Annotated in this window: 46 protein-coding genes (1 of these 46 running past the window's edge); 24 read left to right on the forward strand and 22 right to left on the reverse strand. The window is 42.9% G+C overall.

What is annotated here, in order from left to right; all coding sequences use genetic code 11:
- Positions 1–71 precede the first annotated feature (71 nt).
- The 5 genes from CXF62_RS04165 to CXF62_RS04185 all read right to left on the reverse strand — a co-directional run bounded on the left by CXF62_RS04165 (position 72) and on the right by CXF62_RS04185 (position 4578).
- On the reverse strand, positions 72–1025 hold the full coding sequence (locus CXF62_RS04165) for a DMT family transporter (protein WP_102093036.1): 954 nt from the start codon (positions 1023–1025) through the stop codon (positions 72–74).
- 298 nt (positions 1026–1323) lie between these two features.
- Positions 1324–2058, reverse strand: coding sequence for a lysozyme inhibitor LprI family protein (locus tag CXF62_RS04170; RefSeq protein ID WP_185156593.1), 735 nt, complete (start codon positions 2056–2058; stop codon positions 1324–1326).
- A gap of 18 nt (positions 2059–2076) precedes the next feature.
- Positions 2077–2724 carry an anthranilate synthase component II gene (locus CXF62_RS04175; RefSeq protein ID WP_102093038.1) on the reverse strand — a complete coding sequence of 216 codons (648 nt, stop codon included), beginning with the start codon at positions 2722–2724 and terminating at the stop codon, positions 2077–2079.
- 72 nt (positions 2725–2796) lie between these two features.
- Entirely contained in the window at positions 2797–4215 is a 1419-nt protein-coding gene (locus tag CXF62_RS04180; protein WP_102093039.1) for an anthranilate synthase component I family protein, read from the reverse strand.
- 87 nt (positions 4216–4302) lie between these two features.
- Positions 4303–4578, reverse strand: coding sequence for a Trp family transcriptional regulator (locus tag CXF62_RS04185; protein WP_102093040.1), 276 nt, complete (start codon positions 4576–4578; stop codon positions 4303–4305).
- A gap of 501 nt (positions 4579–5079) precedes the next feature.
- On the opposite strand from CXF62_RS04185, the gene CXF62_RS04190 reads away from it, so the two are divergent.
- From CXF62_RS04190 to CXF62_RS04200, 3 genes are all read left to right on the forward strand, one after another.
- Entirely contained in the window at positions 5080–7167 is a 2088-nt protein-coding gene (locus CXF62_RS04190) for a TonB-dependent receptor domain-containing protein (RefSeq protein WP_102093041.1), read from the forward strand.
- A gap of 892 nt (positions 7168–8059) precedes the next feature.
- On the forward strand, positions 8060–10381 hold the full coding sequence (locus CXF62_RS04195; protein WP_102093042.1) for a FepA family TonB-dependent siderophore receptor: 2322 nt from the start codon (positions 8060–8062) through the stop codon (positions 10379–10381).
- Between the two features lie 220 nt (positions 10382–10601).
- Complete coding sequence (locus CXF62_RS04200; RefSeq protein ID WP_416220484.1) at positions 10602–11876, forward strand: PepSY-associated TM helix domain-containing protein; 1275 nt, start codon at positions 10602–10604, stop codon at positions 11874–11876.
- Positions 11877–12306: 430 nt separating this feature from the next.
- Here the strand turns inward: CXF62_RS04200 and CXF62_RS04210 are convergent, their stop codons facing one another.
- The 4 genes from CXF62_RS04210 to CXF62_RS04225 all read right to left on the reverse strand — a co-directional run bounded on the left by CXF62_RS04210 (position 12307) and on the right by CXF62_RS04225 (position 16556).
- Positions 12307–13077 (reverse strand): iron ABC transporter ATP-binding protein, encoded by a 771-nt coding sequence (locus CXF62_RS04210; RefSeq protein ID WP_102093045.1) that lies wholly within the window; start codon positions 13075–13077, stop codon positions 12307–12309.
- A gap of 77 nt (positions 13078–13154) precedes the next feature.
- Positions 13155–14240 carry an iron chelate uptake ABC transporter family permease subunit gene (locus CXF62_RS04215; protein WP_102093046.1) on the reverse strand — a complete coding sequence of 362 codons (1086 nt, stop codon included), beginning with the start codon at positions 14238–14240 and terminating at the stop codon, positions 13155–13157.
- A gap of 96 nt (positions 14241–14336) precedes the next feature.
- Entirely contained in the window at positions 14337–15422 is a 1086-nt protein-coding gene (locus tag CXF62_RS04220) for an ABC transporter permease (protein ID WP_102093047.1), read from the reverse strand.
- Positions 15423–15503: 81 nt separating this feature from the next.
- A complete protein-coding gene (locus CXF62_RS04225; RefSeq protein ID WP_102093048.1) occupies positions 15504–16556 on the reverse strand; it encodes a siderophore ABC transporter substrate-binding protein in 1053 nt (350 codons plus the stop codon).
- A gap of 658 nt (positions 16557–17214) precedes the next feature.
- Here CXF62_RS04225 and CXF62_RS04235 point away from each other — a divergent pair.
- From CXF62_RS04235 to CXF62_RS04245, 3 genes are all read left to right on the forward strand, one after another.
- Positions 17215–18174 carry an energy transducer TonB gene (locus CXF62_RS04235; RefSeq protein ID WP_102093050.1) on the forward strand — a complete coding sequence of 320 codons (960 nt, stop codon included), beginning with the start codon at positions 17215–17217 and terminating at the stop codon, positions 18172–18174.
- Positions 18175–18282: 108 nt separating this feature from the next.
- On the forward strand, positions 18283–18972 hold the full coding sequence (locus CXF62_RS04240; RefSeq protein ID WP_101205179.1) for a MotA/TolQ/ExbB proton channel family protein: 690 nt from the start codon (positions 18283–18285) through the stop codon (positions 18970–18972).
- A 115-nt stretch (positions 18973–19087) separates the two neighbouring features.
- Positions 19088–19489, forward strand: a complete 402-nt coding sequence (locus CXF62_RS04245) for an ExbD/TolR family protein (protein ID WP_025651314.1) — start codon at positions 19088–19090, stop codon at positions 19487–19489.
- Between the two features lie 209 nt (positions 19490–19698).
- Here the strand turns inward: CXF62_RS04245 and CXF62_RS04250 are convergent, their stop codons facing one another.
- Positions 19699–20238, reverse strand: coding sequence for a DUF2799 domain-containing protein (locus tag CXF62_RS04250; RefSeq protein WP_228153162.1), 540 nt, complete (start codon positions 20236–20238; stop codon positions 19699–19701).
- Positions 20239–20595: 357 nt separating this feature from the next.
- Here CXF62_RS04250 and CXF62_RS04255 point away from each other — a divergent pair, with 357 nt between their 5' ends.
- Both CXF62_RS04255 and topA read left to right on the forward strand, forming a co-directional pair.
- On the forward strand, positions 20596–21192 hold the full coding sequence (locus CXF62_RS04255; RefSeq protein ID WP_101205178.1) for a hypothetical protein: 597 nt from the start codon (positions 20596–20598) through the stop codon (positions 21190–21192).
- A gap of 283 nt (positions 21193–21475) precedes the next feature.
- Positions 21476–24142, forward strand: coding sequence for a type I DNA topoisomerase (gene topA, locus CXF62_RS04260; protein WP_102093051.1), 2667 nt, complete (start codon positions 21476–21478; stop codon positions 24140–24142).
- A gap of 224 nt (positions 24143–24366) precedes the next feature.
- Here topA and CXF62_RS04265 read toward each other — a convergent pair whose 3' ends face one another.
- Both CXF62_RS04265 and lon read right to left on the reverse strand, forming a co-directional pair.
- Entirely contained in the window at positions 24367–24924 is a 558-nt protein-coding gene (locus CXF62_RS04265; RefSeq protein ID WP_102093052.1) for a superoxide dismutase family protein, read from the reverse strand.
- Between the two features lie 360 nt (positions 24925–25284).
- The gene (gene lon / locus CXF62_RS04270) at positions 25285–27888 is read right to left on the reverse strand and encodes an endopeptidase La (RefSeq protein ID WP_227526701.1); all 2604 of its coding nucleotides are present in this window, start codon (positions 27886–27888) and stop codon (positions 25285–25287) included.
- Between the two features lie 448 nt (positions 27889–28336).
- Here lon and CXF62_RS04275 point away from each other — a divergent pair, with 448 nt between their 5' ends.
- Complete coding sequence (locus CXF62_RS04275) at positions 28337–29698, forward strand: Na+/H+ antiporter family protein (RefSeq protein ID WP_102093053.1); 1362 nt, start codon at positions 28337–28339, stop codon at positions 29696–29698.
- Between the two features lie 119 nt (positions 29699–29817).
- Here the strand turns inward: CXF62_RS04275 and CXF62_RS04280 are convergent, their stop codons facing one another.
- From CXF62_RS04280 to CXF62_RS04290, 3 genes are all read right to left on the reverse strand, one after another.
- Positions 29818–30234: a hypothetical protein gene (locus CXF62_RS04280; RefSeq protein WP_102093054.1), complete on the reverse strand. Its 417-nt coding sequence runs from the start codon at positions 30232–30234 to the stop codon at positions 29818–29820.
- A 157-nt stretch (positions 30235–30391) separates the two neighbouring features.
- Positions 30392–30643 carry a hypothetical protein gene (locus tag CXF62_RS04285; protein WP_102093055.1) on the reverse strand — a complete coding sequence of 84 codons (252 nt, stop codon included), beginning with the start codon at positions 30641–30643 and terminating at the stop codon, positions 30392–30394.
- Complete coding sequence (locus CXF62_RS04290; protein WP_227679308.1) at positions 30643–31383, reverse strand: 5-formyltetrahydrofolate cyclo-ligase; 741 nt, start codon at positions 31381–31383, stop codon at positions 30643–30645. Before CXF62_RS04290 ends, CXF62_RS04285 begins: the two co-directional genes overlap by 1 nt.
- 212 nt (positions 31384–31595) lie before the next feature.
- On the opposite strand from CXF62_RS04290, the gene fumC reads away from it, so the two are divergent.
- Positions 31596–32999, forward strand: coding sequence for a class II fumarate hydratase (gene fumC / locus CXF62_RS04295; RefSeq protein WP_102092240.1), 1404 nt, complete (start codon positions 31596–31598; stop codon positions 32997–32999).
- Between the two features lie 110 nt (positions 33000–33109).
- Here fumC and CXF62_RS04300 read toward each other — a convergent pair whose 3' ends face one another.
- From CXF62_RS04300 to CXF62_RS04325, 6 genes are all read right to left on the reverse strand, one after another.
- Complete coding sequence (locus CXF62_RS04300) at positions 33110–33655, reverse strand: hypothetical protein (RefSeq protein ID WP_102093056.1); 546 nt, start codon at positions 33653–33655, stop codon at positions 33110–33112.
- A 203-nt stretch (positions 33656–33858) separates the two neighbouring features.
- Entirely contained in the window at positions 33859–34671 is an 813-nt protein-coding gene (locus CXF62_RS04305) for a MipA/OmpV family protein (RefSeq protein ID WP_102093057.1), read from the reverse strand.
- 147 nt (positions 34672–34818) lie between these two features.
- The gene (locus CXF62_RS04310) at positions 34819–35892 is read right to left on the reverse strand and encodes a rhomboid family intramembrane serine protease (RefSeq protein WP_102093058.1); all 1074 of its coding nucleotides are present in this window, start codon (positions 35890–35892) and stop codon (positions 34819–34821) included.
- 106 nt (positions 35893–35998) lie between these two features.
- Positions 35999–37186: an alpha-hydroxy acid oxidase gene (locus CXF62_RS04315; RefSeq protein ID WP_102093059.1), complete on the reverse strand. Its 1188-nt coding sequence runs from the start codon at positions 37184–37186 to the stop codon at positions 35999–36001.
- A gap of 91 nt (positions 37187–37277) precedes the next feature.
- On the reverse strand, positions 37278–39050 hold the full coding sequence (locus tag CXF62_RS04320; RefSeq protein WP_101205167.1) for an L-lactate permease: 1773 nt from the start codon (positions 39048–39050) through the stop codon (positions 37278–37280).
- Positions 39051–39538: 488 nt separating this feature from the next.
- Positions 39539–39853: a glutaredoxin family protein gene (locus tag CXF62_RS04325; RefSeq protein ID WP_102093060.1), complete on the reverse strand. Its 315-nt coding sequence runs from the start codon at positions 39851–39853 to the stop codon at positions 39539–39541.
- 298 nt (positions 39854–40151) lie between these two features.
- Between CXF62_RS04325 and mtgA the strand changes: the two genes are divergently transcribed.
- From mtgA to CXF62_RS04350, 6 genes are all read left to right on the forward strand, one after another.
- Positions 40152–40841, forward strand: coding sequence for a monofunctional biosynthetic peptidoglycan transglycosylase (gene mtgA / locus CXF62_RS04330; RefSeq protein WP_102093061.1), 690 nt, complete (start codon positions 40152–40154; stop codon positions 40839–40841).
- Between the two features lie 185 nt (positions 40842–41026).
- Positions 41027–43225: a polyphosphate kinase 1 gene (gene ppk1, locus CXF62_RS04335; protein ID WP_102093079.1), complete on the forward strand. Its 2199-nt coding sequence runs from the start codon at positions 41027–41029 to the stop codon at positions 43223–43225.
- Between the two features lie 315 nt (positions 43226–43540).
- Positions 43541–43711 (forward strand): hypothetical protein, encoded by a 171-nt coding sequence (locus tag CXF62_RS14680; protein WP_185156594.1) that lies wholly within the window; start codon positions 43541–43543, stop codon positions 43709–43711.
- A gap of 53 nt (positions 43712–43764) precedes the next feature.
- On the forward strand, positions 43765–44031 hold the full coding sequence (locus CXF62_RS04340) for a hypothetical protein (RefSeq protein WP_102093062.1): 267 nt from the start codon (positions 43765–43767) through the stop codon (positions 44029–44031).
- A 66-nt stretch (positions 44032–44097) separates the two neighbouring features.
- Entirely contained in the window at positions 44098–44424 is a 327-nt protein-coding gene (locus CXF62_RS04345) for a hypothetical protein (RefSeq protein ID WP_102092250.1), read from the forward strand.
- 72 nt (positions 44425–44496) lie between these two features.
- The gene (locus tag CXF62_RS04350; RefSeq protein WP_102093063.1) at positions 44497–44697 is read left to right on the forward strand and encodes a hypothetical protein; all 201 of its coding nucleotides are present in this window, start codon (positions 44497–44499) and stop codon (positions 44695–44697) included.
- 198 nt (positions 44698–44895) lie between these two features.
- On the opposite strand, the gene CXF62_RS04355 is transcribed toward CXF62_RS04350, so the two are convergent.
- The gene (locus tag CXF62_RS04355; RefSeq protein ID WP_185156595.1) at positions 44896–45693 is read right to left on the reverse strand and encodes a MiaE family protein; all 798 of its coding nucleotides are present in this window, start codon (positions 45691–45693) and stop codon (positions 44896–44898) included.
- Between the two features lie 550 nt (positions 45694–46243).
- Here CXF62_RS04355 and CXF62_RS04360 point away from each other — a divergent pair.
- The 8 genes from CXF62_RS04360 to CXF62_RS04395 form a co-directional block, all read left to right on the forward strand.
- Positions 46244–48442 carry a malate synthase G gene (locus tag CXF62_RS04360; RefSeq protein WP_102093064.1) on the forward strand — a complete coding sequence of 733 codons (2199 nt, stop codon included), beginning with the start codon at positions 46244–46246 and terminating at the stop codon, positions 48440–48442.
- 609 nt (positions 48443–49051) lie between these two features.
- Positions 49052–50161: a porin gene (locus CXF62_RS04365; protein ID WP_102093065.1), complete on the forward strand. Its 1110-nt coding sequence runs from the start codon at positions 49052–49054 to the stop codon at positions 50159–50161.
- 299 nt (positions 50162–50460) lie between these two features.
- Positions 50461–51546 carry a porin gene (locus CXF62_RS04370; RefSeq protein ID WP_025651346.1) on the forward strand — a complete coding sequence of 362 codons (1086 nt, stop codon included), beginning with the start codon at positions 50461–50463 and terminating at the stop codon, positions 51544–51546.
- A 230-nt stretch (positions 51547–51776) separates the two neighbouring features.
- A complete protein-coding gene (locus tag CXF62_RS04375; protein WP_102093066.1) occupies positions 51777–53411 on the forward strand; it encodes a CTP synthase in 1635 nt (544 codons plus the stop codon).
- 441 nt (positions 53412–53852) lie between these two features.
- Entirely contained in the window at positions 53853–54728 is an 876-nt protein-coding gene (gene kdsA / locus CXF62_RS04380) for a 3-deoxy-8-phosphooctulonate synthase (RefSeq protein ID WP_102093067.1), read from the forward strand.
- Between the two features lie 27 nt (positions 54729–54755).
- Complete coding sequence (locus CXF62_RS04385; protein ID WP_102093068.1) at positions 54756–55013, forward strand: heavy-metal-associated domain-containing protein; 258 nt, start codon at positions 54756–54758, stop codon at positions 55011–55013.
- Positions 55014–55267: 254 nt separating this feature from the next.
- The gene (locus CXF62_RS04390) at positions 55268–55492 is read left to right on the forward strand and encodes a heavy-metal-associated domain-containing protein (protein ID WP_057761178.1); all 225 of its coding nucleotides are present in this window, start codon (positions 55268–55270) and stop codon (positions 55490–55492) included.
- Positions 55493–55752: 260 nt separating this feature from the next.
- Positions 55753–57671, forward strand: partial view of a heavy metal translocating P-type ATPase gene (locus CXF62_RS04395; RefSeq protein ID WP_102093069.1) — the 5' portion only. It continues 442 nt past the right edge of the window; the window shows 1919 of its 2361 coding nt (coding positions 1–1919); its start codon is at positions 55753–55755; its stop codon lies beyond the right edge, outside the window.

The raw sequence follows: 57671 nt of genomic DNA on the forward strand, positions 1-57671 counted from the left end.
ATCATGATGCCATGGTTGGGGCTTTTTTATTGAAATAAATTGGACATATCTCAAATGAGTAGATAGTAACACTATGCCCTCTGTCGTTGTTTTAACCAACGAGGTACGCGAGTGGCGGTACCGTTTAATACAGCATTTAATAAAGCCGCCAGCAAGATAAGCGCCACACCCAAATACTGAATCCAAGACAAAGATTGATGCAGTAATAGCACTGCAAGTGCAATTGCAGTCAATGGCTCAAAAATCGTAAATACCGATGCACGAGTGGCGGGCAGTTTTTCCAATGCCTTCATATATAGCCCAAATGGCACGACGGTTCCCAGCAGTGATAATCCTAAAACGTAGCCCCAAGTCATCAAGGGCAGACTCAATAGCTGCTCATAAGTGTTATAGGTCTCAGGTAAGAGCAGTAGTACGCCAGCACTAATGATAATGGAAGTGAAAAATACCAAAGGGGCAGGGTGAGCGTAATGCATCGCACGCTTACCCAATACGCCATATAACGAATAACACATCCCTGCTGATAGACCGAGTAAAATCCCCCAGTTAACTTTCGCTTGCTCACCTAACATCGTCAATCCAACACCAAACACCGCCATTAGTGCTAGCAAAACTGATTTGCGAGTAATGGACTCACTCAGTAAGAATTTTGAGAACAATAAGCTAAATACGGGTGCGGTATAGAGTAAGGCAACGGCAGGGCCGGCACCGACATAACTGACCGCAAAAAAATAGCAGACCGACATGCCAAGGACACCTATCAACGACTGCATCGCCAAACCAAGCCACTGTTTTGGCTGTAATTTGATAAGGTGTGGCCATAGTTTTGGTAGCATGGCTAAAATGATAAAGGCCGCCGTGACGATACGTAATATCGTTACCTGCCAGCCACTAAATCCAATTTGGTTTAGGTAAGTCGAGAATATACCCAACGTACCCCAGCAGATAGCAGCCGTGATGATTTGAATGGTGCCTAGCCATGATTGGTGCGAATGGTTCGTCATTCCGTTGTCGATGTTTGCCATACTGTTTTCTTCTTACGATCTAAGTGACACAAGATGTTGTAAGATTGCTATTGATACAATCTCTCCAAGCAATACTAAAATAAGAAAAGACAACCTTATTAAAGGCTGTCTTTTGTTTGTTCTTTTGAGTCTATCACTAAAAGATAATAAGTGGCTACTAGGTCGTGTGCTAAATTCAATTAATAGTTATTCCAATGGCTCAAAAATGGCTAGCGTTTGCTAAATAACCTAAGTAATATCGAATTATTAACTCATATCATATTCGTGTTCGCGTCATTTTTTCTTTCTACAGTCTCTGTTAATCAATCCATAAAAAGAATGTTTGCTCTCGGAGAGCATTTCGCTGAATAAAGCACACTTTTTCCAATTGGGTTCTTGGTAAATGATCCGTATCAGCCCCGCAGTTTTTTGAGCGCTGTTTTATCCACTGAGTCTGCTCTTTTTTAAGATTAGCCGCCATATCCTCACCGTACAGGCGTCTGACTTCATTTCGCGTTACTCTGTAGCTTTCATTCAATGCTTTATCAGACGTGTTATATATCTGATCAACCAAATCAGCTTGTGAGGCTAATGGCAGATAAGTCTCGTTTTCTTTGTAGGTGGCACTATAGGTATCGACTGTCCATTTACTTCTTATAGATATCTCATGGTTCGAGGTATCTATAAACCCATCAAAATCTTCGCCCTCAAAGGTATAACCCTGAAATCGACACGGGGTCACGCCATCTTTACATAAGCTATGCTTGGTTTCCGCAGAGTAGTATTTGACAGCGTAGGGCGACTTACTAGATTCTGGTGTTGTCTGCAATAGTCGTCCTAAATCGGGAGCGACCAGTAGCATATTGTTGCAAGTAACGCTTCCTTCTGCACATCTCTCATAAAGGTTAAGACGTTGACCTTGGATGTCCATGCCCATGGTAAAGTTTGCCTGTACAGGTGCTACAGCCGAACTGACAGAGGTCATTAGCATTAAGCTTGAGAGCAATGTAGTACGTCTGAGTAAGCTGGATGTATTTAGGCTTGAGCTAGACATGGAGACGGCCATATAGGTTTATACCTGTAGCAAAAAGTTACCCAGCAATCGCTTAGCGCCTTCAGTAGCAAACGATTCTGGGTGAAATTGTACGCCTTGTATCGGGTATTCTTTGTGCGCCAGTCCCATAATCTCATCCCCTGTCAGTGCTGACTCAGCAAAGCTCAATTCAGCACAGCTATCATTGGCGACTACTGAGGTAATCGTTAGGCAGTTTGGGATGGTGTCGGCTTTTACCACCAGTGAATGATAGCGCATGATTTCAAGCTCTTGTGGTAAGCCTTGATAAATACCTGAGTTATCATGGCGAATTGATGAGACTTTGCCATGCATCGGTACACTGGCGCGTACCACGTCACCGCCAAACACATGAGCAATGCCTTGCATACCCAAGCAGACACCTAATAGCGGTACAGTTTTGCCTAGTTTCTCGATGACCTCGCTACAGATACCAAAGTACGCGGGATCGTCAGGGGAGCCAGGGCCAGGTGAAATGATAATTCTATCAAGATTCATTGCTTGCACGTCTGCTAAAGTGATTTCGTTATTGCGTTTAACGATGACGCTGGCTTCTTCATCACTGTCTAAGGTTTGCAAAATCTCACCCACGTATTGGTAGAGATTGAAGGTAAACGAGTCGTAGTTATCGATAATTAAAACATTCATGGGTCATAAACTCTTTTGTAAAAATAGTGCTAGGTAAAATATGGTCAATGTACGCAGTACTTCTAGTAGCAATTATGATTGCATAAAGCTGTCTAACACGACTTTCATCGCTGACAGTTTACGCTGAATTTCTAAGTACTCATCAGCTGGGTTGGAGTCGTAAACGTTACCGCCGCAAGTTTGAGCGTAGGCAGACTCGCCATTGATAAACAGACTGCGAATAGGAATGGCAAAGATACAATCACCATTGAAATTGAACGAGCCTAATGCACCGCCGTAAGCCCCGCGACCATCCGGCTCTAGCTCATTGATCACCTTGATGGCTTCTACTTTGGGCGCACCAGACAATGTGCCAGCGGGGAAATTGCTGGCAAGGGCACTAAACATGTCTTCGTTAGGATGCAAGATACCAACGATTTCAGAAGAAATGTGCTGTACGTGAGAGAAGCGCTTGATATCCATCAAACTACGTACTTTTACCGTACCAAATCGTGCCACACGGCCAATATCATTGCGATGCAAATCGACCAGCATATTGTGCTCGGCGATTTCTTTATCATCATTGAGCAAGGCGCGGGCAAGCTTACGATCCTCGATTACATCTGCACCGCGCTTGGCAGTCCCTGCGAGTGGATAGGTTTCCATTTCACCTTGGCGCAAACGGAATAGCAGCTCAGGGGAGGCACCAATGATGCACTGCTGCGCAAATTTCATAAAGTACATGTGCGGTGATGGATTGACAGCGCGCAGTTTTTCATAAATCGGCATCTTGTCACCGGCAATACGATATTTAGATTTAAAGCCTACCTCGCACTGAAAAATACGCCCAGCGATGATGTCTTCTTTAACTTGCATGACGACATTGGCATGCTCTTCTTGGCTCATGCCATCGCCTAAAAATTCAACCGTCGGCGGCTCATAACTTGGCACTGACTCATCAAGTAACGCTTTTATTTGCTCGATGCGGTTTTCTTGCTGAGCGGTTGGGTAATAAAAGTAAAAGATTTCCCCGGTCATCTTATCCAGCGTCAATCCATCTAGATACACGCCAAACTTAAATGGCTCAAAGTCTTCGCTGGCTTTTGCATTGAGACTAGGTTCAAAGAAATTCACGCAGTCATAACCCAAATACCCGACCAGACCACCGCTTTGATCACGGGCAATAACATGCTGCGGAGTTATGTCACGCAGCAGTTGATAAGGGTTATCGGTTTGATAATGGCTTGTCTCAGCGGTTTTATTATCCGTGATAGCGAGCGTATTACGGTCAATAGCGGTGATCGTCGTCACAGGGTCAAAACCGATGGCGTGATGACGTGAAATATGACTGTCTTCACCCAATGACTCGAGCAAATAACAGGTGTCGAAAGCGCTTTCGATGCGTTTGAATAGCGCAAAAAAATCGATATCTTGCGTGAGCTTGATACGTTGTGGTTTGCTTGGGATATCGATAGGTGCAGGTTGGGTATGTATGGGCGTACTAGCAGTCATAATAAAGTCCAAAATGGTTCAAATATGTGTCAATCAACAATTAATAAAGTAATGAGTAAAAGGGTAGACGGTATTGGGATCGGTGTTCTAAGCGCGTTCTCTATGGGTCGCAAGCAATGCACTCACATCGTGGCTGTGCATGGCTCTAGCACCGCGAGAGACAGTCGCGATACCAACGCCTAGTTGCTCAGAGATGTCACGTTGGGTGATACCGCGATCTAGCAAGTCAAAGATACGAATACGGTTAGCAATGTCGTGCTGCTCTTTATCCGTCAGCAGGGCACTGAGTAGCTTTTCAATCTCTTTGCTATCAGTACAGTTTGCCAGATGACTCAGTAAGCTGTGATAAGGGTCAGTACTCATAATTTATCGTCTTATAATCAGTCGTCTTAATCAAAAATAGCCAGGGTAGCCATGAAGCTCTCGGCTTGTATCAGCATTCTAGTACAGTAGTACAAGAAATACAAGTGATGAGCTAAGTTAATAGCAGGCTGCTATAGACGTGATGATTTTTAAGCTTTGTTTATATAGATTCAACTCGTGGCCAGCGTCATATTCGATAGCATATTTATAGTTAGTACCAAGCGTTGCTGCGTTGTATTGCTACGTCCACTTGGCGTACTAAGTACTAGAATTGAGAATGTATGATATTAATTATTGCCAAATTGTTAATACTTAGTTATTATGCCTCTCTTTATTTAAACGCTAATCATTATTATTAGCATTAATCATGTTATTTGCACGGTATGATTGAGTGTTTTTAAGGTGCCTATCTTCTGATAGGCGCTATTTTCAGGACTATTCGATGACAGGTTTTACAAATAATTCTAATTTTTGACAGTAAAAAAAGTGAGTAAATGTGTTATGCGCGAAGTAAAGTTATCTAGTCAATTGACAGTATTGTCTATCGGTGTCGCAGCTGTATTGTGGACACAAGCTGCTAGTGCCGCAACGGCAGCAGATATGCCAAACACAACATTGCAGACGATCACTGTAACAGCGAATAGCTCAGTACGTGACGCTGTACAAGAAGACTCTGTCTATATAGATGACTATACGCCAGCAGCTCAAGCAAGCCATCTGAGCGATTTTCTGGACGTTGTACCAGGGGTAAGCGTGGGCGGTACCTCATCGGTCAACCAACGTATTCGTGTACGTGGTCTTGATGATACCAACCTAAAAGTAACGATTGATGGCGCACGTCAAGAAGGCGCGTTGTTCTACCATATGGGTGACGTCACTATTGATCCAGATCTGCTAAAACAAGCAGAAGTATCAGTGGGCAATAACTCAGTGACGCTAGGCAATGATGCTATCGGCGGTGCGGTTGCTTTTGAGACAGTCGACGCGGCAGATTTACTTAAGCCTGGTCAAAAGGTAGGTGCTAAGCTGCATACAGGTTATGCTAGTAACAATGATGAACTGCTAACCTCAGCTACTGTGTATGGTGCGCCAACAGAAAATGTTGATTTACTGGCTTATTATGGTAAGCGCAATGCGGACGCTGGTGAAGACGGTAAAGGCCGTAAAATCCAAACGGAAAACAGCGAAGGCGAAAACATCCTATTAAAAGCGGGTGCTTATGTCGGTAGCGATCATCATGTAGGTGCTAGCTTTAGCCGTACCGAAAACAAAGGCAAGTTCCCATTACGTCCAGATTTTCCTGCTGGTGGCTGGAACCCAATCATCCCGCAGGAAGTCAAACGCGATACCTATGCGCTTGACTACGCTTACAGTCCTGCCAACCAATTGGTCAATGTAGACGCCAATGTATATCAGACCAGCACGCAGATTTTGCGTAACTCTGATGGCGTACCTGGGTTTGAGTTTGATGCAGAAGTCAAAACCACAGGCGCTAAAGTGCAAAACACCAGTATCGTTGATAGCAGTATCATCAATGGTGTGCCAGGGGTTCATAAGTTCATCGCTGGGGTTGAGCATTACAAAAAAGAATCTGAGATGACACGTGACTTTGGTAATGCGAGCACCGATGAAGCAACCAATACCTCAGTCTATCTAGAAGACCAATGGCAAATGGGTAAGCTTAGCTTAACGCCAGGCGTCCGTTATGACCGTCATGAGTCTCCAGAGTATGTATCTGCTGGCAAGACTTATGACAATGTCGTTGGCGCATTGGCTGCTAGCTATGAGATTGCACCGCGTACTCAGCTATTTGCGAGCTATACGCAGTTATTTAATGGTCCAGATCTTAGCCAAACGATTTTTAATTCCGACGGTGTTGATACCTATGTGAACAATGAACTAAAAGCAGAAGAAGGTGACAATGCAGAAGTCGGTATTGCTACAACGCTGCGTGGTCTGACTACGGCTGATGACTCTTTAAAATTAAGTGCTAAATACTTTGAAACCAATATCGAAAACTATATTGAGTTTGTACGTGCAGGTGGTAGTAGAACTGGCATGAATTGTACCACTGGGCAACTAGGTACAAGTGCTGCCCCTGAAGCCTGCCAAGGTGTCATTAATAATGATGAAGATTTCAAAATTAAAGGTGTAGAGCTATCAGCCGACTATCGAGCAGATAACTTCAACATGGGGCTAAGCTATGCTCGTGCACGTAGCAAAGGCGAAGATACGGGTTACAATATCTCTTCTGTCAGTGGTAGTGGATCTGAGTCTGGCGACAAGTACATGGTCAACTTAGGTTACGCTCCAACCAATACTACTGAGCTTGGCTGGCGCAGTACTTATGTGGCCGATGTGACACCAAATACCGCTGGTGATGACAACGAAAAACCAGGCTATGATGTGCACGATATTTTTATGACTTACACGCCAACTCAAATCGAAGGTTTAAAGGCCACACTAGGTGTATACAACATCTTTGATGAGACTTATGCAAGCCATGCGTCACGTAACTCTATTGATGATGACTATACTGATTTTGAAATGGGACGTAATATCAAAACGTCTTTGACTTATCAGTTCTAATCTAGCTTATCGAATTTCAGTCTAATCGTACTTATAAAGTCAGCTGTCTTATACGGGAGCTGTCTTTTTTTACGAGATTTTTGAGAGTGCGATTTATCTAAGAGTAGATGTTAAGTTGCTCGTTTGGTAGAAGGTGAAGCTACCGTATAAATAGCATATGAGTTAAATCGTATGCGAGTACTACGCCAATACTCTAAACAACAGCGAGCTATCATCGAAGCTCATTTATATCTTTCAAATTATCAGGAAATGATTGTGAATGAATACGGGCATAGAGTAATCAAACGTCGAAATTCTGAAGCTGACGCATAATGTTTTTAACTGGCCGAATTATCATATTGGAAATATCGATAAGGTTTGACAGTGTAGCGCTTATACAACTGAAACTAACAGGCATTTCTATAAATATATTGAGCATCCATTAAACCGTTAACTGAACCACATATAAGAATGCAAACATTAATGATAATTATTATTATTAATGTTTGCATTCTTATATGTATCTTGCTAAAGTGTGTTTCGTTCATTACAGAACAGTTAATGGCTCTTTGCTCTATTCTATTTATAGAGACTTTTTTACGCTAGATATTTAATTCATTGGATAATTAATGACAGTTACAGCGTCATCAAACTTTTAACCCTACTCAGTACATACCCTTATTCGTTTACTCTCAATAGCTAAGCCTCTTGGCGATATTTTAGTCATGTTTTTATAACACATATATTTACGGACACGTCTATCCGACAATCGTATGTCAATTTTAGACTTTTATTTATGTGTACTTGCACCGAGAATGCATCCGAAGCATTGCATAAAAAGTGGCTAAAACCATTCACTGACGATGAGATAAACAGGTATTAACGAAATTGTGCGCTTCAAGGAATATTACTTATGTCAAACCAATCAGGTTGCTCTGATTTCTCAGTCATCACTTCTCCAAAAAAACTTCAACGCGTCGTGACTGGCAAACTTTTACTAAGTATCGCTGTGACTTCTATTCTTAGTAGTACAGCCGTTGCTGCAGAGAGTGATGAGGTAGCTGTGCAAGGGGCGACCGACCAAGAAGCTGTGCCTACAGCTACATTGGATACAATTGTGGTGCGGGCAGCAAGGGACGAGCTAGAACAAGCAGCTGGGCTGTCTATTATTAGTGAAGAAGCCATCGAAAAAGCATCAGTTTCTAGTGATATTTCAGAGATTGTACGTAAGATGCCAGGTGTGAATTTGTCGGGTTCATCGACGTCAGGTCAACGTGGTAACCAGCGCCAAATCGATTTGCGCGGTATGGGGCCAAACAATACACTTATCTTAATCGACGGTCGTCCTGTCACTTCTCGCAATTCCTCACGACCTAGTCGTGGGAGTGAGCAAGACACGCGTGGTGACTCGCAGTGGGTACCACCAGGCGCTATCGAAAGCATCGAAGTATTGCGTGGTCCAGCAGCAGCCCGTTATGGCTCTGGTAGTATGGGCGGTGTGGTAAATATCATTACTAAGAGTCCGACTGAGCCAGAGTTTTCTATCAGTGGTCACTATGAGGCACCAGAGAGCGATCTAGAAGGCAGTAGCTGGCGTACCAATATCAATATGGCAGGTGCATTGACGGATAAACTGTCCTCGCGTACCACTCTTGGTTATCACGATAGTGAAGGCGATGATCCTTATATCAATGCCAAAGATGCACAGATTGTTGACGGGCGCAGTGGTCCGGCTGCCTCGGTAGCGGCAGGTACTGAAGGTGTCGAAAATATCGATGTGCGCCAATTGTTTGAATACGCGATGGATGCGATGAATACGGTCGGTTTTGAAGTGAATTATAGCCGTCAAGAAAACCGCTGGGCGGGTGATTCATTGTTCCAAACCGTGAACCAAAATTTGTTAGATGAGTTAGAAGGTGAAACAACGAGCAAAATGCAACGCTACGGCGCGGCGATCACACATCGCGGTGAGTATGATGACGCTAGTAGTAACAGTTTCATTGAGTATACTCGGACAGTTAATGAGCGTTTGGGTGAAGGTAGTGCGGGTGGTGGCGAAGGACAGATTGTCATACCTGACGATGGCGAAGATTTTGAGTGGACAGAGGCGACTTACGATACGCTAAATGCCAAATCAGAATGGGATATTTACTTTGATCGTCATACCTTGACTGCTGGTGCAGAGTTTCGCGGCGAAAAGCTAGATAACCCCGTGGTATCTGATTTGGCATTTGCAGAGGGTTTTGATTTTGGTGATGTAGAGACCGATCCTGAACAGCGTGATCCAACTTCAGATGCTTATCTTATTGGTGTATATCTAGAAGATAACTACGAGATCACACCTGACTGGTATGTGACTCCAGGTCTACGCTTCGACTATCATAGCGAGGCTGGTAGTAATTGGTCGCCTAGTATCAATACTACTTGGCACTTTAGTCCTGATTGGTCAGTGAAAGGCGGCGTCAGTCGTGCGTTTAAAGCCCCATCGTTATATCAGCTTGATCCAAACTATATTTACTATACTGGTGGCAATGGTTGTCCATCTTGGGTACCTGCTGATGAAAGAGGTTGCCACGTATTAGGGAACCCTGACCTAGAAAATGAGACATCTTGGAATAAAGAGATCACCTTTACTTATGATGATGGTACTGGGCTAAATGCTGGTTTGACTTATTATCACAATGCCTATGATAACCGCATTGGTGCTGGTACGGATCGTGTGGCGGTAGATACAGCGACAGATCGTTCTATCTTTCAATGGGACAATCAAGGTGAAGCAATTGTTGAAGGTTTAGAAGGCTTTGTACAAGTACCAGTCACTGACAATGTAAGATGGTCTTCTAATATCACTGGTAACATCCGCTCAGAGCGAAAAGACAATGGCGAGCCATTATCGCTTATTCCTAAGTTCACTGTGAACACGGGTGTGGATTGGGATATTACGCCTCGCTGGAATGCCGACTTTGATGTGAGCTACTATGGTGTGATTGAAGCCCCAACGATTTCAGCGACGACGGGAGATGATAGTGATGACCCGTTGCTTGATCGCGAACCGTATGCCATTGCCAACGTGAGCACTCGCTATGATTTGACAAAAGCGATTACTGTTGGAGCTGGTGTCAAAAACTTATTTGATACGGGTGTTTATCGTGAGGGTACCGCTACGAACGCAGGTGCACGTACGTTCAATGAACCTGGTCGTACTTATGTGTTCGACGTTAGCGTTGATTTTTAGGAGGTAGACACAGGGTTTGTTAAGTTAGAAAAAGGTCTGAGCTATTTGCTTAGACCTTTTGCGTTGTTAGGGCAGGTTTTCATTTTTAAAATAAGCCCATGCCCCCGTAAATATTTTTAATAATTCAATAACTTACTATCACAATATAACAGCAGATTTATTTATGTCATTTAATTTTCGCTATAGCTGTCTTTGGATTCACCGTTATACTGGGCTTGCCATGGCAGCTTTTTTAATTATCACTGGTATTACTGGCACATTATTGGCATTTCATGACGAGCTAGATGATATCTTCAACCATAAACTGGCTCAGGTTGAGAAGCAGAACGCATCACATCTGCCTATTGCTGAGCTTCATGATAAGGTCATCAGTGCGTACCCTCAATATAACTTTTCTAGCATGCCAACTTCGATAGCAGCAGAGAGATCAGCCGTATTTTCGGTAGATAGAGCACGAGGAAAAGCCGCCCAAAACCAACCAAAAGCACCGTTTCAACAAGTTTATGTCCATCCTTATACTGGCGATATCATTGGTACTCGTGATAGAGATGAGTGGGCATGGCACAACACCATGTGGAAAGTGTTTTGGTTACATCGCGATTTATTACTGGGTGATATTGGAAAATTGCTACTAGGGATTGTCGCGCTCGTATGGACGATTAATTGCTTTATTGGCTTCTACTTAACATTTCCTAGGGCGGTTAAGAAAAAAGCACAGAACCAAACCTCGCCTAAAAAACGTGTCTCCTTTTTAAAACGCTGGTTACCAGCGTGGAAAATCCGCCGCAAAACTAATCTCTTTAAGCTCAACTATGATCTACACCATGCCTTTGGGTTATGGCTTTGGGGGATTTTATTTGTCATCGCATGGTCCAGTGTTGGTTTTAACCTAAGAGAGGTATATCAACCTGTGATGCACGCTGTCGTAGGGCTTGAGGGTAGAGATGAAAGACAGGAGAACTCAAGAAAACAATCAGAAAAAGCAGAGCAGGCGTCTGGTGCAGAACCAGCGACTAGAGTTGAAGTTGTAAACAATGAGGCTGTCGACGTCGAGGCTGTCGATGTGGTCGACAAAGCCAATAGTATTGCTTATTTAAGTGAACAGGCAAACATCGCTGCTCAAAGCAAGGGTATGATAGTACGAGAGTTTTTAGGCATACGTTGGATTGAGGATGAGGGTCAATGGCAGCTGCGCTTTAAGACAGATAAGGACATTGGTAAAAAAGGCGGTGCATCATCCATCACGGTCAATGCAAGGACTGGTAGCATCGAGCGTGTAAATTTTGGCTATCAAAGTTCATCATTTGGCAGCAAAGCCGATCAATGGCTATCGACCTTACATATGGGGCATATCAGTCAAGGTATTGGCCATTTGCTGTATCAAATATTTTTAGCATTGATAGGTTTGGCTGTGACAGTGTTGTCTATTACTGGTGTTTATCTATGGTGGAAAGGCCGACAACAGCGTTTAAAGGCATTGCAAAAGGGCCGATGATATATTTATATTCTTAGGGTATGGTTTTCATTTAGATCATTATTTACTAAATGAAAACCATACCCTAGTTATCACTTTAAGAACAAAAATATGTCGTATGCTATGCAAACAGTGAAAATGAAGCACGCAAACTTTTCACCTAGCCTGACCCACCTATGCCAACCATTATTTTCATCATAGTTCTTTGAGTAATCTACTGAAGCAATATCTTGAGTAAAATCCATAGGAATAACCACTAATCTTAGAACATATAAAGTCATTCCTAACCAAAAAAAGGTATCTGACACCTCTTTATTTAAAGCGTAATAAATGAACAGGCAAAAGCTAATCACTAAAATTAATAGAGACAGGTTTTTGTAGTTTATCCATCGATTATTTAATAGCGCTTTATGCATCGATAGTTTCTTCTGTTGTTTGCGAAATGCTGTACTTAAACCGTATCAACAATCACTGGACGACCCTGATGATTGAGCACAGTGACATCGACGTTATATAAATCTTTCATCGTCTCTTTAGTAATAACATCAGCAGGACGACCAACAGCCGTCACTTCTCCTGCTTTCATCGTAACCACTGTATCTGCAAATTGTGCTGCTTGATTGATATCATGCAGGACGATTACCACGGTTTTTTGCTGATTGTGGCTAAGCTGGCGTAGCTCACGCATCAGCCGACCAGCATGATACATATCTAGGTTGTTCAGTGGCTCATCGAGCAATAGATAGGGTGTATCTTGGCAAACAATCATGGCGATCAGCACGCGCTGACGCTGTCCACCTGATAGCGTTGACAAGAAACGCTCGGCAAGTGGCTCAAGCTCAAAGCGTTCGAGGATTTCCTGTACTTTTTGCTGATCGTCTGCGGTTGGTTGCCCTTGATGATAAGGATAACGACCAAACATCAGTAGCTCATGTACGCGTAGGCGTCCTTGCACATGATTGTCTTGTCCGAGCATCGCGACAGTCTTTGCCAGTGTCCGTGCCTGACAGCTGACAATATCACGCTCTTCATTATCTACAGCGAAGCTCACCTGCCCAGATTGTAGCGGCTGCAAACGGGCCATGACAGAAAACAACGTAGACTTTCCAGCACCGTTAGGCCCAATCAAAGCAATTACCTGCGCCGTTGGTAGGGACAACGTAATGTCATGCAAGATTTGTTGTTTGCCAATATGGTGAGAGATATTATTTAGTTTAATCATAGTCAGTCTTATTTAAAAAAGTCTTAGGGTTTTCTCTATCAACAGCATCAGCTAAATAAACAATGTCGGCTAAGTAGTTATAACGAACGACGTTGAGACATAAATATCAATGCTAAGAACATCAATCCGCCTGCTAGCTCTATCACCACTGACAATACGCCTGCCATATCTAGCACTTGCTCAAAGATAGTCTGACCCAGTACTAAGCAAATCATAGCGACCAAACTGACCAATATCAGCCGCTCGGTGTGATACATATGTCGTGCGATACGATTGGTCAATGCGCAAACCAATAGACCAAAGAAAGTCACTGGACCGACCAGTGCAGTGGCCGTGGCAACCAGTACAGCGATGACAGTTGATAGACCAAATGCCAGACGCTGATAGTTGATACCAAGGTTGACGGCCTGTGCTTGTCCGAGCATCAACACATTGCATTGGTAACGCCAGCGCCACACAAATATCGCAGTGATGGCACAGATAAATAAGCTGATACCTAGTAGCTGAGGGTTGACTGTATTAAACTGCGCGTAGCTAGCGGACTGTATGACCACAAAATCATCAGGGTTTATCAGCCGTGCAATGAGTGCTGATAAACTGCGAAACAACACGCCAAAAATAACACCCACCAATATTAGCCGCGTCAGATCCTGACTGCTTTTAGAAAACAATAGCTTAAATAATAATAAAGATGCCCCAAACATCAGGACAATCTCTAGCGTAAACTTAGCAATAGGATCGAGACTGGTAAAGCTAATCGCACCTAAAAAGAAAACCAGCAGGCTCTGCAACAGAACATAGAGTGAATCAAATCCGAGTAGGGAGGGCGTTAGAATTGGATTGTGAGTCAACGTCTGAAACAGTAACGTCGACACGCCAATTGCATAGCCAACCACCATCAGTGCCAGCAGTTTTTTGCCGCGTAATGGTAGCGCAAAGTCCCAATAGCCATTGACATTGAGTGTCATAAACAAGGTCATCGAGATAAGTAGAATAATAGCTGCTATGGATTTTGGATGGGCAGCTATCCATGCCCAAAGCTTTGCCAAATGACCTTGGGCAGCGGCTGAATATTGACCGTCTGCTGAAGATGAGTTATCTACCGCTGTGCTGGTTTTGGTAGCATCAGTCTTGGTGGAAGTAAGCTTAGTTGATGAGAACATACAAAAATCCTATGGTGCCAAGCTTATCTAATAAGGCAAAAAATGAACGACGGTAAGCGAGTGTTGAAAATTAATACATAGTTAGTGAACGTGGTGCTACTGCTCAGCTGGCGCACGTAATAACAGCCATAAAAACAGCACCGTACCAACCACACCAAAAATAGTGGCGACCGGTACTTCAAATGGATAGCGAATAGAGCGCCCGATAATATCGCATAGCAGTACGGCTGAAGCACCAAGTAGGGCCACTGCTGGCAAGCTGCGACGCAACTTATCTCCCATTAGACGGCTCACAATGTTTGGTACGACCAGCCCAATAAAAGGAATCATGCCCACAGTCACGACCACGACAGCGCTCATCATGGCTACCATACCCACGCCAATCCAAGTGACTTGACGCTTACTAATACCCAAGTTTAAGGCGATATTGTCACCCAAACCAACGATGGTCAGCTTGTCAGCAATAATATAAGCCAGCACACACAGTCCACCCGTGAGCCACAACAGCTCATAGCGCCCTGCCAATACGCCCGAAAAATCTCCAAACTGCCAAACACTCAGCATCTGTAGTGATTCGGTTTGATAGGCGATAAAGGTAGTGACGGCTTCAATAATGCCGCCGAAAACAATGCCAATCAGTGGAATCATCAAAAAATCAGTGGGCGGAATGCGGTGAATGAGCAGCATAAATAGCATCATGCCAAAAACGGCAGCGATGGTTGCCACGCCCATTTTTACAATGAGCGCACTGGCAGGGAACAGCAGACTGACCACTAGCAAACCAAGTGCAGCACTCTGAGTTGCACCAACCATAGATGGCTCTACAAAGCGGTTTTTTAGTACTATTTGGATAATCATCCCAGCCACTGCCATCGCAATACCAGTCAAGATAATGGCGATGGTACGCGGTATACGGCTAACCAATAACAATGAGCTATCGGAGTTGGCACTCTGAGTCAGCAGGCTCTGCAAGATACCTGACCACGAAAAGTCAGCCACCCCAATAGATAAGCTCAATAACACCAAAAGCCCCATAAGAATGAGGCTTGCTGTATTGATGAACCACGGTGGTATGACAGTACGTCGATGTAACGCATTGCCAGTACCGCTTTGCCAGCTTGACGCTGATGGAGCAGTACTGGATTTGAGCCTAGCATGAGTACGGTGTGAAAATAACGACATAATCTCTACTGGCTTAAAAATGAGCAGGGTTAACGGTAATAATACCTACTTGTGCAACAATAGTTTGCATAGAAAACAACGTTATTTAGCACTAGCAAAAGCATCTTTGATTGTCGTTAGATCCTGCATCCATTGATAGTAGCCACCAAATGCTAAGTAAGAGTCTGGGCTCAAATAAACCACTTGCTGTTTGCTCCATGCATTGGTTTGAGCAACCAATGGATTGTCTAATACAGCCTTGGCACCAATACCGTCTTCACCAATTGCAGCACTACGGTCGATGACAAATAACCAATCTGGATTGGCTTTTTGGATATATTCAAACGATATCGGCTGACCATGAGGCGCATCGGCAATTTTGTCATCCGCCATTGGTACACCTAACACAGTGTGGATAAAACCATAGCGAGACTTGTCACCATAGGCTGACATTTTATTGCCATTGACCATCACGACTAGGCCAGAGCCTTTATTTTCTTTTGTTAGACTTTTGGTCTCAGTGATGAGTCCATCGATGTTCTGTTGTAGCTTAGCGGCTTGATCGCTTTTACCAAACAGCGCACCTAGATCATGCAGGCGCTGCTTGCTTGATTCGTAAATGTTAGCTGTATCAATACTCATGTCCAATGTCGGCGCGATACTTGACAGCTCGTCGTATTTTTCTGCCATGCGTGAACCGACCAAAATAGCTTGCGGCTGCATTGCATTCAACGCTTCAAGATCTGGCTCAAACACAGTACCTACCGATTTTGGATCAGGTTGCGTCTCTGAGTGTAGATTCTTTAGTAATAGACCACCAGGCATACCATCGACCGCCACATCTAGCGCGGCCAAGTCTTGCATCAATGTCATGTCATAAACGACAAGTGGCGATGGGTTCATGGCTAGCTCAACATCACCTTTTACGGTATTAACCATGATTTTTTCAGCAGATACAGCATTGTTATTAGCAACGTTCTGTGATTCATCAGCCGTTGGGTTTTCGGTTTTGGCGTCTGCTGGCTCAGAGTCATTAGATTCAGGCGAGCTACATCCTGCCACTACGGTAGCTAACAATGCTGTCATGGCAGCAGTCAGTAATGGACGTTTGAAAGAAGAGGCGATAGATCTGCTAGATAATAAGGGTGTCGGCATAATGAACTCGGTCTATAAAAAAATGTTTAAGCAATTGTCTAAAATAATTGCAAATGAATAACGCTAAAAATATTAAGTCTGAAAGATGCTTGAGATAAAAAGCATAAAATAAATAGTCTACTTAGGGCGTGTCCTCAATTCAAACGAGTATCCTCTAAATGGGCTAAAAACAGCTAAATTTTGCCAAACATCGTCAAATAGTTGGTCAATATCTCGATATTATCTGCACTATTTTCCTCGTTTGACGGCAATTTATCTCATTTTTATCACCATTTTTAAAATGAGGACACGCCCTAGTACCACTCACTAATTTTTTATACGAATAGTTTTTATAAAAATAGTATGAGTAGACAGTACAGCGGTTATAATAAAGTAGTTGAGACTCATTATCAATATAAATGATAATGGTTTTTATTAACAGCACTTGTTATATTAAACGCAACGTATCATTTGATGTAAAGATAAGATTCATAGTAGTGAGGTATAAAAGTAGGTAACGTTCATAGAAATAAGCGTTCTGATAAATAAGGCTACTAAGCAATGCCATGTGTCAGAGATGTATTAAATAGCGAAAATATTGTAAATTATTATTGATAATAATTATCGTTTGCATTATTATCTACGCCATTCTACTCTGAGTAATAAACATTAGGCTGTTATGAGTTCAACGGATTTAGACGCGCCACCACTTAAGTCGTTATTGCTAGCTATTGTTGCAGTACTAGGACTCCATGTGCTTGCCGCAATTGCACTAGTGGCAATAAAAACGCCTGAACTCAAACCTGAGCCAAAAAAAGAGATGTTACCACTTGAGATAAAGTTTGTGTCATTACCGGCAAAAATGGTCTCAACTGAAGTAGAAAAACAAACAGTCACAGCCAAAAAAGAAGTACAGCCTGAGGTACAAGTTCAGCCAGCGCCGCAACCTGAACCAAAGCCTGAAGAGCCGGTGAAACAACCAACAGAGACACCAGTAAAACCAAAAGAGCCAGTTGTAAAAAATGTAGAGCCAAAAGTGACGCCTGTGATAGCGTCAGAAAAGCCTCGTCCTGATACCAGTCAAAAAGTAGCCCCAAAAGAGCCGCTACCGAAACCAAAGGTTGATAACTCAGCAGCTGAAGCACAACGTCAAGCAGCTGCCCAAGCTGAATCAGAGCGACAAGCCAAAAAGTCTGAGCAAGAGGCACAAGCTAGGGCAGAGCAAGAAGCCAAAAGGGTTGCTGATGCCAAAGCTGCCGTTCAGGCGAAGGCTGCCGCAGAGGCCGCCGCTGCACAAGCAAGAGCTGAGGCAGAAGCAGCAGCTGCTTTAGCACAGAGTAATGAGCCTGTGAGCTTTACTGCTAGCTCAGCCAACTGGGCATCTGCGCCAAACTTTAGTTTCCCTGAGCGCGCCGCACGTAGAGCTCGTTCTGGTGATACGCTCAACGTTGTCTTAGTATTACGAGTCAACAAACAAGGCGGCATCGATAACGTGCGAGTTGCTCAATCATCAGGTAATCCGCTACTAGACAAAGAAGCCCGACGTCAAGTTCGATCTGGCAAGTTCAAACCCTTTACTAAGAATGGCGTACCCGTGGTAGGTGATGTAACTCTACCGATCAGTTACGCGGTTCCTTGATAGCTCACATTTTATAACAACGTATTTATTAATCATTTTTCATTATAAAACTAAACATGATATTTACCTCAGTATCATGTAATGGCATTACACATTAAGGAGTCTGACATGGACTTTATGCAATACTGGCAGATCAGCGACATGGTGACAAAAACGTTGTTCTTTTTGTTGCTTGCGTTATCTATTCTCTCTTGGGTGACAGGTATCGTCCGCGTATTGCAAAGCCGTAAGCTGGCGACCAATGTAGCAGATGATTTGAGTCAGCAATTACAAGCCAAACAGTCTGACTTGGCTGGTACTGATGCTGCCACTCGCCGCTTGGTGACTGAGCAGACTTTGCTCAAGCATATCGGTCGCTATCGCTTTGCTAGTGAGCGCGGTCTGCCGATTCTTGGTACGACGGCAGCGATTGCACCGTTCATCGGCTTGTTTGGTACGGTATGGGGTATTTTCCATGCCTTGCACAACATCGGTATGAGTGGTCAGGCAGGATTGGGGCAGGTTGCAGGGCCAGTCGGTGAAGCTCTAATTATGACAGGTCTTGGTATTGCAGTAGCGATTCCAGCTGTGGTGTTTTATAACCTTGCAGTACGTATCAATCGCCGCATAATGTATCAAGCCAACGATAGAGCGCATGATTTATTGGCGCAATCAACGGGTCTTGTGGATACTACCAAGGTAACCGCGAGCCATGCTGCTAGCGCCTCACAAGTGCACGCTGCACCAAGCAGTCGTTCAACGACGAGCGAGACTCAGCATACCAATAACTACAGTAATTCTGTGCCAAAGCAGCTATAGATAGTGTTGATCTTGCAAGCATTAAATCTGCCAGCGCTAGGTCTGTAAAGGCTCAAACGACAGGTCAAAAAACGGCTTGGCTGTGTGAAAATAACCAAAAGCATTGAGAGTAACTATGGCATTTCAATTGGGTGATGATGACGTACGAAGCATGGATGAGATGAACCTCATTCCGCTGATCGATATCATGCTGGTATTGATGATTATATTTTTATTGACAGCGACCGTGCTGAATCCGACGGTGCCTTTAGATTTGCCAGAGACTAGTGCCGCGCTCAATGAAACGCCGCCAGAAGCGATCCAAGTCAGCATTGATAAGGACGCGGGAATATTCTGGGATAGCGACCCAATCAGCATGGAAGAGTTAGAGACACGCTTGCAGCAACAAGGCGCGACTGGTAAGAATCCAGCGGTACAGTTACGTGCGGATAAAGAAGGCAAGTACGATACGGTTGCTCAAGTCTTAGCAGCTGCAAGTAATGCTGGACTGACCAAAATTGCATTTGTGAATGAGTAGTTTAGTAGCTAAATCTTTAAGAAATTAATAATATAAAGTCAGTGCTAGTAGCTCTGACTTTATATTAGAAAGCTAGCTAGATAAATCAATAGCCCAACCAGTAAAACAACCAGTACCGCTATAATAAAAACAATTAAAATAATAAAATTTTCTCCAACCTCATTAACTACTTAAACCTCAAATTAAGTCGTTAGTGAGGTTTTCTTTTTTTACCAGCCATAGCCAAACGGACGATAGCCGTAACCGAAGCCTGCATGTCTGTAGCCAAATGGGTAAGGTGAGCGCAAGTAGTCAAGATCGCGCTGACGGATATAGTAGTAGCGCCCTTGAGAATAAGCTTCTTCTAACTTCTCAATACCTTCTAACGGACAGACAGGTTGCCAGTCATAGCCTTCGCGACCGAGCTTATAAGCATTCAGCTCGGTACAGTAGTTTTTGAGACCCTGTTGACGGCCTTGCTCCCATTGGATACGGTTAGGGCTAGCACCGCCTATACTAGTGCAGCTATTGGTATAGTGACCAAAGTAGGCACCTGAACGTCCTTGTGAGCCATCAGCATAGCCGACTTCTTGCCAGTTACTGCTTTGACACTGCTGCGGGGTTAGGCTCTGAGTCGTGGCACAGCCTGATAATGTCAGTACGACCGCGCCAAGTAGCGATAGGTTCATGCCTGCTTTGCTCATGACTTTACTTGTCAGCTTGCGAGCGTGATAAGCGCCCGATGAGGTTGACTCAATAAGATAATTCATAATAAACCTGCGCGCGTTTAAAATTATGGTTTATCATAGCACTTTTTTGCGCTGACCACTTTTCGTATCTGGTTTTTATAGCGTGCTGTGATCGGTAAGTTTATATACGCTAAATAGCTGATTTAATAGTGTAACTTGCTAAATTGTCATATGCTTTAAAAGCACCTGTTGCACTGCGATTGGACAACAACGCTTGATTTTTAATGGTTCGTGCTCATTATAAGCCCTTGTATATCGTTGTTTATTACCGTGCTAACCGCAAATCTATATGTACTATGTATAAATAACGGTTCATTGTCGATATTTATCGCTATATCTCTTAGTATCTTTTTCATTTAGTCAAAAGGCCAGACCATCATGGGAACATTGATTGGCGTTATCATTGTACTATTCGTATTAGGGAGTATGATGGCGCTCAAACCGAACGGTATCGATCAGCGTTTGGATAAGCTGCGTATGACCGCGCGTCGTTTACAGCTCAATCCAAAGCTCGTTTCGTGCCCTGACTGGATCAAAGGCCGTGATAATGAGTATGGCCGCGGTATGCTTGGACAGTACTGTCTGATATTTGAAGACACTAAACTGCCGCATACCCGTTATCAAGTGATTGATGGACAGTGGCGACCAGATAGCAGTTTTGTCGATACCAGTACAGATGATAAGACGCTTACTATTCCCAGTGCGATTCGTTCTAGTCAAATCAGCAATAACCCAGTAGTCAAAAAGACTGATTTTAGCTTGGATCAAGTGCCGTTGGAGCTGCCAGTAAGTATCGAACCGTTTGTTAAAGGTCTATTGACCAAGGCCAATAGCATTATTATTTATTGGGAAGATATTGCTTATGTACGTCCAGCATCTAATCCTACGTACCATCAAAAACGGATTGAAGCGGACTTATTAGTGCTCAAAGAAAACCTTGAGAAGTGGGCGCTACAGATGCAAAAACAAGCATAAACCTAGTAAAGCGTTTTTTCGTCTCCATTAAAGGGCAATATGCAAGCGGTTTGTCATATTCAAATTATTTAAAGTTGACAGTTTAACGCTTAGCAGTGTAACGTCTTTATAACTATATCTTTATTTTATGGTTATTATTTGTTTTATAACCTTTTTTATCAGCAGCGATTATTACTATAAATAGCTGAACCATGGCCAAACCATGAGTATCCGCTTCCATAAATTGCCGTGCTGCTGAATTTAACCTTACTTTTAATTTACTTATATTATGGTGTCGTCAAACATGGCAAAAACCACAACCAAAAAAAGTCTAGCACCAGCTGCTGACAGCCCAAAGGGTAAGTCTTTGGTGATTGTAGAATCACCAGCCAAGGCAAAAACGATTAATAAATACCTTGGTGATGACTTTATCGTACGCTCAAGTATCGGTCACGTCCGTGATTTGCCGGTCAGTGCGAGCAAAAGCGCAAAGAAAACAACGACCGCTAAAAAAGATGACACTCTGACCAAAGAAGAGAAAGCGCAGCAAGCACTGGTACGCCGCATGGGTGTAGATCCAGAGCATGACTGGGCAGCAGTTTATGAAGTACTACCAAACAAAACCAAAGTCATCAAAGAGCTTAAAGCACTAGCCAAAGACGCTGACAAAATCTATCTGGCAACGGATATGGATAGAGAAGGGGAAGCGATTGCTTGGCATCTAAAAGAAGTCATCGGTGGCCCTGATAGTAAATATCAACGTGTGGTCTTCAACGAGATTACCAAGTCAGCTATTCAAAGTGCATTTAAGCAGCCTTCGAAATTAGACATTGACCGCGTGAACGCGCAGCAAGCCCGTCGGTTCTTGGACCGTGTTGTTGGCTTTATGGTATCGCCGCTATTATGGCAAAAGATTGCTCGCGGACTGTCTGCAGGCCGCGTACAGTCAGTCGCTATGCGTTTGGTCGTTGAGCGTGAGCATGAGATTCGCGCATTCATTCCAGAAGAGTACTGGCAAATCCATGCAGACACACACATTGCTAATAGTAAAGCTAAAAAAACCTCAGACGCTGAGCAAATCGGTATACGTTTAGAGGCGACCAAACAAGGTGGAAAAACCCTAAAGCTTGGTAATAAAGAGCAGACCGATAAAGTCCTAGAGATACTCAAAGCAAGCGATTTTATCGTCAAAGAGCGTGAAGAAAAACCAACGCAATCACGTCCAAGCGCGCCATTTATTACTTCGACCTTGCAACAGGCTGCTAGTACCCGCTTAGGTTTCTCTGTTAAGAAAACCATGATTTTAGCGCAGCGTCTGTATGAAGCAGGTCATATTACTTATATGCGTACCGATTCGACATTCTTATCAGGCGACGCGCTTGCTGCTGTCCGTGGTCATATCGAAGATAGCTATGGCGCAAAATACGTGCCAGAAAAGCCAAATTTCTATGGTAACAAGCAAGGCGCACAAGAAGCGCATGAAGCGATTCGTCCTTCTAACGTCAACATGAAATCAACACAGCTCAAAGGTGTTGAGCGTGATGCGATACGTCTATACGAGCTAATCTGGCGTCAATTTGTGGCGTGTCAGATGTTACCTGCCAAATATCTGTCAGTGAACCTGTTTGTAGGCGCAGATGATATCGAGCTAAAAGCCCGTGGTCGTACCATGGTATTTGATGGCTACACAAGAGTCATGCCACCAGCCAAGACTGACGATACCTTGCTGCCTGATGTCAAAAAAGGCGATAAGTTAAATCTAGATAAGCTAGATCCAAGTCAGCACTTCACTAAGCCTGCGCCTCGCTATACTGAAGCCAGTCTAGTAAAAGAGCTTGAGAAAAAAGGCATCGGTCGTCCATCGACGTATGCTTCAATTATCTCAACCATTCAAGATCGTGGTTATGTGAAGCTTGAAAATAAGCGTCTGTTTGCCGAAAAAATGGGTGATATCGTCACCGATAGATTGACGGCTAGCTTCCCAGATTTAATGGATTATACCTTTACCGCTGCGTTAGAGGACAAGCTCGATCATGTGGCAGAAGGTGATCAAGATTGGAAAGATGTGCTTGATAATTTCTATGGCGAGTTTAAAACGACTCTAGAGCGTGCCAAAGAAAAAGATGGTATGCGTCCAAATGATCCGACCGATGTACCAGATGTCCATTGCGATATCTGTGATCGTCCGATGCAGTTGCGTACAGGGTCAACAGGTGTATTCTTGGGTTGTACTGGCTATAACTTGCCGCCGAAAGAGCGCTGTAAAGGCACCAAAAATCTAATGCCAGTCGAAGCATTCGCCAATCTAGATGATGCTGAAGGTGATGACGAAGCGGCAGAAGTTAAAGATTTGATGGAGAAAAAACGCTGTCCGAAATGTGGTACGGCGATGAATGGTTACATCGTGGATGGTGGCCTCAAACTACACATTTGCGGTAATAACCCTGATTGCGATGGTTATATCCTAGAAGAAGGCAAGTTTGAAGTTCCTGGCTCAGATGCACCAACCATTGACTGTAATAAGTGCGATGGGCAGATGGAGCTTAAGACAGGACGCTTTGGTCCGTATTTTGCTTGTCAAAACTGTGATAATACGCGCAAGGTACTAAAAACTGGTGAAGCAGCGCCGCCTCGTATGGATCCAATCCATCTGCCAGAGCTAAAGTCGACCAAGCATGATGATTATTTCATTTTGCGTGAAGGGGCGGCTGGGATGTTCTTAGCAGCGTCTAAGTTCCCGAAAGTGCGTGAGACACGTCCGCCAAAGCTAGCTGAGCTACGAGAAATTAAAGACAAGATGGAAGACAAGTTCCAGTATCTGTTTGCAGGACCAGATGAAGATCCTGAAGGTAACCCAACCATCTTGCGCTGGTCACGTAAGAAAAAAGAGCAGTATATCGGCTCTGAGAAAAACGGCAAGGCCACACGTTGGGGTGTTTACTGGCGTAATGGTGAATGGGTAGAGGAGTAACTATTGTTAAATCCAATATAGTGCTTTTATAGCGTCAGACTCATTCAATGTACTACAGGTACAATTTGCATTGGTCTTTCTTGTATTGGCTTAAACAAACCTAATAGTTACTTCCAATAAAAAACCCTCTTATAATTTAAGAGGGTTTTTTTGTGCTTGTAATATTTCTTTTAAGCCATTTCTACGTTTGCAGACTTAGCCTAAGTCCATAGGTTTGGACAGTATTAGTTTTTTACGATGATACCGCAACCAATACGATCGCCTGCATTGCCTGAAGGTTGACTGGTATAGTCATCAACGCCAGCGTGTACGATAAAGGCCAAACGATTTACGCTGTATTTACCTGCTTCAGTCGCTGCGATTTTCTTATTCACATAGTTAATAGTAGCAACACCATCTTCATTAGCAGTTAAGTTTGGCAAGTCACCAGCATGACCATTCATATCATCTGGATTAGAGTGTGGCTTGTTGTCTGGGTTGAAGTGACCGCCTGCTGCTTTACCCATAACGTCACAGCTGCCTGTTTCGTGGATATGTAATGAGACAGTTCTACCTGGCTGTAGGTTAGTAAGTTTACCGTAAACTTGGACGCCGCCATCGACTGGACGTAAGAAAACTTGACCAACTTCTTTCTTCTTGCCATCTACTGTTTGTATGGTTGATTTTAGCGTTGGCTGTGCTAAAGGATTGCCTGTTTGCATTTGACTTTCTACGGTTTGGCAACCAGTCATTGCTAACGCTGAACCGCATAATAGGGTACTTACAAGTAATGTCTTATTCATTATTATCTCCAATTGTTTGAGTTGTTATTTTTAATCTTCATTAAAGTCACGAATATCTATCGTTATCGTTCTATAAAATCGGTGTCAATATTCGTTAACATCGGAGTCAGTATAGCCAAGCTAACGCTATAGTTATTCATCAAATGCGCAACAATCAGTTAATAAATGTAAGTATCGTATGGGTTTGAAAAACGAACTAAGATAAATGTTTTTCAAAATTAAATGGCTTTAAATGCGTGAGAGAACTACTAAGAAAGCTATGAACTGCAAGCAAATGAATAACAAACAGGTATAAAAAAGCCGCCCATCATTGTGATAAGCGGCTTCTTAATCTATAGGACGAGTTTAATAAAGGTTCAATTAATTATGCAGTGCTTTGCCAGAGGTTTTATCAACAGTCACTTTGGCAGGCTTAATTGGTGTTGGCATACTCACCAAAGCAACCTTTAAGATTTCTTCAATCGTCGCGACTGGCTGAATGGTTAAGCCTTCTTTCACGTTATCAGGGATATCCGCCAAATCACGCTCATTAGTCGCTGGGATCAAGACATGCTTGATACCACCGCGATGTGCCGCAAGCAACTTCTCTTTGAGACCGCCGATACGTAGGATTTTACCGCGTAAGGTAATCTCACCTGTCATCGCAATATCTGGACGAATAGCAATACCTGTCAACGCAGAGACTAGCGCTGTCGTCAGTGCACCACCAGCAGATGGGCCGTCTTTTGGCGTGGCGCCTTCTGGCATATGCACATGGACGTCTGTTGTTTTAAACGTTTCGTAGTCGATACCTAAGCTATCACCGCGAGCACGAACCACGCTCATAGCTGCGCGAATCGACTCTTTCATTACATCGCCTAGTGAACCGGTAAAGCTAAGCTCGCCTTTACCTTTCATACCGACCGCTTCGATGGTCAATAGCTCACCGCCGACCTGAGTCCATGCAAGACCAGTAATACGACCAATTTCAGGCTCTTCTTCAGCCAGACCGTAGTCATACTGATGTACACCTAGATAGTCATCGATATTTTTGTCATCGACGGTCACTAGCTGACGTTCTGCTTTTTTCGGAGCACGTGCGCCATGAGTTTCAACCGAACCGCGAACCACTTTACGGCAGATCTTGTTCACTTCACGCTCAAGGTTACGCACACCTGCTTCACGCGTATAGCTACGCACGATGCTATGCAATGCTGCTTCAACAATCTCAATTTCACCTTCTTTAAGACCGTTTTGCTTAATCGCTTTTGGCACTAGGTATTTCTGTGCGATATTAACTTTTTCTTCTTCGGTATAACCCGGCAGACGAATGACTTCCATACGGTCAAGCAGCGCAGGCGGAATATCCATGCTGTTGGCAGTACAGATGAACATCACTTGCGACAAATCTAAGTCCATATCTAAATAATGGTCGTTAAATGTATCGTTCTGTGATGGATCCAATACTTCAAGCAACGCTGATGCTGGATCACCGCGGAAGTCTTGCGCCATCTTATCGATTTCATCCAATAAGAATAGTGGGTTTTTGACTTCTACTTTTGCCAATGACTGAACAATTTTACCTGGCATTGCACCGATATAGGTACGGCGATGACCACGAATCTCTGCTTCATCACGTACGCCACCAAGCGCCATACGCACAAACTTACGACCAGTGGCACGGGCAATTGATTCACCCAACGAGGTTTTACCGACACCTGGAGGACCGACGAGACATAGAATCGGACCACGAAGCTTTTTCACGCGTGATTGTACGGCGAGATATTCTAAGATGCGGTCTTTTACATCTTGTAGACCGTAATGGTCTTCGTCTAATACCGTCTTAGCTTTGTCTAGATTGATAGATACTTTGGTCGTCGCATTCCACGGTGTGTCCAAAATCCATTCAATATAGTTGCGTACTACTGATGACTCACTTGACGCAGGTGGCATCATTTTGAGCTTTTTGAATTCCTGCTCAGCCTTTTTGCGCACGTCTTCTGGTAGGTCAGCATCTTCCAAACGCTGCTCTAGCTCAGCCACATCATCTTCACCATCGAACGCGCCGTCATTCATATCTGACAGCTCGTTTTTAATGGCTTTCATCTTTTCATTTAAGAAGTATTCACGCTGATTGTCTTCCATTTGCTGACGAACAGCATCTTGGATATCTTGTTCGATATTTTGCTCAGCACTTTGCTTGACTAGATATTCAGTCAAAGTATTGATATGCGTTTTGATATCGTCTTCTTCTAAGAAAGACTGTTTGATATCAAGGTCCATCGACACACGAGTTGAGATGAAATAAACCAACTCAAGCAAGTCGTCGATACGCTTAGCCACACGAGTCAGCTCACGTGCATTGCGAAGTCGCGCATCTGCATAGCTTTCGAATAATGTGGTTAATGCTTGAATGGTGTTTTTCTGTTGACTCTCATCCATGCTGACATCAAGGTCGGCACGTTCAAATCTCGCCATTAATAAATCGTCATGGCCTTCTATATTATCGACACGAGCGCGGTATTGACCTTCGATCAATACTTTAATGCAGTTCTCATCGCTATCGTGTGGCATGGTGCTAACGATGCGACACACCGTACCGTACTGATACAAGTTATCTTGATCAATATCTTCGGTCAGTGAGTCTTTTTGCGCGACTACCAGTACTTTGTTGCCATACTCAGCCTGTGCCAACTCAACCGCTTTCACCGATGGCGCGCGTCCCACAAACAATGCAATCTGCATATGTGGATAGACGACGACGTCGCGTAATGCCAGCAATGGCAAATAGCTTTCATCTTCATTGTCTTTAACAGCGTCAGATGAGGCATTTAACGCATCCGTAGATGAGCTTTCTGTCTCATTATTCGCGTCAGCACTGATGTTAGCGTCAGTGTCAGTATTTGCATCAGACGTCGTGTCAGTGTTCAGGGCAGATGATACATCGATGTCGATGTTGTCTTTATCAATATTATGTTCACTCATATGTTTTTCCTCGTTCCCCGGACTTGTAAAGTCAAGTTCGTGGTTCATGTCTAGATAAATGGTGCTCACGAAAAAAATTGCAAGGCTGATTAGCGAAGTCGTCTGCTTATCTTTGTTAAATAGTTGTCTGAGTGCCTAGTAAACAATGTTATCGATGTTATCAACGATGTGTCGGTAATGATATATCGTCAATAGCGTGATTGGTCAATGAAGGATAAAGACAGTCAGAAATTATAGAAGAGGGTTTAGATGTATAGGTGATATTTGGCTACCTATGTTGATGCCTAATCGGTTCTATGCGTAGGCTTTATACCCAAAATAAGGTAAACTGGCGCGCGTCTAAAACAGGCTCTCATATTGAGACGTTTTAGACATCATAGCGATATTCATTAGTGTCAATATTCATCGGTCTCAATGAGACCAAGCTATAAAGAGCAAGGGGCAACACATGGCCATCAATGCGGTACTGCTGGCAGTTATCATTATGCTAGGACTGTCACTTTCGCGAGTGCACGTGGTGCTTAGTTTATTAATCGGGGCGCTGGCAGGTGGATTGTTAGCAGGTCTGGGTATTACCGACACGTTAAATGCCTTCCAAGAAGGTATCCGTAATGGCGCGCAGATTGCGCTATCTTATGCCTTGCTGGGGGCTTTTGCGGTAGCGATTGCGCATTCGGGTTTGCCGCAATCATTGGCAGGGACAGTAATTAGACGTATTGATGCCGCGGGCACCAGTGGTATGATTAAATACATGCTGTTCGCAGGTCTCATTACCATGAGCTGCTTTAGTCAAAACCTAATCCCCATTCATATTGCCTTTATTCCACTGCTTGTACCGCCACTGCTTTTGGCGTTCAACCGTATGCAGATTGATAGACGCCTGATTGCCTGTCTGATTACCTTTGGACTGGTCACCACCTATATGTTTATACCGTATGGGTTCGGTGATATTTACCTCAATCAAATTATGCTAAAAAACGTTGGTGAAGCGGGCATTGATGTTGCCAATATCTCTGTGGTGAAAGCCATGGCAATTCCTGCGCTTGGCATGCTCATTGGTCTGCTGGTCGCGGTATTTATAAGCTACCGTAAGCCGCGCGAGTATCAGCAGATTGCGATAGACCAGCAAGCGCATGATGCCGTCGTAGAAGGCGATGCATTAAGTAAAACAGCCGCTGGCGCTCAGTTGCAAAGCAAGCTAAAGACGCTGGTTGCATTGGCTGCTATCGTGACGGCTTTCGTCGTGCAGCTATACACTGATTCGCTACTACTTGGCTCGATGTTTGGCTTTGGCGTGTTTATGGCGACAGGCGTGGTCAAATGGCGTGATGCTGATGGCGTCTTTAATGATGGTATTAAATTGATGGCGATGATTGGCTTTATCATGATTACGGCGCAAGGTTTTGCTGAAGTCATGAAAGCCACAGAGCAGATTCAGCCACTCGTTGATGGGGCGGCGTCACTGTTCGGTGGTAATAAAGCGATGGCTGCCTTTATCATGCTCTTGATTGGTTTGATTGTGACCATGGGTATCGGCTCGTCCTTCTCGACTATTCCTATTTTGGCTGCGATCTATGTGCCGCTGTGTATCTCGTTAGGGTTTTCGCCATTAGCAACCGTTGCTATTATAGGTACGGCTGGTGCGCTGGGTGATGCCGGTTCTCCTGCGTCAGATTCGACATTGGGGCCAACTTCGGGTCTAAACATCGACGGTCAGCATGACCATATCAGAGATAGCGTGGTGCCAACATTTATTCATTACAATATACCGCTACTGGCGTTTGGCTGGATTGCGGCGATGGTGTTGTAAGCAGTTCAGTCAGCCCTTTAGCTCAATCCAAGTATCTAACAAAAAAGACGCTTATGATTAAGCGTCTTTTTTTTGCATTAGTTATAGGATTGTTAGAATAATTAAATTAGACGGTTATCTTAAGTACCGATATCTTGCTTTATACTTTCTATATTTTTGCGCAACAGATATACGAAAAACAGCGTAATGAAGGGGTCATAAACACGATCTAGCCTCAAATCACCGTTGATGTATTCAATAGTGGCCAACGCAAACAAAGATAGTAGAATCAAAGAAAAGCATTGAGATATAGGGATCAAAAAATGTAGAAAAGATGTGCTGCTAGAGGACTTTATATGACGCATTTCAATGTGAGTGCTAAGCGCGAAGGTATAAAATGCTGCAAGCGCTAGCAAAAAGGTTCTTAGTTCAGCAAAATCAAAGCCGTCGTAATCATAAATATAAGCCGCAGGCGTGGCCAGTAGTAATAGCACGAACAAATAAAAACAAACTTGTAGCGAAGCGGGCGACATAAACTCTTTTTTTACTTTGTCCACGATCAACGACCTATACTGTAATGATAATTATTTGCGATAAGTATAGTTTATAGGTTATATAGAAACAATAGTTTGGCAATAAAAAGAAAACGTCGATCAAATCAAACTAACATATAACCGCGTTTCTTCAAATTATGCTCTATCAGTTATATATGTGTTATTCATCAAAATCTTTTATCTCACCATTCAAACTACTCAAAAACGCATCGCTTTGCGCGAGCAATTCATTTAAGCGCTCTTCATTGACTAGCCTTGTCATCTCCTCAGCGCTAAAAGGTTGCTCTTGACTGTAGTAACGCAGCTCCCTAGCGTCCTCATTGCCTAATGTTTGCAAATATTCATCCACACTGTCTGCACTGGAATCAGCAGCGCTAGAGTCTTTTTCAAATTTTTTATTGTTATTTTTCATCAAAACCACCTTATGCCGCTTGGGGTAATTAAGCTGTCTAAAGGCACATCCCACGGTTGACGCGCTAATTGTTCAACCACTTGAAAATCATAGCACCAGCCAATTTTTAACGGCCTTGAAGCCCCTGAACGATAGCTGTTACCAAGCGTTGTATCATAGAACCCGCCACCCATGCCCATACGGTTGCCGTTTAGGTCTACTGCCACCAGTGGACAAATAATCACGTCTAGTTCTGAGGCCCATAATAGAGCGCGGCTGTGGTTTTGCTTCATACCTAATTGATGAATGCGAGTGGGGACATTGACCAGTTTTGAATGATAAACAGGTACAAAGCGCAATCGTTTATCATCGCTGCCATTGCTAGCACGACCAAGTGATCCGACGACTGGTAAATAAGGTAAATAGCCTAAGCGTTGACACCAGTCTAATATTAGCTGAGTAGGTAGCTCACCAAATCCATCATAATAAAGCCCAATACGTGCATGTGTAGGCAATCGCTGCTGTAGTTTGGTCAAATGTAAGCTCGCAGACTGAGCAAGTTGTCTACGTTCGCCATCAGTTAACTGGCGACGTTGGCGAGTAAAGTGCCGTCTAGGCGGATTACTGATGACAGCTTCGGATGGTTCAGCATTTTTTGAATCCGAATTATTTGGATCAAGGTTGTTTGAATCAAAGTTATTTGGCTCAGGTCGTATTGGTTTAGGGTTCATGGTTTCAGAGTGCATAATTTTAGAGTGCATAGGTATCCCATCCAATGAAGTATTAGATTGATGATGACAGGCGTTTTTAGACATTCGTTTTTAGGCATCGCTCAAGGCTATTTGTGAATATTCAACACGCCCTAGTCATGCTATCATAACGCCACTTTACATCGTATTCTCCTTTATGTGCAGCAGCTGTTGCACTTTTTACGAAGCAGTCATAAAACAACAAACCATCAAAGAGGGTAGTTATGTCGACACAGAATCAGGCAACTCGTACCGAAAAAGACACCATGGGCAACGTAGAAGTCCCAGCTGATGCTTATTGGGGTGCGCAAACTCAGCGTAGTCGCGAAAACTTCAAAATCGGTGGCGAGACTTTGCCGCGTCCAATGATTGAAGCGATGGCACTGGTCAAAAAAGCCGCTGCGATTACCAATGCAAGCCTAGAGCGTATCGAAGGCGACAAGCGTGATCTTATCGTACAAGCCGCTGACGAAATCATCAATGGTGGTCTGGTCGATCAGTTCCCATTGGTTGTATGGCAGACAGGTTCTGGTACCCAGTCAAACATGAACATGAACGAAGTATTGGCCAACCGTGCTAACGAAATCGCTGGTTCTGAGCGTGGCAGCTATACGCCAATTCACCCAAATGACCATGTAAACCATGCACAGTCTACCAACGATAGCTTCCCAACGGCGATTCGTGTGGCTGCTGCGCGTCAAATCAACAGCTTGTTGATTCCAGCGGTAAAAGCACTACGCGATACGCTAGCGGCAAAAGCCAAAGAATTTGATAGCATTGTAAAAATCGGTCGTACGCATTTACAAGACGCGACGCCTTTGACCTTAGGCCAAGAGTTCAGCGGCTATGTCAGCCAACTTGACCATTCATTGACTCGTATCGACAACGCGCTACAAGGTCTATATGAATTGCCACTAGGCGGTACTGCGGTTGGTACTGGTCTAAATGCCCACCCTGATTATGCGGTAAAATCAGCTGAGCAACTAGCGACTTTGACTGGCTTGCCATTCGTTACGTCACCAAACAAATTTGAAGCATTAGCAGCTCGTGATGCAGAAGTATTTGCGTCAGGCGCACTAAAAACATTAGCGGGCAGCTTAAACAAAATCGCTAACGACGTACGTTGGTTGGCTTCAGGTCCTCGTTGTGGTCTTGGTGAGTTGACGATTCCTGAAAATGAGCCAGGTTCTTCTATCATGCCAGGCAAAGTAAACCCAACTCAGTCAGAAGCAATGACTATGGTTGTCGCTCAGGTCATGGGTAACGACACGACTATCAGCATGGCTGGCGCATCAGGTAACTTTGAGCTAAACGTGTATAAGCCAGTTATCGCGTTTAACTTGTTACAGTCTATCAAACTGCTTGGCGATGCTTGCAACAGCTTCAACGAAAACTGTGCCGTTGGTATCGAGCCAGTAAAAGACAAAATCGATGATTTCTTGCATAATTCATTGATGCTAGTGACGTCATTGAACCGTCATGTTGGTTATGAAAATGCCGCAAAAATCGCTAAGACGGCTTATAAAGAAAACAAAACTTTGAAGCAAGTGGCGGTTGAGCTAGAGCTATTAACTGAAGCTCAGTTTGATGAGTGGGTCATTCCTGCTGATATGGTACATCCTAAGTAAGCTATCTAATAGTTTTTTAAAATAGTAAAAAGACCTTGTCATGGAATGTGGCAAGGTCTTTTCGCGTCAGAATATATATATTTTTGATTTTGTAGATATTGAAAAAATTACTATGGTACTGGAATTGAAATATTTATCTGCCAGACAAAACCAACCCAAATAGAAATAAAGATCAAAAAGCAAGTTAAACTGAGTGGTTTACAAAGGCCCGAAAACCATAACTTATCAGAGATTATGACGTTCTCGTATCTTTTTTTATTCTCTAGTAGCAAAGAATAGCGCTGAATTTGCAGCTTGCGAACCAAATCTTTTTCGTGCTTTACATCCGTGTATAGGTAAATAGCGCCAAGTACAATCCCAAGTGCGTTTGCTGATATAGCAATTTTAAGTAAAACCAATTGTTCTATTGATAGTAATGACATTTTAGATATTTGCGTGACGATCACCGAAAATACACCAGCTGCTATAGCGACAATCCACTTCATCCATTCGTAGTCTTTTTCTTTTACTAGACTATTCCGTCTAGCCATATCTCTTTCAAGCTCGTCAAGATGAGGTTTCAACTGTTGATAATGACTATAAAACTCAGTACTCGGATCATTTTCCATCATATGGTTGAACCGATTTTCTAAACTCTTTAGTTCTTTCTGACTCACGATAATTTACTACCTTGAATATGATGTATTTAATAGTATACATTTAAAGAGATCGAGTTCTCATTTTTCTTGCCACGCATCCATTTCAATAATTATGCAATTTATCGGCATGTTGTGTTTGCACTACATCTAAAATCATTCAATAAAAAGACCTTACCACATCACGCGGTAAGGTCTTTTTCATATCAAATTTATAAGCTTTATTAAAACTTATAGAGCAAACCAAGCGTCGTCGCTGCTTCAGTACGTGAGTCGACCATTGGGCTATCGTACTGCTCATTCGGTACATAGCTCACGCTTTGATTGGCAAACCCTGCCCAGCGCTCATTAAAGTCATAGTTAGCACTGATGTTGATATACGGATTCAAGCTTGAGTTAGATTTATACGCATCAACGCCTGTCTCTGCTGACTCTTTTTCACTGACGCCATAGTAGTATTCATTATAGTCAGCATCATGATACTCAAAGCCGATGCTTGGATAGACCGTCAGCTTGTTTCTCGTGATCTTGGCAAGGTAAGTTAAGCGACCAGTATTACCGCCACTTTCGTCCAACACATCGGTCGCAAACTGACCACGAAACGCACCGATAGGCGTGCGACGCTGGTAGCTTATACCTGCTTCTGCGGATAGTTTGCGCTCATCGAGACCTTGCAGGGCACCATTAGCATCATCAGGATCAAACGAATTCCCTGCGAGCTGCGCGTAAGCAGAGAGCTGATTGACACCATCATTGATCAAGTACGCACCCGCTTGAGCACCGCGCGCATAGATCCTATTATTGTCATAAAACACGCCCGGTAACACACGCACTTCAGTGCTGTCTTCGAGATCATAGGCGGATTTGACCGCCATGACATTGACCCCAACGCTAAGCTCAGCATCTTTGTCAGTCGGCAAGTTGTCATTAAAAAGTGCGGCGTTAGACAGGCTAGCCACACTAAATAGTGCAGTAGCGGTAAACGCGCTAAACATAGTGCGTGTAGAGATATTAGGTAGCGCTGCAAGTTTTAACATAATTGGATCTCGTAAGTGAGTATAAATAACTGAGTGGTGCGAGTAAGCAAAACGTGTTCAAAAGAGTAAGCAATAAAAGGAATCAGTGATGTTGGTCAGTATGCTGTTTTTGGGAGCTATATAGCAATGATAGATAAGTATGAGCATTTACTCAATGGCTTTTAGTACTTGTAGTAATTGCTGGTGAATATCTTGCCACCACCAGACAAAACCAATGCTAATAAGTAGCATCGCAAGCCATGGTAATAGCTGCCAAATAACGGAAGGTTTTTTAAGTGCTTCGGGTTCAATACTATTATGAACAGTGCCATTGTTTAACGGTGAATTGATAGTATTAACGCTATCGGCATATATGTCTGATGTATTCGTTTCATTGTTTGCAACCGCAGTATCTTGCTCAGTTGAATTGGCAGCAAAGTGAGGTGATTGATCGAGAGGAGTAGCATCATAACGGCTTTGGTTATCGTGTTGGTCTTTATACTGTCCACTATAATGACTGTTATATGATGGGGTGTCGTGAGCGCTGTATGAATAGTTGGTTTGATAAGGCTGGAGACGCTGCGCTTGCTCAGATGCGACATTTTGCATAGCGACCGCGAGACGCTGACGGTAACCAATCGCAAAAGCTAAGGCAATAACAAGCCCTGTGATCGCGCCGCCGATATGACCAGCATTATCGATACCCGGTACGGCAAACCCATAGACGAGGTTGATGCCCATAATAAATATCAGGCTTTTGAGGTTAAGCACCATGCCATTGACCGATATTTTAAACAGGGCAGCGATCAGTAACGCCGCACCGATACCCATGATACCACCAGAAGCTCCCGCTGATAGGCCGGGCTGTCCTGTTCCTTCTATGATACTTTGCCATGTGACATAGTTATTGAGCAAGTTGCCACCGATGGCTGCCAACAAAAACAATGCCAAAAACTTGGCTGAGCCAAACATCGGCTCGGCAATCTGCCCAAAAAAATACATGGCAAAGCCATTAAATAGTAGATGCATGAGACCAATGTGCAAAAACGCACTACTGGCCAAGCGCCATGGGTCATCCATCATCGTTAAGGGTAAGGCGTTGGCACCCCATTTAACTAACGCTTCAGTTGACGGGTTATTGGCATCGACGCCAGTGACTATCTGCATGACAAATAGCCCAATAAAGCAGGCTAATAGCAGGGTAGTGACGGGCGCTGTTTTTAATAATTGTTGAATGGTCATAAAGGCTAACTGTCATCAAAATGTTATAGAGACAGTATAAAGGGTATGAGCAAATTATGTTATGTATAGCCAGTTTTAAACGTTGATTGTTCTACAATCAGCCGCTCTAAAAACGACCCACTTTGAGGTTTTCATACGTGCCTTTTACCAAGATATTATCCGTGACAGTATTGATATCGGTATGACCACAGAATGCCATAGATATATCACACTCTTTATAGATAATCTCAAGCGCGCGGCGCACCCCGTCTTCACCATACGCTCCCAATCCGTAGAGAAAAGCGCGACCGATCATCGTGCCTTTTGCGCCTAATGCGATAGCCTTTAGTACATCTTGACCAGAGCGAACGCCACTGTCTAGCCATACCTCGATATCGCTGTTTTCGGCTTGTACTGCCTGTACGATGTCAGAGAGGGCAGAGATAGAAGATAACGCGCCATCCAATTGACGACCGCCATGGTTTGAGACGACTAGGGCATCCGCGCCACTGCGAGCCGCCATAATAGCATCTTCAGGCTCCATGATACCTTTTATGATAAGTTTACCGCCCCACATGTCTTTGATACGCGCCACATCGTCCCAGCTCAGACGCGGATCGAATTGCTCTGCCGTCCAAGCAGAGAGTGATGACAGATCCTCAACATTTTGTGCATGACCGACGATATTACCAAACGTGCGACGTTTGGTGCCCAGCATATTCATACACCATTGCGGCTTGGTCATGAGGTTGATCATATTGCTTAGTGTTGGCTTAGGCGGTGCGGATAGACCATTTTTGATATCTTTGTGACGTTGTCCAAGCACTTGTAAGTCGGCGGTCAAGATAAGTGCTGAGCAATTGGCCTCTTTGGCACGGCGAATCAGATTGGCCATAAAGTCTTGATCGCGCATCACGTACAGCTGAAACCAAAACGGCTTACTAGTATGAGTGGCGACATCTTCGATAGAGCAAATGCTCATGGTCGATAGTGAAAAGGGCACGCCGAATTTTTCAGCGGCGCGTGCGGCATGTATCTCACCATCTGCCCACATCATGCCGGTAAACCCCGTTGGGGCGATGGCTACAGGCATCTTGACTGGCTCACCGATCATACTCGTTGCCAGACTGCGGTTATCCATATCGACCAATACTCGCTGGCGCAGCTTGATACGGTCAAAGTCAGTCTCGTTATTACGATAGGTGGTCTCAGTCCACGAGCCTGAATCGACATAGTCATAGAACATACGCGGCACTTTACGCTCAGCAACGCGGCGCAGATCTTCGATTTCGGTGATTTTAGTTAAGTCTTTCATAGGTTTATCTCTTATTGCTGTTATGTTTTAACTAGAAGGCAACCTTAACCTAACGCTACTAGATCTAGTTTAATAGCGTCAGCTTGCCTGATTATCGTCCATTCAGTTTTCTACGGGAAAATTTGCCACAAAAAGACATCAGTCCAAAGAATGTTATGGGCCAGAGAACGGCTAAAGCCCACCACCATATTTGACCGAAGATGATAGCCATACCGATCAAACCTGCTTGCACGACATAATAAATCATCGCTAGCAGTGTTTTGCGAATCACATAGCCTTCTTTATCCACCAAGCCGACTACTGCGCAAGCAGCTACCACATTATGCACCGAAATCATGTTACCAGCCGCACCACCCACAGCTTGCAAGGCTATTACTTGTGCTGCAAGGTCGCTATTGAGTCCGATCTGATTGGCTGTTGACCATTGAAAATATGAAAACATCATATTGCTAATAGTATTTGAACCGGCGATGAAAGCACCCATTGCCCCAATCCATGGAGACACTAGCGGCCACGCATTTTGAAAAGCATCGGCAGCACTTTCAGCCAGTAATATTGGCATAGCCGGTAGCGCAGTAGCGACTTCAGCGGCTGAGCCTGAATTAATGAATACTTGTACCATAGGCACCGAGAATAGCAAAGCTGGTGCGGCAGCAACCATGGTCTTTGCCGAGTTACTCCAACTGCGCTTTACCGCTTGGCTATTCATTTTGAACAGTAAAATACATAATAAAGAAGTAATAATTAGAATGCTACCAGGAGAATAGGCGAGCTGTATCTTACTAGAGATTGTTGTACCAAAAAGATTAGTAAGGCTAATGGTTGTTAAATCCCCTACCAGAAAAGCTTTGAGTGGTGCAATCACTCGAGTTATGACCAATAAGGCAATCACAATGAAATAGGGCGAAAATGCACGAATTAAAGAGAACTTTGGGGTTGCTGAATCATCATATTTTACCTCGTCTAAAGTACCCAGCCAGTCTTTGTCCCATTTTGCGCGAGGGGCAAAATCAAAAGTATCTTTAGGCATCAAAAAACCACGCTTAGCAGCGGGAAGTACAATTAACAACCCAATGAAACCGCCAATGAGTGAAGGGAACTCAGGCCCTAGAAATTTAGCAACCAAAAAATAAGGAATAGTAAAGCAAAGACCTGCAAAAATGGCAAATGGCCATACTTTAAGCCCTTCTATGAAGGAGCGTTTTTCACCAAAGAACCTTGTCAAAAAAGCACTTAAAATTAAAGGTATCAAAAACCCAATAAGCGCATGTACAAGGCCTACGTTAGCTGTAATCTGTAATAAATAATTTTCGGCAGTAGTAGGGGCAATGGACTGTGCTAAATCTTGTTTATCAGTAATACCAGACCAAACGCCAAGTAGTAGAGGCGTACCAACTGCACCGAATGATACGGGTGTAGATTGAATGATAAGAATAACCATGACCGATGCCATCGCTGGAAAGCCTAAAGCCAACAACAGCGGAGCACCCACTGCAGATGGTGTTCCGAATCCTGATGAACCTTCTACTAAAGAGCAGAACAACCATGCCACAATGATCGCTTGGACGCGCCTATCAGGTGAAATATCCATAAAGCCCTTACGTATGGCGACAAGAGCGCCGCTTTCTTTCAGCGTATTCAGCAGTAAAATAGCTGCGAATACAATGAATAAAATAGTAAGTGCCACAATAATCCCATTAACAGTAGCAGCCGCTACCTGAGCACCACTAGCGTGCCAAATGAAAAAGGCTAGCAGAGCTGTCACCAAATAGGCAATACTCATAGCTATCTTAGCTGGCAGGCGCATAACTATGAGTAGTATGAATACAACGAGAATTGGCGCTAAGGCTAAGAAAGTGTACATAATTAACAGTCCTTATTGTTATTAACAGTCCTTATTGTTGTGTATACCAGCTTATTTTTTACTGGTTTTAAAGTCATACTAAGTTATTACTATAGTCGATACACTCTAAAAATGTCATAGCGCTACTGGGATGAATTTTGCGCAGCCTCTGGGAACGCAGCACGCAAGTAAAATTTATACCAGTAGCGCGTTTAAATCTATAACAGTTTTACATTCAGCTAACTATATTTATTAAGGCGTGTTAAACACGCCCTAATAGTTGCTCTTAGGTGCTTTCGCTGAGAATTGTATGTATATGATTTAACAGAGTGCAAGATTAGAGAGTTGAGATTATTGATCAGTAAATCATTAGCATTAGTATAATCAATTTACCAAACAAAATATAAAAGTAGTCTAGCAAATATTGAAATACCATACTAGCTAAAATTAGCGGTAGATATTCTAATATAAGAAATTTAAAAGCTCTATAACATCAAAACAAAGTGCCGTTAGTTGTGAGCTAACAGTTGCTGTAAATCCATGACTGAAAATGGATAGTCTAATCGTTTTGATGGAGTCAAAATCACAGGGATAGACGTGGCAAAATCCATCATAAGCGCCTCATCAAATTCTGCAATATCGACATTTTGGTAAGTGATTGGCTGTACCGACTGAAACTGTGCAAGTATTTGCTCAGCGATATCACACAAATGACAACCAGAGGTCCCTAGTAGCCACCATTGAGGATTATCTTCAGTGACACTAAGGTGTGGACTTGCGGCGATAACACGCGCTCGTAATACTTCTATACTATTATTATGCATGGTGAGATCTCTGAGCTTAAAGTATGCCAAAAAATGCTGACTATTAGGCTATTTTGATAAAAAGTAAAAAATAGTTGGTTTATTATTACATCATAAAGAAGTGGGGTAAATAATGACAGCGATTGTGAGATTAGGTAAGATGACCTGCTATTGATCATTATTAATGACGAATGCTCAGCAGTTAATGATTGGCTATAAATGGCCCGTTTACAATCATTGATTCTTAGTTGATGTCTCATAGTCATTAATAGAGTATCTATCTTATCTTATTACTTTTTTAACCACTCGGATATCGCGCATGGCAAGTTTTGGCACATTTATCAAACGTCTGTTATTGGCAATTATGCTATTGGTTGTCGCATTCCATATATTGGTCGTCGGGCTATTATTAATTTGGAAAACGCAGCCAATTAACAACAGTATGTTTATGTTGACGCATCGACTAACGGGCGGTACGGTCACTCAGACATGGGCTGAATATGATGCGATTGCCAAATCTGCCAAGCAAGCAGCGATTGTGAGTGAAGACTCGACGTTTAGTCAGCACAGCGGTTTTGACTTTAAAGGTATCAAAGCGGCGCAAAAGAAAAATGAAGAGACAGGCAAAATGTCTGCTGGCGGCTCAACGATTACTCAGCAATTGGCAAAGAACTTGTTCCTCACCTCGCATCGCTCTTATGTGCGTAAAGCGGAAGAGGCTGTCATCACTGTGATGATTGAGACCTTGTGGGACAAGCAGCGCATTATGACTGCTTACCTAAATGTGGCGGAGTTTGGCAATGGTATCTATGGTATCGACGCGGCAGCGCATCATTATTTCGATAAGTCTGCGGCCAATCTAAACCGAGATGAGTCAGCACTTCTGATTGCGATGCTTACCAATCCAAAGTACTACGAAGACAATCAAGGTGATAAGCGTTTGCGTAACAAGCAACGTATTATCAAAAAACGCATGAAAAATGCTGTATTACCGCAAGCAGCTTCGTAAATATAAATCATTAGGGCTAGGTTAGGTTATATGATCGAATGTTGTAGGCTCGGCTATTTCGAATAAAACTAGGACATGCCCTAGAAAAGACAGAACGATAAAAGATGATGGCGTATCGATAACGCAAAAGGAGTAGTGACGTGGTAGAGATGACTAGTAATCAGTGCAGTAGTGATGTTAACGATATGATTGACGTTAATAATGTTGAAGACGGCGCTAATGACAATGTTAATAAAGACATCAATATAGATAATAGCCCAAATAATTTAGCAGAAATCGAATGGCAACGCTCAGAAGATGGCAGCTATTCACCGAGCAGTTATATCAATCGTGATTTGTCTTTATTACAGTTTCATCTGCGAGTATTGGCGCAGGCATCTAGTTCGCGTCACCCACTGCTTGAACGCTTATTTTTCTTGATTATTTTTTCATCCAATCTCGATGAGTTTTTTGAGATTCGTGTCGCTGGCATCATGCAAAAGCTTAACATCGGTGATGTATCGACCAGTGCTCATGGCATGCGTCCTAGCGAAGTGCTAAACGAGATATCTATTATCACTCATGCCGCAATCAGTGAGCAGTACCGTATTCTCAATGAGGACATCTTGCCAGCGCTTGCGCTTGAGGATATTCGCTATCTCAAACGTGATGAGCTAAACGCTGAGCAGTCTGCATGGATGAAGCGCTATTTTACGGAGCAAGTCGTACCTGTATTGACACCGATTAGTATTGATCCTGCGCATCCGTTCCCGCGTCTTGTAAATAAAAGCTTAAACTTTATCGCCACATTGGAAGGAAAAGACGCCTTTGGACGCGATATCAACTTAGCGATTGTGCCTGCGCCGCGTAGTCTTCCACGCGTAATTCGCTTGCCAGATGAGCTGACGGGTGGCAAAGAGCATCATGTGATGCTATCCGCTATCATTCATGAGCATATCGGTGAGCTATTCCCTGGCATGAGTGTGACAGGCTGTCACCAATTTAGGCTGACACGTAATGCTGATTTAGATTTGGCCGATGATGTCGAAGATATTGCCAAAGCACTAGAAGGAGAGCTCGAAAACCGCCGCTTCGGTGATAAGGTGCGTCTTGAAGTAACAACCGATTGCCCAACGCACATCAGTGAGTATTTGCTCAATGAGTTTGAGTTGCATGACAATCAGCTATACCGTGTCAATGGCCCCGTCAACCTAACGCGTTTGCTGTTTGACTTTAATATTCCTGCACTACGCTATCAGCCATTTACTCATGTCGTGCCAAAGGCATTTCGCCGAGAAATGGATAAGTCAGATAAATCGACCAGTATGTTCGCCGCCATGCGTAAAAGTGATGTGTTGGTTCATCATCCTTTTCATGCCTTTTCTCCGATTATCAATTTACTTTGGCAAGCGGCCAGCGATCCCAAAGTATTGGCGATTAAACAAACGCTATATCGTTCAGGCACCAATTCAGAAATCGTCAAGGCACTTGCAGCTGCCGCTCGTAATGGTAAAGAAGTCACGGCTGTTATTGAGCTGCGTGCGCGTTTTGATGAAGCGTCTAATATTGCAGTTGCTAACTATCTACAAGAAGCAGGCGCGGTCGTGGTCTACGGTATCGTCGGTTATAAAACTCATGCAAAGCTCATGCTAATCGTACGCCGCGAGGACGACCGAATCCGCCGTTATGTCCATTTGGGTACGGGTAACTATCACGCGGCCAATGCGAAAGTCTACACAGATTATGGTCTGTTTAGCGCTGATCCTGATATCTCAGAAGACGTTCATAAAATATTCCAAGAGTTAACCGGCATGGGTAAGCCTGCCAACCTCAAAAAACTGCTACATGCACCGTTTACTTTGCATGAGAAATTGATGAGCTTTATCGATGATGAAATCGCTCATGCCAAAGCGGGCACACGTGCTCATATCGTTATTAAGGCCAATGCGCTCACTGAGCGCCGCCTCATTGATAAGTTATATGATGCCTCGCAGGCAGGCGTTAAGATTGAATTAATTCTGCGGTCTATGTGTTGTCTACGTCCACAAGTAAAAGGGCTGTCTGAAAACATCACTGTGCGCTCTGTTATCGGACGGTTTTTAGAGCATACGCGCGTTTATTATTTCTATAATAATGGCGATGAGCGTTTATACTGCGGTAGTGCAGACTGGATGGATCGTAACCTGTTCCATCGCGTAGAAGTGGCGTTCCCGATTGAGAACAAAAAGCTGTTTAAACAGATTTATCAAGATGGCTTGATTAACTACTTACGGGATAATACGCAAGCGTGGACACTTGATGGCACTGGCGTTTGGCAGCAGCTACAGCCAGCAGCAGGTGAGGAGCCACATGTCGCACAAGAGCATTTACTAAAAAAGATTAATCATGTCGAAGAGTCTAGCTAATTCGTAAAAGCACCTTTAGGCGATAATCAGCTGTTCAATTATCTATCTGACCAAGCACTGGTAAATACTGGTGCTTGGTTTTTTTTGCTCACCAATTGCAAAAGTTACAAACTGACTTGCAACCTCACAATTATTCACATATTGATACGGCAGTACACTGGTGCATTACCCAAGGTCATACCTATAATTAATATCAATTCTGACGCTACTTGATAAGTATTGGTTACTCATTTGGGCGTTGGTGCAATCTCGAAACGTATATCGATTTAATGTTTTAAAACCATGTAATCAAATCATGATAATAGGAAATAAACCATGAGTACTACTAATGATGACAATTCAGATATAAAACAAGCTGCAGAACAGGTAAATGGTCAGGAAGTTGAGAAAAACTTAGCAGAGAATAAAAAAGTCGACGCCCCTGAATCATTAAGTGAAGAAGAGCAAACGCCTTTTATTGATGATGATCTACGTACTGATAAGTAATCTATAACATCGAACATCGTCCTAATAATTAATAATAAAGCGAGGGATACGCCATGACTATGCAAGAACCAGTAACACCAGTAGCAACGGAAACAGAAGAAAAAGTAATCGTGGATGACCCTGCTGCTAATGAGTTAGAAAACCCTAAAGATAGCTACGCAGGGCGCAAGCACAAGCCTGAAATTGATGGCCCTGAGCAAGACTCGCAAGAGACTGACGAAGTTTATGCTGATCCACGTAAAGAAGAAAATCTTCCAGCAGGTGGCAAGAATGCAGCAGAATTAAGTGCCTACGACTTGAGCCAAAAAGGTAATGAGTAAAGGAGTATAGCTAACAGCGGGCTAACCAAATCGACAAAATTATAAATATAAAAAGAGGATATGATAATGCAAGCCAAAGACTCAGCAATAGACAAGACAAAGGTACTAGGATCTGATGATCATAGTGCAATTGAAAGAAATACTACTGAGAACAAAGGAACTGATACTTTTGATGAGTCTGTTGTCGACTCAGAACATGTAAATGATAATGACAATCCAGCGCGTCAACCAGATCGCCGTGATCAAGAGGGAAGTACCGCGTTTGATGACAATATCAATGAAGATACTGTCGGTAGTGCAGCACCCAAGAGTGAGGGTATTAATGATTTAAATCGTTATGCCAATATTGATAACGCACAAACCCGTATCTTAAATCCTGATGAGAAAGACTAAATGGGTTTAAATCTCAAAAGATATATAGTGTTTCTTGGGTTAGACGAGTAATTATCATAGTAGGGAGTACCAATGAATAACTCACATAACGAAAGCGTCAATAACGATCATAATTTGAAAGATGCAGATGACAATAATGGTATTGTTCCTGATGATGCATTACAGAAAGCAAATCCAGCCGCAGCAGAAAAGGCTACAGAAGATCATGATCCGCATAATGTCGCTAAGAGTAACAAACAGTATGACAGTCCATTGATGGAAGATGACAAGTAAAAATTAACTATATCAATAGCTATTAGTATTTGTACATAACTAGGCATTTGTATATAGATAAAAAGGCACTGTGTTTGGTAAGAGTATATAACTCGTATCAAACACAGTGCCTTTTTTGCTTCCTACATTTTTACTTTCTACATTATATAGGTAATAGGTAATAGGTAATAGGTAATATGTTTAGGTAAGGCATGGGCTTTAAGCAGGTGTGCCACTATGAAAACGCAGCTCAGCATCTGGGCTACTGATTAATTCAGATTCTACTTCTTTAAAGAACGCGACTCGCTCGTCTATATTCTCATCTGACAGTGTTTGAGCAAGCGCAAGATAATCTTCGAAATGACGACTCTCTGACTTGAGTAGATAACGATAATACTTCGCTAAGCGTTCATCATCGATGACTTCGGCCAACGCTGCAAAACGCTCACAAGAGCGCGCCTCAATAAATGCCCCAATTATTAATACATCAACCATCGCTGCTGGCTCGTAAGTGCGTTTGTGCTTCAATATACCCTTAGCATAGCGTCCAGCACTTAGATATTTCCATTCCTGCCCACGCTCATTCATGATGCCCAATACTTGCTCGTAGTGCAGCATCTCTTCACGTATTAGCTGTGCGAGTTTACGTTGCAAGTCATACGAGAATTCATAACGAAATATCAAATTCATCGCAGTACCAGCGGCCTTTTTTTCGCAGTTAGCATGGTCTTGAATAATCATAGGTAGATTTTCAATCGCAGCATCTACCCAAGATTGCGTGGTTCGAGCACCCAAGAAGTTATAAACAGGAGATAAGTCTACCTTTATAGGAGTGCGCAGATGCGTAATATCGATGCTATCTTCTTCAGGCAGCTCTTCTTCGATTAGATCTGTTCCGGCACTACTATTTACAGTTTGAGAGATATTTTCTTCGATAGGTTTTTTCTCGATACTATCGCTATATATAGTATTTGCTGTTGATTGTAATGTCGTGAAGTCTTGTTGATTGATAGTCATAGTCTAAGAAAGCTTTATTTATGAATGGTGATACGAGTAATTATATCGTTAGTCTGACCTAGATACGATGCTAAATAACAGACAGTCATCAATAGCTGTTTATTAATAGATAACGGTTAAGCATAATTAAAGGTATCAATGATTACTTACTGTTTATATTAACGTTGCTGCATCTAATTTCTAGATGATGACTATAGCTTCTAGAGTAGGCCACTTATACATTATCATTATTAAACAGCCTAAGTATTTACTTAGTGAATGATGTTTCCTTGTTAATTTTATTATTTGATAGTAGGATGAGATTTTGCTATTTAAGCATTTCGTCTTACTTTTATGATTCGCTCCTAGTAAAGAGTAAGTCTAATATTAATAGGTCATCTTTTATTAGAACATAAAAATTGTAGATATATCTTCTCAGAAAAATTAGAGAATCAAAGATTCCATAACGAATGAAATATGAACTTTTAAACCTCACAAGATTAAAAAATCTTAAACAGTTACTGTCACAACTCAGTATTAGTACCCCTCACGAACAGATAAGGATAACAATATGAGCCAGTCTTCTAACACCAATCGTATTCAAAAAGGCAGTCTTGCCATCGATCAGCAGTTATATGACTTTATTGAAAACGAAGTATTACCGAAAGTCGGTGTGGATTCAGACGATTATTGGTCAGGTTTCGAAAAGGTTATTAAAGAGTTTACCCCGCGCAATAAAGCACTATTGGAAACTCGTGACAAGATTCAAGCACAGATTGACCAATGGCATCTAGATAATCCTGCAAAAGATGGCGAAATCGACTATCCAGCTTATAAGACATTTTTACAAGAAATTGGTTATTTGCTACCTGAAGGCGAAGCATTTACGGTTGATACCAAAAACGTCGATGACGAAATCGCGCACATCGCAGGGCCGCAGCTAGTCGTACCAGTTCGTAATGCTCGTTATGCGCTTAATGCGACCAACGCACGTTGGGGTAGCTTATACGATGCTTTGTATGGTACCGATGTTATCAGCAGTGACAATGGTCAAGAAGCGGGTGGTAGCTATAATCCTACTCGCGGTGCTGCTGTTGTCGCGTATGCTAAAGCGTTCTTAGATGAACACTTCACACTAGTATCAGGCTCTTACAATGATGTGACTGGTTTTAAAGTAGTCGATGGCAAGCTAGAAGTCGTACAAGGTGATAGCAGTACTGAGCTAAAAGATACGGCTAAGTTTGTCGGTTTTGTTGGTGACGCTGAAGCTCCTACAGGTGTGCTGTTAAAGAACAACGGCTTGCATGCTGAGATTCAAATCGATAGCAACCATCCAGTGGGCAAAGACGATCCAGCAAACATCAAGGACGTACTGCTTGAATCGGCTATGACAGCCATTCAGGATTGTGAAGACTCAGTCGCTGCGGTAGATGCAGAAGAAAAAGTCGAAGTCTATCGTAATTGGCTTGGCTTGATGAATAGCGACCTACAGGAAACCTTTGAAAAGGGTGGCAAAACGCGTACGCGTAAGCAAAATCCAGATCGTGAATATAATACGCCAGATGGTGGTAAGCTGATCTTGCCAGGTCGTTCACTATTATTAATCCGTAACGTCGGTCATTTAATGCAGAATCCTGCTATTTTGGTTGATTTAGGCAATGGTCAAGAGCAAATATTTGAAGGCTTAATGGATGGCTTAATCACGCCACTATTATCACTTAATGATATCAAAGGCAAAAACGAGCTATCAAACTCACGTCAAGGCTCAATGTATATTGTGAAGCCAAAAATGCATGGCCCTGAAGAAGTTAAAATGGCCAATGACTTATTTAATGCGTCAGAGGACTTGCTAGGTCTAGAGCGCAATACGCTCAAAATCGGTATCATGGATGAAGAGCGCCGTATGACGGTCAACTTAAAAGAAGCAATCCGCCAAGCCAAAGAGCGCGTTATATTCATTAACACAGGTTTCTTAGATCGTACTGGTGATGAGATGCATACCAGCATGAATGCAGGTCCATTTGTACCAAAAGGCGAGATGAAATCGCAAGCATGGCAGCCTGCTTACGAGCAGTGGAACGTCGATATCGGCCTAGAGACAGGCCTACAAGGTCGTGCGCAAATAGGTAAGGGTATGTGGGCCAAGCCTGATGAAATGAAAGAGATGATGGATACTAAGGCCGCTCATCCTAAGTCTGGTGCTAGCACTGCGTGGGTACCATCACCAACGGGCGCTACCTTGCATAGCATACACTATCATCAAGTAAGCGTAGCCGATGTACAAGACACGCTAAAATCACGCGAGCGTGCTAGCTTGGATGACATCTTGACCATTCCATTGGCAAAAAATACCAATTGGACAGAAGAAGAGAAGCAGCAAGAGCTTGAAAATAATGCTCAAGGTATCTTGGGTTATGTCGTACGCTGGGTAAATCAAGGCGTTGGTTGCTCCAAGGTGCCTGATATCAACGATGTAGGTCTCATGGAAGATCGTGCTACTTTGCGTATCTCAAGCCAACATATTGCCAACTGGTTGCATCATGGCGTGGTTAGTGAGCAGCAAGTGATGGATACGATGAAACGCATGGCCAAGGTCGTTGATGAGCAAAATGCAGGCGATGATGACTATCAATCAATGGCAGATAACTTTGATAGCTCTTATGCATTCAAAGCCGCCTGTGATCTAGTATTCAAAGGACGCGCGCAGCCTAGTGGTTATACTGAACCATTGTTGCATCAAGCACGTTTGGATCTTAAAGCCAACGCTTAGAACAATAGACTAAATATGACAGGTATTTGAGCATACTTGATGAGCAAGTATGCCAGTCAGTCTTGCTTATTTGTAACTGATAAATTTGCTCAAATGGATTATTAACTTCTTAATTAGCGCTATTTATTTTTTAGTAAATAGCGCTTTATTTTGGACTATTTTTCGATGTTTATTATAAAAATTTAAGAATATTAGTAATCATATTAACCAATATTATTTGTATCTAATTGAGTAAGTGGAAGTTTTTTAACAATCGTTCAAGTAAAATAAAGTATCTGTTATTTGATAATAGATGTATCGAAAAGGCAAAAAAATATGTTGCAAATTATGTCAAAGTTGTTATGCTTGTACTCGAAGTATGAGTTTGGTAACGGATGTTACGCACGGAGCAATAAAGACCAAACGTTACATGGCAGTTGCGTTGTTTAATCCCAGTCATGTGTGTCATGGTTTTTTACCTTACTGTAATAGAAATTCGCCACACTTGTTTCTGACTAATCTCGGTAGCCAGTTACACATTATATCTTTGAGGATTTGTGACGATACCATTATGGGCGCCAGCTAATCACAGCTTGCTCATTACTACAATTGTAAAGTGGAGATACCCCCATGAAAAAACTACTTTTAGCGACAGCAATCGCCGCCCTATCTGTATCTGCAGCACAGGCAGCACCTACCGTTTATGGTAAAGTATTCGTTACTACTGATTACGTTAATGCTGAAATTGATGGTCAGAATATGGATAATAATAACAGAATTAATGAAGACAACGGTTCATTACAAGTTAATTCTAAGCTTTCACGTTTAGGCTTCAGAGGCTCTGAAGCGATAACGGCCAACACTGACGTAATTTACCAATTAGAGTACGGCGTTCAAGTTGATGATAGTGGTAGCGATAACATTGGCTTCAAAAGTCGTGATACTTATTTAGGTTTAAAAAATAAAGACTTCGGTGAATTCCGCTTTGGTCGTAACTACACAGTCATTGACTATATCAATAACGTATCAGTTAATGAAGGTTATTGGGATAATCTTGGCTCTAGTACTCTGAACAACAACGACAGCTTTGCTAATATTTTGACCCCGACCGTTGGTAACCGTATCAATAATTCAATCGTTTGGAAAGCGCCTAAATACAATGACCTACCATTAGCGCTTGCGCTGATGTATGGTGCTGATGAAGACTTTATATCTGAGAGTGATCGTGACGCAGGCTATGGTGCCTCATTGATGTTTGATCCAGGTACAGGCATTACCGCTGGTATTGCTTATGAGCAAGACATGAGTGTTAGTGGTGATATTATCCGTGGCAGTGCTAGCGTCGATTTAGGTAAATATATCGCAGCTCCTGTAAAGTTAGGCGTTCTATATCAAGAAGCTGACTATGCCGGTACTACTACTGCAACAGAGGACGGTTTAGTGGTGAGTGCTGAAATGGGTCTTTCGAATTTTGCCCGTCCAGCCTCTGTTTATATTCAGTATGACAAAACCGACAATATCAGTGGTCTTGAGAATAATGACTCAAATCAAGTCGTTGTAGGTGGCAAATATGCGTTTAAAAATAATATGATCGCTCATGCCTATGCTGGTCTAAATTCAGCGGAATTAAACAATGGTCGTTTTGGTTCGAGAGACGAAGACGGCAAGGTTAATGAAATCGACTTACGTGGTGATATTGATGTACTCGCTATCGGTGGCGGTCTAGAATACTTATTCTAATCTAAACATTAGAAACGTATTATAAAAAACTCATCCTTCGGGGTGGGTTTTTTTGTTTTGTAATCAATACTGTGTCTTGAACAACAGCGTGTCTTAAATAACAGAATCCGTAAAATTAATAATAACATTTGTGTAAACTTTGGTTTTTTCATCTTACTGTAATATTTGCTTGGTAAAGTTATGTCTAAGCAGTTCTTATGGCTCGCTATATATATGGTTTCGAAGGTATAGGACCTTGCCATTATATATCTAATGATCTTAGACCATTTATCACTCAAATCGTAAAGTGGAGATATCCTTTGAAAAAATTACTTTTAGCCACAGCCGTCGCTGCACTTTCAGTTTCTGCTGCCCATGCTGCGCCAACTGTATATGGTAAAGCATTTTTAACCTTAGATTATGTTAGTACAGACTACGATGCAGCTAACAAGACAGATGAAGATACATTTAAACTTAACTCTAATCAATCACGTATCGGTTTTAAAGGTGAAGATGATCTTACTGATACCACTAAATTAGTCTATCAATTGGAATATGGTATTGATGTTGATGACGATAGCCAACAGTTTAGATCACGTAATACTTATGTAGGCTTAGCCCACAACACTTTAGGTACTGTACTAGCGGGACGCCATGATACCCCATTGAAACTTGCACAAAACAAAGTTGACGTGTTTAATGATAGCTTATTTGATATTAAAAATGCGGGTGTTTCAGGTGAATACCGTGCTAACAATATGGTGGCCTATCAATCACCTGTTATTGTCGGTATGCCAGTGAGTTTTATGGCAGCTACCGCATTATCAGAAACTGATGCCGACGGTGATATTCTCGTTTCCGCAGCATCTGGTGCGAAGCCTGCAGTCTATCGTGATAGAAAAGTAAAAGATAACGGTTATTCTGCTTTATTAGCCTATGACAAAAATGGTGTTTATCTAGCCGGTGCTTATGACAAAGACATGGGTGCTAACAATGTAAATACTGGCGTGATTGATAATACGTGGCGTTTGGTTGCTGGTTTAGATATGGGCAAAATGAATATGGTTTCGGGCTTAACTTTAGGTGCTCTATACCAACAAAGCCAATACTACGATAATTATAGCATCGTTAACAACAACCGCGTTAACAAAGCCAGTGAAGATGAAAAATCTTGGCTAATTAGTGGTAAATATAAAGTTGGTGCAACACCTTGGGCAGTTAAAGCACAGTATGTTAATACCACTGACGAAAAAGGCGTAAAAGATGCTGATGTAAATGAAATCGCAGTTGGTGGAGAATATGCATTCAATAAAGCGACCACGGGTCATATTTATGCAGGGCAAATCAGCCGTGACAATAACAAAGATGACTTGATTGTAGGTACGGGTATTGAATACAAATTCTAATCTAAACATTAGAAAACGTATTATAAAAAACTCATCCTTCGGGGTGAGTTTTTTTGTTGTGACCTTTTTAAAGCCGCAGTGGGTTATAATAGCTACGTATTTACGATGATTACGCACTTATGACAATTAAGCGTTAAAAACTGAGTGTTTTAAAGAGTTTGCGCTTTTGCCCTATATTTTGTAGCGTATTTTTAGTAAAATCCTTCTTTACCAATTACCGACAGAGTACTATGACCAAGTTTATATTTGTGACCGGTGGGGTAGTGTCCTCACTAGGAAAAGGTATTACCGCAGCCTCTCTTGCCGCAGTCCTTGAAGCACGTGGCGTGAGCGTGACGATGACCAAAATGGATCCGTATATCAACGTCGATCCAGGTACGATGAGTCCGTTCCAGCATGGCGAAGTGTTCGTCACCGAAGATGGCGCTGAGACCGATTTGGATTTGGGCTATTATGAGCGCTTCTTACGCCACTCTAAGATGAGTAAGAGTAATAATTTTACCAGTGGCCGTATTTATCAAAACGTTTTGAATAAAGAGCGCCGCGGTGAATATTTGGGTGGTACGGTACAGGTGATTCCGCATATCACTGATGAAATCAAAAGTAAAATTCTTGCCAGTGGCGAAGGCTATGATATCGCCATTATCGAGATTGGCGGTACGGTCGGTGATATCGAGTCACTTCCTTTTATGGAAGCGGTACGCCAAATGCAAGTAGAGCTTGGACGCAATCGCGCCATGCTAATGCATTTGACGCTCGTACCTTATATTGCCAGTGCAGGTGAAACCAAAACCAAACCTACTCAGCATTCAGTAAAAGAGCTACGTTCTATCGGTCTGCAGCCAGATATCTTAATCTGCCGCTCTGACCACCATATCTCACAAGACAACCGTCGCAAAATTGCATTGTTTACCAATGTTGAAGAGCGTGCGGTGATTATGTGTGAAGATGCGCAAAGTATTTATCAAATCCCGCGTACCTTGCATGAGCAAGATCTTGATGATTTAATCTGTGAGCGTTTCGGTCTTGATGTGCCTGAAGCTGATTTGAGTGATTGGGACAAAGTTGTTGAAGCTCAGCTCAATCCTGAATCCACTGTTACCGTGGCAATGGTCGGCAAATATGTCGAGCTGCCTGATGCTTATAAATCGATTAATGAAGCATTATTGCACGCGGGTATCACTCACAAGACAGATGTGAAGATTGATTATATCGATGCCGAACGTTTAGAGGATGACGATAGCTTGTTGGCGCAGCTTAATAATGCCGATGCTATCTTGGTGCCAGGCGGCTTTGGTGAGCGCGGTACTATGGGTAAAATGAAAGCAATTACTTATGCTCGCGAAAACAATGTGCCATATTTAGGTATTTGTCTAGGTATGCAGTTGGCCGTCATCGAATACGCGCGTAATGTGATGAATATCGATGCCAACTCTTCTGAATTTGATCGCAAAACGGCTGAGCCAATCATTGGTCTCATCACTGAGTGGCTAGATGAGCGCGGTGAGCTACAGATTCGCAGTGATGATTCAGATCTTGGCGGCACCATGCGTTTAGGCGCACAGCAAGCTGAGCTGGTCGCTGGTAGCAAGCTGAGCCAAATCTATGGTGCTAGCAATATCACTGAGCGTCATCGCCATCGTTATGAGATGAACAACCGTTATATCGAGCCGTTAGAGCAAGCAGGCATGACGATATCGGGTTATTCTGCCAAGCAGCATTTGGTCGAGTCGGTTGAGATTGCTGATCATCCTTGGTTCGTTGCGGTACAGTTCCACCCTGAATTTACCAGCTCGCCACGTGGTGGTCATCCACTGTTTAACAGCTTTGTAAAAGCCGCAAAAATCTATAGCGACACTAAATAATATTAAAAGCTTTACTGTTTTAAAATGAATTTTTAATATAAATGAAAAGACTGATCTGCGGATTGGTCTTTTTTTTGACTGTTTATTTAGCCATTTTTTAATAGTTTTTTCTAGGGCGTGTCCTCAATTCAATTGATCATATCTAAACGGGCTAAAAATGGCTAAATTTTGCCAAACATCGTTAAATAGCTGGTTAATATCCCGATATTATCTGCGCTATTTTCCTTGTTTGACTGCAATTTATCTCATTTTTATCACCATTTTTAAAATGAGGACACGCCCTAGCAATAGTGGTTTGATTAAGTAATCTACAGTATCAGCGAGATGTAATTACGCTTGGATACTTTTATTCATTGGGCTATCGGTTACAATATGGGAGAGTAATATTAATAATAACTGTTCATAACAACAGTATATAACAATAATGAGGGTCACTACTTTATGGAAAATTTATTAACTGCACAATCGCATATAAAGCTTACGACGCCAAGTGGCAATACGATTAATATAGGCAACGACCAGCCATTTGTATTGTTCGGTGGCATGAATGTTTTAGAATCAAAAGAATTGGCGTTCGAGATTGCCGAGCAGTATGTCGAGATTTGCCAGCGTTTGGGTATCGGCTATGTTTTTAAAGCCAGTTTCGATAAAGCCAACCGTTCAAGTCTGCATTCATATCGCGGCCCAGGTTTAGAGAAGGGTATCGATTGGCTAGGGCAAATTAAAGAAAAGTTCCAAGTGCCGATTATTACTGATGTGCATGAGCCGTATCAAGCCGCGCCCGTCGCTGAGGTTGCGGATATTATCCAGTTGCCAGCATTTTTGTCGCGTCAAACGGATTTGGTGCATGCGATGGCGAAGACCGATGCGATTATCAATATTAAAAAAGCCCAGTTTTTAGCCCCACATGAGATGCGTCACATCGTTAACAAGTGCCTTGAAGGTGGTAACGATAAGCTCATCCTTTGTGAGCGTGGTAGTGCCTTTGGTTATAATAATTTGGTCGTTGATATGCTAGGCTTCGATACCATGAAGCAGATGGATATACCGGTATTCTTTGATGTAACCCATAGTTTGCAGCAGCCGGGCGGTCGTAGTGATAGCGCCGGTGGACGCCGTGAGCAAATCACCACCCTTGCACGTGCAGGTATGGCGACAGGGTTGGCAGGGTTATTTTTAGAAGCGCATCCAAACCCAGAAACTGCAAAATGTGATGGTCCATGTGCGCTGCGTATGAGCCAACTAGAGCCATTCTTACGTCAGCTTAAGAAAATTGATGATTTGGTCAAAGGTTTTGAAGTATTGGATACTCATTGATACGGTACGTAATAAAAGGGCTATATAATGGCAATTCAGATGGCGCAAGTAAGCATCGAAAATATCGATGATGAAGAAGGCTTAGATAGCGTAATGACTGTGCTTAAGAATATCTCAGGCGTGACGGCTATTAATTTGGATCCTAAGCATAATGTCGCAACGGTAAGCTATGATGATACAGATACTAGTATCCATGCCTTAACAGCAGCGATTAGTATGGTGGACTATGTGACTCAGCCATTTCCGATTGATTCACCGCAGAACCCGCACCATAACAATTTATAATTACAAATAGCTATTGCTATAAATTTGTCGATGCGCTCTTTTGCATTTTTATTGATAATTTCCTGTCTTGTTAATAGCATCTCGTTAATAAAGCAACAACCAAACGGTCTTGTTGTCGAGGATAATAGGGCTTATGCTTATTTAATGTAGCTTTGATAGTTGCACTTCCTTTGATAACTTAAAAAATATCAAAGTAAGCATTAACAGAATCACTATTAGAGTTGCTCATTACTAATAAAAATAAGGAGCCCAATATGGCAGATCAAACACGTATTATTAAAATTGACGGTATGACTTGTGGCGGATGCGTAGCAAGCGTACATACGGCAACAGCCGATATTGATGGATTAGAAACTATTACCGTTGACCTCGCTGATAATCTAGCGACGATAACCTTTGATGATAGCAAAACCAGTGCAGAGGCTATTGCTTCAGCTATTGACGATGCGGGATTTGAGGCGACAGTTGCTAACTCATAAATCTCATCTTCTATGTAAAAAACCAGCTAACATGTTATTACAAGCATGATAGCTGGTTTTTTAATGATTAACGATTACGAGTATTCAGTCTCGATACTTTGATACTTTGATACTTTGATACTTTGATACATGGCTACTTTGTCTAAAATGCTCATACTGAATACGATATAACCTAATTGCTTTATTTGAATTTTTTGCCTACCCACTGATATTTTATCGTGGTTCCTACGAATTTATAGGCACCATGACGAGTTTTATTTATGAACGATACCACCCGTACTACCAAAGATGAGTCTTATGATGTCGAAACTGATGTTGAGTCCAACACGCCACTGACCCCGCAACGAGCGCATCTGCAATTAGCGATTGATGGCATGACTTGTCAGGCCTGCGCCTCAAGAATCGAGAAAGTGCTTAACAAAAAGCCTTCAGTGTACGAGGTAAGTGTGAGTTTTGCTGGCGAGACTGCCAATGTTGATTATGATCCAACCCAGACGACGCCCGAACAGGTGACAGAGTGGGTAAATAAAACAGGCTTTGTGGCCAATGTGCAGGCAGCCGATAGCTTATTTGCTCAGACTGACGAAGATACCGCCACTCAATACCCATGGCGTTTGATCGGATTATGGGTTTGTTTGGTGCCATTTTTAGTGGGTATGGCAGGTATGTTGACGGGTTCTGGTATGGCGTGGATGCCGCCAGTCTGGGTTCAGTTTATTTTAGCGACTGTAGTACAGTTTGGCTTAGCGTTACCGTTTTATAAGAGCGCATGGGCATCTATAAAAGGTGGCCTTGCCAATATGGATGTGCTAGTGGTCATTGGTACAATGACGATATGGGCGTATTCGACTTATCTATGGCTCACGCACGGCGATGGTACTTTAAACAGTCTGTTGCAAAGTGGGCATTTGGGTGGACACGGTGCTAGTAACAGCCCAGCCGTATATTTTGAAGCAGGGGTGATGGTCATTGCCTTTGTACGTACGGGTAAATATCTTGAGGAACGTACCAAGAAGCACAGCCTAAACAGTATTGATTTATTATTGTCATTGACACCTGATGAAGTAGAGCAGCAGCAGCCAAATGGTGAATTTCATCGTATTGCATTGTCTGACGTGCAAGTGGATGACGTCTTACGTGCAAAGCAAGGCAGCCGCGTCGCTACAGATGGTACCGTCATAGAAGGCAGCGGTTGGTGCGTGGAGAGTCATTTAACTGGCGAGTCGGTAGCTCTCAAAAAAGAGCAAGGCGATGGATTGCTGGCAGGTGCCTTAGTAGAGAATGGCAGTCTGCTATATTGTGTCAGTGCGAAGGGCAGTGATACTAAGCTTGGTGATATGGTACAAGCGTTGAGTGATGCACAAGGCTCAAAAGCCAATCTAGCGCGTCTCGCGGATCGAGTAACGGCTATTTTTGTGCCTGTAGTGGTAACGATTGCGTTGGTTACTTTTGGGGTCACATGGTGGCTAACAGGTATGGTTGATACTGCTTTAATGCACGCAGTATCGGTATTGGTCATTGCTTGTCCTTGTGCACTTGGTTTGGCCACGCCAGCGGCAATTATGGCGGGTATGGGCGTTGCTGCGCGTCATGGTGTGTGGTTCAAGGATGCGCAAAGTCTTGAGGCAGCAGGTAATATAGATACGGTAGTACTCGATAAAACAGGTACATTGACTATTGGTAAACCTACTATCGTCGATCATGTCATGGTGGATAAATCGCTTGCTGTGGACGATGTATTGCAGATTGCGGCCAGTGTCGAGGCGCATGCCAGTCATCCATTAGCAACTGCTCTGGTAAACACAGCTAAAGACCGTCAACTGTCTCTATTTAATGTGACTGATATTAGTGTGATAAAAGGCGCTGGTATACAAGCAAGTATCGAAGGGCTTGGGCTGATAAAAGTTGGGACAGCAGAGTTTGCGAACTTGACGTTACCAAGATTCATGCCAAAAGTATGGCAAATTGCCAGTACCGTTGCGATTAGTATCAACGATGAGCCACTAGGCGCGTTTGCCCTAGCTGATGACTTAAAGGCAGATACGCCGCAAGCAATCGCTGCACTACAAGATGCGGGTATCAATGTTATCTTGATGAGTGGTGATAAGCAGTCCGTCGTCGATCATGTAGCAGGGCAGTTGGGTATTGATAAGGCTTATGGCAAGATGAGCCCACGTGA

It is taken from the genome of Psychrobacter sp. MES7-P7E (assembly GCF_002863645.1).
GTDB lineage: Bacteria > Pseudomonadota > Gammaproteobacteria > Pseudomonadales > Moraxellaceae > Psychrobacter.

What these genes read in the sequence shown, in the direction of transcription:
- CXF62_RS04310 (WP_102093058.1), bottom strand. Translation starts at nt 35,892, where the DNA reads ATGACCATTCAACAATTATTAAAAACAGCGCCCGTCACTACCCTGCTA.
- CXF62_RS04200 (WP_416220484.1), top strand. Translation starts at nt 10,602, where the DNA reads ATGGCAGCTTTTTTAATTATCACTGGTATTACTGGCACATTATTGGCA.
- CXF62_RS04185 (WP_102093040.1), bottom strand. Translation starts at nt 4,578, where the DNA reads ATGAGTACTGACCCTTATCACAGCTTACTGAGTCATCTGGCAAACTGT.
- CXF62_RS04320 (WP_101205167.1), bottom strand. Translation starts at nt 39,050, where the DNA reads ATGTACACTTTCTTAGCCTTAGCGCCAATTCTCGTTGTATTCATACTA.
- CXF62_RS04190 (WP_102093041.1), top strand. Translation starts at nt 5,080, where the DNA reads ATGCGCGAAGTAAAGTTATCTAGTCAATTGACAGTATTGTCTATCGGT.
- CXF62_RS04355 (WP_185156595.1), bottom strand. Translation starts at nt 45,693, where the DNA reads ATGACTATCAATCAACAAGACTTCACGACATTACAATCAACAGCAAAT.
- lon (WP_227526701.1), bottom strand. Translation starts at nt 27,888, where the DNA reads ATGAGTGAACATAATATTGATAAAGACAACATCGACATCGATGTATCA.
- CXF62_RS04215 (WP_102093046.1), bottom strand. Translation starts at nt 14,240, where the DNA reads ATGTTCTCATCAACTAAGCTTACTTCCACCAAGACTGATGCTACCAAA.
- CXF62_RS04375 (WP_102093066.1), top strand. Translation starts at nt 51,777, where the DNA reads ATGACCAAGTTTATATTTGTGACCGGTGGGGTAGTGTCCTCACTAGGA.
- mtgA (WP_102093061.1), top strand. Translation starts at nt 40,152, where the DNA reads ATGGCAAGTTTTGGCACATTTATCAAACGTCTGTTATTGGCAATTATG.
- CXF62_RS04285 (WP_102093055.1), bottom strand. Translation starts at nt 30,643, where the DNA reads ATGAAAAATAACAATAAAAAATTTGAAAAAGACTCTAGCGCTGCTGAT.
- CXF62_RS04390 (WP_057761178.1), top strand. Translation starts at nt 55,268, where the DNA reads ATGGCAGATCAAACACGTATTATTAAAATTGACGGTATGACTTGTGGC.
- CXF62_RS04225 (WP_102093048.1), bottom strand. Translation starts at nt 16,556, where the DNA reads ATGCCGACACCCTTATTATCTAGCAGATCTATCGCCTCTTCTTTCAAA.
- CXF62_RS04255 (WP_101205178.1), top strand. Translation starts at nt 20,596, where the DNA reads ATGGGAACATTGATTGGCGTTATCATTGTACTATTCGTATTAGGGAGT.
- CXF62_RS04220 (WP_102093047.1), bottom strand. Translation starts at nt 15,422, where the DNA reads ATGTCGTTATTTTCACACCGTACTCATGCTAGGCTCAAATCCAGTACT.
- CXF62_RS04165 (WP_102093036.1), bottom strand. Translation starts at nt 1,025, where the DNA reads ATGGCAAACATCGACAACGGAATGACGAACCATTCGCACCAATCATGG.
- CXF62_RS04340 (WP_102093062.1), top strand. Translation starts at nt 43,765, where the DNA reads ATGACTATGCAAGAACCAGTAACACCAGTAGCAACGGAAACAGAAGAA.
- topA (WP_102093051.1), top strand. Translation starts at nt 21,476, where the DNA reads ATGGCAAAAACCACAACCAAAAAAAGTCTAGCACCAGCTGCTGACAGC.
- CXF62_RS04345 (WP_102092250.1), top strand. Translation starts at nt 44,098, where the DNA reads ATGCAAGCCAAAGACTCAGCAATAGACAAGACAAAGGTACTAGGATCT.
- CXF62_RS04315 (WP_102093059.1), bottom strand. Translation starts at nt 37,186, where the DNA reads ATGAAAGACTTAACTAAAATCACCGAAATCGAAGATCTGCGCCGCGTT.
- CXF62_RS04290 (WP_227679308.1), bottom strand. Translation starts at nt 31,383, where the DNA reads ATGCACTCTAAAATTATGCACTCTGAAACCATGAACCCTAAACCAATA.
- CXF62_RS04245 (WP_025651314.1), top strand. Translation starts at nt 19,088, where the DNA reads ATGGCATTTCAATTGGGTGATGATGACGTACGAAGCATGGATGAGATG.
- CXF62_RS04240 (WP_101205179.1), top strand. Translation starts at nt 18,283, where the DNA reads ATGGACTTTATGCAATACTGGCAGATCAGCGACATGGTGACAAAAACG.
- CXF62_RS04210 (WP_102093045.1), bottom strand. Translation starts at nt 13,077, where the DNA reads ATGATTAAACTAAATAATATCTCTCACCATATTGGCAAACAACAAATC.
- CXF62_RS04365 (WP_102093065.1), top strand. Translation starts at nt 49,052, where the DNA reads ATGAAAAAACTACTTTTAGCGACAGCAATCGCCGCCCTATCTGTATCT.
- fumC (WP_102092240.1), top strand. Translation starts at nt 31,596, where the DNA reads ATGTCGACACAGAATCAGGCAACTCGTACCGAAAAAGACACCATGGGC.
- CXF62_RS14680 (WP_185156594.1), top strand. Translation starts at nt 43,541, where the DNA reads ATGAGTACTACTAATGATGACAATTCAGATATAAAACAAGCTGCAGAA.
- CXF62_RS04180 (WP_102093039.1), bottom strand. Translation starts at nt 4,215, where the DNA reads ATGACTGCTAGTACGCCCATACATACCCAACCTGCACCTATCGATATC.
- CXF62_RS04250 (WP_228153162.1), bottom strand. Translation starts at nt 20,238, where the DNA reads ATGAATTATCTTATTGAGTCAACCTCATCGGGCGCTTATCACGCTCGC.
- CXF62_RS04385 (WP_102093068.1), top strand. Translation starts at nt 54,756, where the DNA reads ATGGCAATTCAGATGGCGCAAGTAAGCATCGAAAATATCGATGATGAA.
- CXF62_RS04195 (WP_102093042.1), top strand. Translation starts at nt 8,060, where the DNA reads ATGTCAAACCAATCAGGTTGCTCTGATTTCTCAGTCATCACTTCTCCA.
- CXF62_RS04235 (WP_102093050.1), top strand. Translation starts at nt 17,215, where the DNA reads ATGAGTTCAACGGATTTAGACGCGCCACCACTTAAGTCGTTATTGCTA.
- CXF62_RS04325 (WP_102093060.1), bottom strand. Translation starts at nt 39,853, where the DNA reads ATGCATAATAATAGTATAGAAGTATTACGAGCGCGTGTTATCGCCGCA.
- CXF62_RS04275 (WP_102093053.1), top strand. Translation starts at nt 28,337, where the DNA reads ATGGCCATCAATGCGGTACTGCTGGCAGTTATCATTATGCTAGGACTG.
- CXF62_RS04170 (WP_185156593.1), bottom strand. Translation starts at nt 2,058, where the DNA reads ATGTCTAGCTCAAGCCTAAATACATCCAGCTTACTCAGACGTACTACA.
- CXF62_RS04350 (WP_102093063.1), top strand. Translation starts at nt 44,497, where the DNA reads ATGAATAACTCACATAACGAAAGCGTCAATAACGATCATAATTTGAAA.
- CXF62_RS04360 (WP_102093064.1), top strand. Translation starts at nt 46,244, where the DNA reads ATGAGCCAGTCTTCTAACACCAATCGTATTCAAAAAGGCAGTCTTGCC.
- ppk1 (WP_102093079.1), top strand. Translation starts at nt 41,027, where the DNA reads ATGATTGACGTTAATAATGTTGAAGACGGCGCTAATGACAATGTTAAT.
- kdsA (WP_102093067.1), top strand. Translation starts at nt 53,853, where the DNA reads ATGGAAAATTTATTAACTGCACAATCGCATATAAAGCTTACGACGCCA.
- CXF62_RS04305 (WP_102093057.1), bottom strand. Translation starts at nt 34,671, where the DNA reads ATGTTAAAACTTGCAGCGCTACCTAATATCTCTACACGCACTATGTTT.
- CXF62_RS04175 (WP_102093038.1), bottom strand. Translation starts at nt 2,724, where the DNA reads ATGAATGTTTTAATTATCGATAACTACGACTCGTTTACCTTCAATCTC.
- CXF62_RS04265 (WP_102093052.1), bottom strand. Translation starts at nt 24,924, where the DNA reads ATGAATAAGACATTACTTGTAAGTACCCTATTATGCGGTTCAGCGTTA.